The sequence below is a fragment of the Mastigocoleus testarum BC008 genome, from assembly GCF_001456025.1.
GTDB lineage: Bacteria > Cyanobacteriota > Cyanobacteriia > Cyanobacteriales > Nostocaceae > Mastigocoleus > Mastigocoleus testarum.
On the sequence record NZ_LMTZ01000133.1, the window covers coordinates 1 to 57,671 of the forward strand.

The 57,671-nt window shown below is 36.9% G+C and carries 43 protein-coding genes and 3 pseudogenes; 23 read left to right on the forward strand and 23 right to left on the reverse strand.

The features are described 5' to 3' along the window. The first annotated feature begins 119 nt into the window (after positions 1–119). The 5 genes from BC008_RS50855 to BC008_RS35160 all read left to right on the forward strand — a co-directional run bounded on the left by BC008_RS50855 (position 120) and on the right by BC008_RS35160 (position 3,628). A complete protein-coding gene (locus tag BC008_RS50855) occupies positions 120–641 on the forward strand; it encodes a helix-turn-helix domain-containing protein (RefSeq protein ID WP_058184334.1) in 522 nt (173 codons plus the stop codon). Continuing rightward, the gene (locus tag BC008_RS50860) at positions 626–1,192 is read left to right on the forward strand and encodes an IS630 family transposase (RefSeq protein ID WP_201026210.1); all 567 of its coding nucleotides are present in this window, start codon (positions 626–628) and stop codon (positions 1,190–1,192) included. The genes BC008_RS50855 and BC008_RS50860 overlap by 16 nt, the downstream gene beginning before the upstream one ends. 163 nt (positions 1,193–1,355) lie before the next feature. Beyond that, complete coding sequence (locus BC008_RS35155; RefSeq protein WP_027844878.1) at positions 1,356–2,309, forward strand: zinc-binding dehydrogenase; 954 nt, start codon at positions 1,356–1,358, stop codon at positions 2,307–2,309. Positions 2,310–2,393: 84 nt separating this feature from the next. Beyond that, complete coding sequence (locus BC008_RS49940) at positions 2,394–2,558, forward strand: hypothetical protein (RefSeq protein WP_161938085.1); 165 nt, start codon at positions 2,394–2,396, stop codon at positions 2,556–2,558. 236 nt (positions 2,559–2,794) lie between these two features. Then, on the forward strand, positions 2,795–3,628 hold the full coding sequence (locus BC008_RS35160) for a helix-turn-helix domain-containing protein (protein ID WP_058183360.1): 834 nt from the start codon (positions 2,795–2,797) through the stop codon (positions 3,626–3,628). Positions 3,629–3,951: 323 nt separating this feature from the next. On the opposite strand, the pseudogene BC008_RS35165 reads toward BC008_RS35160, so the two are convergent. After that, a pseudogene (locus tag BC008_RS35165) lies at positions 3,952–4,728 on the reverse strand (poly-gamma-glutamate hydrolase family protein). A 470-nt stretch (positions 4,729–5,198) separates the two neighbouring features. Between BC008_RS35165 and BC008_RS35170 the strand changes: the two are divergent. Both BC008_RS35170 and BC008_RS35175 read left to right on the forward strand, forming a co-directional pair. Next, the gene (locus BC008_RS35170) at positions 5,199–6,185 is read left to right on the forward strand and encodes a coiled-coil domain-containing protein (protein ID WP_027844880.1); all 987 of its coding nucleotides are present in this window, start codon (positions 5,199–5,201) and stop codon (positions 6,183–6,185) included. A gap of 97 nt (positions 6,186–6,282) precedes the next feature. Beyond that, positions 6,283–7,374, forward strand: coding sequence for a hypothetical protein (locus BC008_RS35175; RefSeq protein ID WP_027844881.1), 1,092 nt, complete (start codon positions 6,283–6,285; stop codon positions 7,372–7,374). A 151-nt stretch (positions 7,375–7,525) separates the two neighbouring features. Here the strand turns inward: BC008_RS35175 and BC008_RS35180 are convergent, their stop codons facing one another. The 4 genes from BC008_RS35180 to BC008_RS47035 form a co-directional block, all read right to left on the reverse strand. Further along, positions 7,526–8,692 carry a GNAT family N-acetyltransferase gene (locus tag BC008_RS35180; RefSeq protein ID WP_027844882.1) on the reverse strand — a complete coding sequence of 389 codons (1,167 nt, stop codon included), beginning with the start codon at positions 8,690–8,692 and terminating at the stop codon, positions 7,526–7,528. Between the two features lie 227 nt (positions 8,693–8,919). Further along, a complete protein-coding gene (locus tag BC008_RS35185; RefSeq protein WP_027844883.1) occupies positions 8,920–9,591 on the reverse strand; it encodes a response regulator transcription factor in 672 nt (223 codons plus the stop codon). Between the two features lie 362 nt (positions 9,592–9,953). Then, the gene (locus BC008_RS35190; RefSeq protein ID WP_058183359.1) at positions 9,954–11,372 is read right to left on the reverse strand and encodes a sensor histidine kinase; all 1,419 of its coding nucleotides are present in this window, start codon (positions 11,370–11,372) and stop codon (positions 9,954–9,956) included. Between the two features lie 1,469 nt (positions 11,373–12,841). Beyond that, entirely contained in the window at positions 12,842–13,003 is a 162-nt protein-coding gene (locus BC008_RS47035) for a ribbon-helix-helix protein, CopG family (RefSeq protein WP_072207696.1), read from the reverse strand. A 121-nt stretch (positions 13,004–13,124) separates the two neighbouring features. On the opposite strand from BC008_RS47035, the gene BC008_RS52835 reads away from it, so the two are divergent. Further along, on the forward strand, positions 13,125–13,319 hold the full coding sequence (locus tag BC008_RS52835) for a plasmid partition protein ParG (RefSeq protein WP_036266720.1): 195 nt from the start codon (positions 13,125–13,127) through the stop codon (positions 13,317–13,319). 1,147 nt (positions 13,320–14,466) lie between these two features. On the opposite strand, the gene BC008_RS35195 is transcribed toward BC008_RS52835, so the two are convergent. Together BC008_RS35195 and BC008_RS35200 are read right to left on the reverse strand one after the other, a co-directional pair. Further along, on the reverse strand, positions 14,467–14,811 hold the full coding sequence (locus BC008_RS35195) for a hypothetical protein (protein ID WP_058183358.1): 345 nt from the start codon (positions 14,809–14,811) through the stop codon (positions 14,467–14,469). Between the two features lie 405 nt (positions 14,812–15,216). Further along, positions 15,217–15,453, reverse strand: coding sequence for a hypothetical protein (locus BC008_RS35200; RefSeq protein WP_058183357.1), 237 nt, complete (start codon positions 15,451–15,453; stop codon positions 15,217–15,219). A 247-nt stretch (positions 15,454–15,700) separates the two neighbouring features. Here BC008_RS35200 and BC008_RS35205 point away from each other — a divergent pair, with 247 nt between their 5' ends. After that, the gene (locus BC008_RS35205; RefSeq protein WP_027845968.1) at positions 15,701–17,170 is read left to right on the forward strand and encodes a carotenoid oxygenase family protein; all 1,470 of its coding nucleotides are present in this window, start codon (positions 15,701–15,703) and stop codon (positions 17,168–17,170) included. A 254-nt stretch (positions 17,171–17,424) separates the two neighbouring features. Here BC008_RS35205 and BC008_RS35210 read toward each other — a convergent pair whose 3' ends face one another. After that, positions 17,425–18,522: a hypothetical protein gene (locus BC008_RS35210; protein WP_027845969.1), complete on the reverse strand. Its 1,098-nt coding sequence runs from the start codon at positions 18,520–18,522 to the stop codon at positions 17,425–17,427. Between the two features lie 794 nt (positions 18,523–19,316). Between BC008_RS35210 and BC008_RS50865 the strand changes: the two genes are divergently transcribed. The 3 genes from BC008_RS50865 (at position 19,317) to BC008_RS35225 (ending at position 22,017) form a co-directional block, all read left to right on the forward strand. Continuing rightward, positions 19,317–19,454: a hypothetical protein gene (locus BC008_RS50865; protein ID WP_058183356.1), complete on the forward strand. Its 138-nt coding sequence runs from the start codon at positions 19,317–19,319 to the stop codon at positions 19,452–19,454. Between the two features lie 369 nt (positions 19,455–19,823). Next, positions 19,824–20,270 carry a tellurite resistance TerB family protein gene (locus tag BC008_RS35220; protein ID WP_027845970.1) on the forward strand — a complete coding sequence of 149 codons (447 nt, stop codon included), beginning with the start codon at positions 19,824–19,826 and terminating at the stop codon, positions 20,268–20,270. 391 nt (positions 20,271–20,661) lie between these two features. After that, complete coding sequence (locus BC008_RS35225) at positions 20,662–22,017, forward strand: UDP-N-acetylmuramoyl-tripeptide--D-alanyl-D-alanine ligase (RefSeq protein WP_027845971.1); 1,356 nt, start codon at positions 20,662–20,664, stop codon at positions 22,015–22,017. Here BC008_RS35225 and BC008_RS52840 read toward each other — a convergent pair. Next, a complete protein-coding gene (locus BC008_RS52840) occupies positions 22,014–22,133 on the reverse strand; it encodes a hypothetical protein (protein ID WP_407657093.1) in 120 nt (39 codons plus the stop codon). The genes BC008_RS35225 and BC008_RS52840 overlap by 4 nt on opposite strands. Before the next feature lie 70 nt (positions 22,134–22,203). Further along, positions 22,204–22,527, reverse strand: a complete 324-nt coding sequence (locus tag BC008_RS35230; protein ID WP_058183355.1) for a hypothetical protein — start codon at positions 22,525–22,527, stop codon at positions 22,204–22,206. A gap of 168 nt (positions 22,528–22,695) precedes the next feature. Here BC008_RS35230 and BC008_RS35235 point away from each other — a divergent pair, with 168 nt between their 5' ends. Next, entirely contained in the window at positions 22,696–23,679 is a 984-nt protein-coding gene (locus BC008_RS35235; protein WP_027846053.1) for a putative 2-dehydropantoate 2-reductase, read from the forward strand. Positions 23,680–23,806: 127 nt separating this feature from the next. Here the strand turns inward: BC008_RS35235 and BC008_RS35240 are convergent, their stop codons facing one another. Continuing rightward, the gene (locus tag BC008_RS35240) at positions 23,807–25,180 is read right to left on the reverse strand and encodes a serine hydrolase (RefSeq protein ID WP_027846054.1); all 1,374 of its coding nucleotides are present in this window, start codon (positions 25,178–25,180) and stop codon (positions 23,807–23,809) included. A gap of 338 nt (positions 25,181–25,518) precedes the next feature. Here BC008_RS35240 and BC008_RS35245 point away from each other — a divergent pair, with 338 nt between their 5' ends. Together BC008_RS35245 and BC008_RS35250 are read left to right on the forward strand one after the other, a co-directional pair. Next, positions 25,519–26,571 (forward strand): CHAT domain-containing protein, encoded by a 1,053-nt coding sequence (locus tag BC008_RS35245; RefSeq protein ID WP_036267962.1) that lies wholly within the window; start codon positions 25,519–25,521, stop codon positions 26,569–26,571. A gap of 107 nt (positions 26,572–26,678) precedes the next feature. Further along, entirely contained in the window at positions 26,679–31,454 is a 4,776-nt protein-coding gene (locus BC008_RS35250) for a tetratricopeptide repeat protein (protein ID WP_058184336.1), read from the forward strand. Between the two features lie 186 nt (positions 31,455–31,640). On the opposite strand, the gene BC008_RS35255 is transcribed toward BC008_RS35250, so the two are convergent. After that, positions 31,641–32,819 (reverse strand): MFS transporter, encoded by a 1,179-nt coding sequence (locus BC008_RS35255; RefSeq protein WP_027843978.1) that lies wholly within the window; start codon positions 32,817–32,819, stop codon positions 31,641–31,643. A 925-nt stretch (positions 32,820–33,744) separates the two neighbouring features. On the opposite strand from BC008_RS35255, the gene BC008_RS35260 reads away from it, so the two are divergent. The 6 genes from BC008_RS35260 (at position 33,745) to BC008_RS35285 (ending at position 43,206) form a co-directional block, all read left to right on the forward strand. Next, positions 33,745–35,112, forward strand: coding sequence for a cytochrome P450 (locus BC008_RS35260; RefSeq protein WP_027843979.1), 1,368 nt, complete (start codon positions 33,745–33,747; stop codon positions 35,110–35,112). Positions 35,113–35,320: 208 nt separating this feature from the next. Beyond that, the gene (locus tag BC008_RS35265) at positions 35,321–36,211 is read left to right on the forward strand and encodes a class I SAM-dependent methyltransferase (protein ID WP_027843980.1); all 891 of its coding nucleotides are present in this window, start codon (positions 35,321–35,323) and stop codon (positions 36,209–36,211) included. A 119-nt stretch (positions 36,212–36,330) separates the two neighbouring features. Continuing rightward, positions 36,331–37,686, forward strand: a complete 1,356-nt coding sequence (locus BC008_RS35270; protein ID WP_082650707.1) for a glycosyltransferase — start codon at positions 36,331–36,333, stop codon at positions 37,684–37,686. 216 nt (positions 37,687–37,902) lie between these two features. Further along, positions 37,903–39,258, forward strand: a complete 1,356-nt coding sequence (locus BC008_RS35275; protein ID WP_027843981.1) for a condensation domain-containing protein — start codon at positions 37,903–37,905, stop codon at positions 39,256–39,258. A 658-nt stretch (positions 39,259–39,916) separates the two neighbouring features. Further along, the gene (locus tag BC008_RS35280) at positions 39,917–42,259 is read left to right on the forward strand and encodes a glycoside hydrolase family 31 protein (RefSeq protein WP_027843982.1); all 2,343 of its coding nucleotides are present in this window, start codon (positions 39,917–39,919) and stop codon (positions 42,257–42,259) included. A gap of 353 nt (positions 42,260–42,612) precedes the next feature. Beyond that, complete coding sequence (locus BC008_RS35285) at positions 42,613–43,206, forward strand: class I SAM-dependent methyltransferase (RefSeq protein WP_027843983.1); 594 nt, start codon at positions 42,613–42,615, stop codon at positions 43,204–43,206. 64 nt (positions 43,207–43,270) lie between these two features. On the opposite strand, the pseudogene BC008_RS47045 reads toward BC008_RS35285, so the two are convergent. The 10 genes and pseudogenes from BC008_RS47045 to BC008_RS35330 all read right to left on the reverse strand — a co-directional run. Beyond that, positions 43,271–43,522: pseudogene (locus tag BC008_RS47045) on the reverse strand (thiaminase II/PqqC family protein); the annotation flags it as partial. 76 nt (positions 43,523–43,598) lie between these two features. Next, positions 43,599–43,892: an MSMEG_0570 family nitrogen starvation response protein gene (locus BC008_RS35290; RefSeq protein WP_058184340.1), complete on the reverse strand. Its 294-nt coding sequence runs from the start codon at positions 43,890–43,892 to the stop codon at positions 43,599–43,601. A 29-nt stretch (positions 43,893–43,921) separates the two neighbouring features. Continuing rightward, on the reverse strand, positions 43,922–45,169 hold the full coding sequence (locus BC008_RS35295; RefSeq protein WP_027843984.1) for an MSMEG_0565 family glycosyltransferase: 1,248 nt from the start codon (positions 45,167–45,169) through the stop codon (positions 43,922–43,924). A 195-nt stretch (positions 45,170–45,364) separates the two neighbouring features. Further along, positions 45,365–46,333, reverse strand: a complete 969-nt coding sequence (locus tag BC008_RS35300) for a sll0787 family AIR synthase-like protein (RefSeq protein ID WP_027843985.1) — start codon at positions 46,331–46,333, stop codon at positions 45,365–45,367. Positions 46,334–46,448: 115 nt separating this feature from the next. Continuing rightward, on the reverse strand, positions 46,449–46,961 hold the full coding sequence (locus BC008_RS35305) for an MSMEG_0567/Sll0786 family nitrogen starvation N-acetyltransferase (protein WP_027843986.1): 513 nt from the start codon (positions 46,959–46,961) through the stop codon (positions 46,449–46,451). A gap of 43 nt (positions 46,962–47,004) precedes the next feature. Further along, a complete protein-coding gene (locus tag BC008_RS35310; RefSeq protein WP_036265882.1) occupies positions 47,005–48,141 on the reverse strand; it encodes an MSMEG_0568 family radical SAM protein in 1,137 nt (378 codons plus the stop codon). A 266-nt stretch (positions 48,142–48,407) separates the two neighbouring features. Continuing rightward, the gene (locus BC008_RS35315; RefSeq protein WP_082650709.1) at positions 48,408–49,451 is read right to left on the reverse strand and encodes a Nit6803 family nitrilase; all 1,044 of its coding nucleotides are present in this window, start codon (positions 49,449–49,451) and stop codon (positions 48,408–48,410) included. A 405-nt stretch (positions 49,452–49,856) separates the two neighbouring features. After that, positions 49,857–50,339, reverse strand: coding sequence for an MSMEG_0572/Sll0783 family nitrogen starvation response protein (locus tag BC008_RS35320; protein WP_027846672.1), 483 nt, complete (start codon positions 50,337–50,339; stop codon positions 49,857–49,859). Positions 50,340–50,418: 79 nt separating this feature from the next. Further along, the gene (locus tag BC008_RS35325) at positions 50,419–51,687 is read right to left on the reverse strand and encodes an MSMEG_0569 family flavin-dependent oxidoreductase (protein WP_201026211.1); all 1,269 of its coding nucleotides are present in this window, start codon (positions 51,685–51,687) and stop codon (positions 50,419–50,421) included. A 688-nt stretch (positions 51,688–52,375) separates the two neighbouring features. Continuing rightward, the gene (locus BC008_RS35330; protein WP_027846674.1) at positions 52,376–52,999 is read right to left on the reverse strand and encodes a thiaminase II/PqqC family protein; all 624 of its coding nucleotides are present in this window, start codon (positions 52,997–52,999) and stop codon (positions 52,376–52,378) included. 167 nt (positions 53,000–53,166) lie between these two features. On the opposite strand from BC008_RS35330, the gene BC008_RS35335 reads away from it, so the two are divergent. After that, positions 53,167–53,820, forward strand: coding sequence for a DUF2301 domain-containing membrane protein (locus BC008_RS35335; protein WP_027846675.1), 654 nt, complete (start codon positions 53,167–53,169; stop codon positions 53,818–53,820). A gap of 224 nt (positions 53,821–54,044) precedes the next feature. Further along, positions 54,045–55,163 (forward strand): DNA-processing protein DprA, encoded by a 1,119-nt coding sequence (gene dprA, locus BC008_RS35340; RefSeq protein ID WP_027843896.1) that lies wholly within the window; start codon positions 54,045–54,047, stop codon positions 55,161–55,163. Between the two features lie 68 nt (positions 55,164–55,231). On the opposite strand, the pseudogene BC008_RS35345 reads toward dprA, so the two are convergent. Beyond that, positions 55,232–57,427, reverse strand: a pseudogene (locus BC008_RS35345) (glycoside hydrolase family 65 protein); the annotation flags it as partial. Positions 57,428–57,671 lie beyond the last annotated feature (244 nt).

Sequence of the window (57,671 nt, forward strand, 5' to 3'; positions counted from 1 at the left end):
TTTTTTCAAAAGCATGAATGACTCAATTGAGTAATCTTCTGCTGTAATACCAACTCTATGTGAAGTTGCATATAACTGTAGAATAAAGAATGAAGAAATAAAAGAAGCAAAAGCGAACAATGGGGCGTCCCTTCAACTTGGAAGTAAGCGAGAGTGCTGAATATCTGTCCAAAAGTCTAAAGAAAGCTCGCACAGCTTTTGAAAAAGAGCGGTTGCAAATGCTGTGGTGGGTTAAAACAGGACAAGTGTCACAGCATAAGGAATTAAGTCAAAGGCTGGGGAGAGATGACTCAACTGTGACACGCTGGTTGCAAAGATATCGACAAGGAGGACTAGAAAATCTGCTTCTTAAAAAAACTTCTCCTGGGGCAGTTGCAAAAATTCAAGGAGAGGTGCTGCAAAGACTAATAGAGAGATTGCGATCGCCTCAAGGATTCAGTAGCTATGGAGAAATTGTAGAGTGGCTAAAGCAGGAATGCAATACAGAAGTCAAATATAAGACAGTCTATCGTGTAGTACGCTATCAACTTAAAGCGAAACTTAAAATTCCTCGACCTGTAAGTAAACAACAGGATGAGAAAGCCGTGAATTTGTTTAAAAAAACATTCCCCACGCCTTTGCCAGCTTGCAAAATCTCTTAGGTAAAGGAAAGCGATTGCGTTATCTCTGTCAAGATGAGACCAGACTAGGGTTAAAAACGGAAACTGGCCGAGTGATTACGGCTCGCGGCGTGAAACCCATAGTTTCCGTACAATGGCCAAGAGAGGCATTCTGGCTCTATGGAGTAGTAGAACCATTGACAGGATGGAATTTTTGTCAGGAACATCCTCATCTCAATAGTGAGAATTTTCAGAAATTCCTTGACGCTTTATCCCGGGAACTGGTTGATGACATGGCAATGATGCAAATGGATCAAGCCGGAGCACATCAAGCTTTGGCACTGTCTTGGCCTGAAAATATCATTCCTATCTTTCAACCTGCTCATAGCCCTCAACTCAATCCAATTGAGCGATTATGGCAGTTCATTAAACACCAGTTCAAGGGTGAAAGTTTTTCTGATTTACAACAACTACGTCAACGAGTTCAAAACGAGTTAACTCAAATGTCTTCTGAGTTAATCTCTTCTTTGACAAGCTATGATTTTATCCTTGAAGCTCTATTTTATGAAGCATTATTATATGCATCTTCATAGAGAATTGGTATTATAGTTTTCGATGAATATAACGTGCTCTCAGTTTGTCTAACTTGGTTTAACCCCAATAGGACTTAATTCCTTCACTTATTTTGCTTATAAACAGGGGCGATCTGAAAACATACAGTTCAGTAATCAAGTCTAACCTTCAACAAATATAATAATGCGTAAACTTATTGGCTCCCCAAATGCAACAGGTGGTCTAGAATTTACAGAAGCGCAAATACCCAAATCTCTACCAAATGAATGTCTTGTCCGCGTGACTACTTTTTCTATGAATCGTGGAGAAATTAGTTTTGCTCAAAGAAATGAATATGCTGGAAAGTCTATTGGTTGGGATGTAGCTGGTACTATTGAAGAAGCTGCAATTGACGGTAGTGGTCCACAAGTTGGAACTAAAGTTGTAGGTTTTTGTACTCGTATGGATGGTTGGGCTGAATATGTGGCGATTCCCAGTAATTTTTTGGCTCCCATCCCTGATGGTGTCTCTGATGATGTAGCTGCGACATTACCCGTTGCAGCTTTAACTGCACTTCATTGTCTGGAAAAGGGGACAAGACTACTGGGAAGTAAAGTGCTTTGTACTGGTGCAACCGGCGGTGTTGGTTTATTTGCGATTCAATTAGCAAAATTAATGGGAGCAGAGGTGATCGCTCAAGTCCGCAAACCAGAGCAAGTAGATTTTGTTAGCAGTTTCGGCGCAGATAATGTAATTATTACAAGCAATGGTGAAGCAGCAAAACAGTTTGCACCTTATCGTTTAATTGTGGATGGTGTTGGTGGTGAACTTCTCGGTAACTTAACCAAATTTGTTGCGAAAGGAGGAACCATTGTTACTTATGGTTCAACAGGTGGCGATGAAACTACATTGTCTACCTCATCAATGCATATGAACGGCGGACAGCATACTCTCTACGGTTTGGCACTCTATACAGAGGTAGAATTTGAAACTGCAAGTTCTGGTTTAACTCGTCTTTTAAAATTAGTAGAACAGGGAAAACTAAAAACTCATATTGGTAGAGAAGGTACTTGGGAAGAGGCTGGAAAAATTGCTGCAGAATTTCTCCAACGTAAGTTTACTGGTAAAGCTGTAATTCGGGTGTTAGATAGTAAGTAGGCTAATGAATATTGCGGAATTAAGGTATTATCCTTCTCGAAAGCTATTGTGCTATCTGCTAGATAGTGTCAAGTTTCAGAAGATATGTCATTTCACGATATAACCAACTTACCAAAAGGTTCTTGCGATCCAAGATCTGTATCTCCTGAAACCTTATCGATTAATGATCACCTACAAGTAATAGAACTACTCCATGGTGTTTATTTGTGTGAGGAAAGTCACGACAATGATGCACTAAAAAAATATTGACTCTCGATGATATCAACGAATATCTCTTGTTTAGATGTACAGAAGGTGCAAGTACTTTTATTGAGTGCTTGAAAAGCAATACTGCAGGTTTTGACGGTATCAGACATCAATGTTTATATTTTTGTGAGAAAAGCTTAAACAACAGACAATGTAATAATAAAAGCTTAGTGAGGGATGCTCAATATGGAATATAAAAATCCTATAGTTGCATCCCTCTTTAGATTTAGAAAGGATAGATGAGAACTCAGTCGAAAATTACTGTCAAAGCATGGCAAAGTCCAGGAATTCTTCTGGAGAAATACGATTATACTTCGGGAACTGTAGAACCCCTTCCGAAGCACTCCCATGACGAATATCAGTTAGGGTTAAGCTTTAATTGTCAAGGAGAATACTACTATAGAGGCAGTTATAATCCTATACCTATTGGTAGCCTCAGTATTATTCATTCTGGAGAAGTCCATTCCCCTAGTCAAAGAAATAGTTTACCAACACCTGTATCATTTTTAATGATGCATGTTGATTCTAATTTATTAAAAACTATTACATCAGAAATAGCTTGTAAACGAGTTAGTTTCCCTTTTTTCCCTCAAGTATCAATCCGCGATCGCCAAATCATCAGTATGTTTCAAGAATTGTATATTCCCGAAACCAAAAGATTAACTAAGCTCGAAAGAGATTCTCTAATTTTAGATTTATTTGCGTCCTTAATTATTCTTCACGCTCAAGAACGCCCTTCAATACAAATACCCAAAATTGTCAAACCTGCGATCGCTAGAGTTCGGGACTTTATTCAATGTCACTATGCTGACAACTTATCATTAAAGGAATTAGCCAATATTGCAGGCTTGAGTAGCTACTACCTTAGTCGTTCCTTTAGCAGGGGGATGGGAGTATCTTTAAGTGCTTACCAGATGCAGATTCGGATAGATCAGGCAAAAAAGTTACTTGCTCAAGGAAAACCAATTGTAATGATCGCTTCTGAAATAGGTTTTTATGATCAAAGTCATTTCGCCTTACATTTTAAGCGTTTGGTGGGAACTACTCCGGGGAATTATAAAAAAGAGCAGTAATGTTTAAGCTTGTAATCTGAAATCGTCATAAAACATACCTACAACTCAAGTCTTAAAAGCTTGATATAACAATTAGTGCAACTATGAACTGAGCCTACCCATCTAAAGTCACCATTAAAGAGATATCATATTAACTCTTTTTTTACCTGGGGGACTTCAATCTAATGCTCTGTTAGCAGCCCTATGATTCTCCCAGATGTCAAATAGCATTCCAGCAAGTAAAGCACAAAGCACTTTAGCGAATAAATACGCTGTGTCAACAAGGACTAAGCTAACTAAAAAGACTAGAACGTATACGAAACTAATCAACCATATACAAGAGCCTACTGACTCATCGCGTGGTTAATTGCACCATAAACAATATTACGTAATTCATTGTAGGTAGAACTGTTATTAGCTAAGTCCCTGCGCATGGTTTTGCTAAATTCCAGTTGGAGACCCATACCATTTGTATTCTTATTGACAATATTTTGAGATGATGTACCTTATAATCCTTCACAAACTTCTCCGGATTGAGCTTGTGTCGCATCAATTCCTTGTAATGTGTAATGGCTGAAAGTACTTTGGTTATTTGCAATATAGTCAATAAAAGCCGATCTCTGAGCCGTATTTTTCCCTCCAACACAAATAGTGCCATTGGAATAACCGCGATGATCACCATAGCCATGAATAGAGACAGACTTGGGATGAGACTGCACTAGTCCAAGAGCTTGAGGATCATCAAAATTACTTGAAGTAATGTGAAGACGCTTGAATTGGCTAAGTCCATCTAAACAACTAGAACTACCATGACCATTGAAATCATACCGATTCCAGTTGTAAAGATTAGCAAGATCGTTAGAGATATTACTAGTCTTCAATTCAATCTTGCCACCATGAATAGACAGAACAACAACATTCCGGTTGGGAATATTAACACTACTAATTGTGTAGTCTGTACCTTCAACACATTGCTGGGAGTCAGACAGTGCCGGTGGAGTACAATTCCCAACTTGGAAACAGTTGAATTCATCTGCATTTGCAGAGGCTGGTACTAATAAGTGGCTAATGTAAAGGAGAACAGGAGTGATAAATGTCGCAAACTTAATGTGTTTGTTCACAGCATTTTTTTGATTTCTATATGTTTACGGTATGTTAGTTGTTGTGCAAAAGAACTTATGCCATAAATAGGTGAATTTGCAATAATACTTAAACATTAATATTTGTATCTGAAAGCTAGGTTTAAAGAATATTTCACTCATAAATTCTGCAAGCTAACATGTATGCTATTATACGCAAACCCTATGTTTATCGATTTTGAAGCATTCTTTGCCAAAATTTATTCATTGGTTTGATTTGTAATATACTTAATCCCTGTTAATTCACCTCAGGAAAGCTTAATAGCTCGTATAGTTATTCTTGAACTTTTTCCTTGACAAGAGAAAGCAGATTCGATTAGACTATTTTTAGTACATAAGTACTATTTTACGTCAAGGGTTTTGATGTCAAAGCCAACTCGATTTCAGCATCGGGTAAGTTTTGAGGCGATTGCCTAAGAATGACTTAAATATTTATTAACAGGAGTTAGAATATGACAACAGCTGTGGAAACGAGAAACAAGCAACAGTTGATACAAGCGTTTGAGCAAATAATTAACGAAAGACAAAGTCTGGAATCAAAAATTGCAACAAAACAGGAAGAAGCTGCAAAGCAAAAAAATCAAGAAGTTTTAGAAGCCGCTTCTGCGTACACAGTTGATAGTATTATCACCAGTTTAGCTGACCTACAGTTAGAGTTTGGCAGTATTATCAGTTCCTTATCGGAAAAGTTAGTAACAGAAAATTCTAAATTAGATCAACTCGAAAAAGCAATTGAAATTGAAAATCAATATTTACAAGAACTGCAAAAAATCAGAGTTGTAGCTGATATTTTAGATTTACTGACTAAAGAACACCAAGAAAAGTTAGCGATCTTAGAAGCAGATATTCAATCTAAGCGAGAAATACTTGAAAAAGAAATTACTCAAACCCGCAAAGAATGGGAAAAAGAGCAGACAGAATTTGAAGAAGCTGTAATTACGTATAATGAGTCATTAAGAAAGCAAAGACAGCAGCAAGAAGAAGAATATCAATATAAATTACAAAATACTCACAAAATAGATTCAGATACCTACGAGAGTAAAAAACGTAATGTAGAAAGACAAATTCAATATACAACTCAAGAGAAAGAAAAAAAATGGCAAGAAAGAGAGAAATTTTTGCAAGATAATCAAAATTTATTACAAGAACACAAACAAAAAGCTTCAGGTTTCCCAGGCGAATTAGATGCAGCATTTAAAAAAGCTAAAGAAGAAGCAATAAAAGAAACTGCTCAAAAAGCAAAAGTACAAGCTGATTTATTTGAAAAAGAGTGGGAAGCAAGTAAACAAAGTTACGAATTAAAAATTCAGTCTTTAGAAGAAACCATTAACAAACAATCAGAGCAAATTGAAAGTATTTCCAATCAACTTCAATCAACTCTCCAACAAGCACAAGATTTAGCAATGAGAGCTTTTGGTAATTCCAACTCTGCAAAATAATAATTATTATTTGATTTTTCCTGGGAAGCGGTGGAAATATACCTTTTACTAATTATTCCACAAATAAATTATTCCACAAATTATGAGGAGTTTTATTATGGTAGCAAAAAAACCTAATCAAAAAAATACTAAAGCAGAAATTCTTCAGGCTTATAATGAATTAGCAAAAGAAAAAGCTTTATTAAAAGCTGAATACGAGCAGAAATTACAAGTTAGTAAAGCTAATAATATCAATACCCCAATCTCGAACGAAGTACCAGTGAAAAACTCAAAAACTAATCAATCAACCGAAGCTCAACAAAAAATGAATTCTACAATTGAAAGTTTAAGTAAGATTCAATTAGGATTCGGTAGTGCGATTAATGAGTTATCAGATAGGTTAACAAAAAAAGCATCTAATTTAGGAGAAATTCAGGAAGCTGTAGAAAATGAATTACAAGAATTAAAACAACTCTATAATTTGACAGTTACAGAAAATACCTTAGATAGTCTGATTCAGTCATATAATAATAATTCTAAATCTTATCAGGAAGAATTTTCCCAATTATCAGAAAGACTGTTAGAAGAAATAGAAGCTGAGAAAAATACTTGGAATAAAGAGCAAGACGAACATAATGTCACAGTTCAAGAGCGTAATAATAGTCTTAATAGGAACCGTCGCAGAGATGATTCTGAATACAAGTATAACTTAGATATTCAGCGCACGTTAGAAAAAGAAGAATACGAGCAACAGCAAGCGTATTCATATCAGGAATTAGAAGAATTACAACAGGAATCAGAAAAAACGTGGGAAGAGAGGGAAAATACAATTTCTGAGCAAGAAAAAGAATTTGAAGAATATAAAAGTAAAGTAGAAGCATTTCCCAGCGAGAAACAAGCTGCAATCAAAAAAGCAACTGAGTTAGGTAAAGGTATTGCTCAGTATCAGGCTAGGGTAAAATCAGATTTGTATGCTACAGAAGTCGAAGGACAAAAGAACTTTTACGAACAAAGATTACAATCTTTAGAAAATACTATTAGTAATCAGCAAGAACGAATTGTAAATCTTTCCGAACAATTAGAATCAGCACTTCAGCAAGTACAAGATTTGGCTGTTAAGGCGATAGAAGGTAATGCTAATCTTACTTCCTATCAAGCTATGAAAGAAATAGCTCTAGAACAAGCAAAAGTTCAAGGTAAAACGAAATAAAAAATATTTGACTGAAAAATATAATTTCGCCCTCTAATAAACTCTCTAGATTATACCAATTAGCGAGATTCAGGGGGCGATATCTTGTTATTAATCGAATTATTACTCTAATAGTCCAATGGTTGAATTAGAAATGAGTAAAAAACTCACCCTATGATTGGGAAAAACTAAATATTTTCCTACTCAGACTTAATAATTTATACTTACAAGAGCGTATAATCTGGTATGTAGATGTAGTCAAATATCCAAAAATAAATGGGATTGGTTTGTGAGAATATAATCTGAGATTATAGTATAGTCGTTTTTCCATTTTCCAATTGTCGTACCAGGAATGGTCTGTCATTAAATTAATTTCGTCAATATCTTCAGACTCACATGCTAATTTGACAGCTTCTTCTAAAAGCATACTCCCAGGTGAACATTTAGAATAAGCAGGATCGTAAGCTAATTTCCAAATTAGAATCAAACGTTTCAAACGAACTGCTAAGTTGATTGCAATTGTTTTACCTTCAGCTTCTAATATGTGCCATTCTAAGAAACCGGCATTTGACAATCTCTGGGTGAGACTTTGATAAAATGCAATGGCGGTTGGGCTGTCGATTATTGCTGTACCTGCATCTTTTTTCCAACTTTTAGCTTCCACCTCTATCAGCTGAGTTAAATATTCTGCTGTTGCTTTGTTCTCACTCAGAAAGCTAAACTTCACATCTGGTAACTTATGGAGTTTTTTGGAAGCTTTATTGAGGTTGCTTCTAAAATTACCGCTCAAGCTACCTCGATATTCGGCAAAGTTATCTCTAATTCTTAAAAAAGCTCCCACACTATCCAATTCTTCAGTTAGAGTAAATCCCGATAATTTTTCTAAAACACCAATAGTTGGGGAATTTTCTGGTAATCGGTCGAAGATTATTCCAACTTGGTAGGGAAAATATTCAATTGCAGCATCAATCAGAAATGGAATGACTATATTTTCCTCTCCCTGTTTTGTTAAAAGGTCAATTGAGCATGTTTGTGCAGATCTATGGGTACCTAATAAAGCAAATTTGAATCCAAGCAAACGACGCAATTTGATAACCAGTGGCATTACACCCACTAACTCATCTCCATCATAAGCAAATAAACATGCCCACGATTCATCATCTTCTAAATAATGTTCAAAATATGATGAAACCCAAGCAATTGATGACATTGGTAATTGTTGAGGTGCTTCAAAGGTTAGCTGATTCCACTTGTTTGCATGAAAATTGAGTTCCTCAAAGCTTTGTACTACTTTTATTTGTAATTGTTTTTTATTTAATTTTTTTTTGTAGGCGAGCATGATTATATATGCAGTTTTCTCACGTTCATACTTGCTATGAATGTAACATCTGCAATATTCGATATTAATATAATTTTCTAAACTTTTCTAAGCTTTTATGAATTATGTTGTGTGTTTCACAGGAGTTAGCAAAACTAACAAATATAACAGAGGCCCTACTCCAAAAATTGTTTTTCTGAGATTAGAGAGAGCCTCTAGTGTTTTACCTTTCACCAGGGATATAACTATTACTGAGCTTGAAAACGATAACCTATTCCCCTAACTGTCTCTATCATATTTTCTCCTAATTTTCGTCGTAAATAACCTACGTAAACATTAACAATGTTAGTCCCAGGGTCATAATCATAGCCCCAAATTCGAGCAAGAAGTTGTTCCCTGGTCATAACTTGTTTGGGGTGACGCATCAATACTTCCAATAGTAAGAATTCACGCGCAGAAAGTTCGATTGAGCGTTCCCCAACCCAAACTTGGCGGCTCAATAAATCTAACTTTGCACGTCCAACTGTCAAAATTGTGTCTTGTTTTGAGGATGGTACTTGTCGATTTCGGAGTTGTACGCGCATTCGCGCAAGTAATTCTTCAAAACGGAATGGCTTCGTCATATAATCATCAGCTCCTCCTTCCAGCCCGGCGATGGTATCATCCAAAGCATCTCGCGCCGTCAAAACAATTATTGGTAAACTTTCTCCTTGTCCTCGCAATTCAAATAGAACATCTAACCCATCTCGGTCGGGAAGTCCTAAATCTAAAATCAGTAAGTCAAAATTTTCATTTAAAGCCAACTCTGTGGCTTCTTGTCCTGTTCCAACAATTGCAGTTGTGAAACCGTGCTCTTTTAAGCCTGTTTCCAAAAAAGCGGTGATGCGGGGATTATCTTCAGCAATTAAAATCCGATTCATGAGATTTGGATTGTACAGTTTTAAGTTATTGGTAATGAGTAATAATTAGAGAAGAGTTAGTGTTTGAGATGTATGAGTAGGGGTGAGTTAAGCCACAATCGGGTTAGCAAAGTAAAGCGTAATATGCATGGTGACAGGCATTAAAGTTGGAAATTACTCATTAGTGTTGACATTATTCTTTCTGGTTTAAACTATTTAGCTCTCCTAATTACACTTGCGATCGGTATCCAGAGCATCTCACTATAGTTATGGGGTAATCTTGAATACCATAAAGAAGCGTGAATTTTAGCTATAAACCTATAGGACATTAACTCTATAGGTTACATATTTTCAAGATTAGTTATCAAAGCATTCAGTACTGGTTAACCATAACTTAGGACACTGGGGGCACTAAACGCTAAAGGAATTACAATCGTAAAACTCGAGCCATTACCAACATCACTTTCTAAATTTATAGAACCACCATGTGCTTGGACTATAGCTTGGACGATTGAAAGCCCTAAACCGGTTCCTTCAAACTGACAATCACGATTAGTCGCTCTCACAAAACGCTCGAATATACGTTTTCGGTCTTCTAATGCAATTCCTTCTCCATTATCCTTGACCCAAAAATACACACGAGAGTCACGTACGCAAGAACCAATAGTAATTTTGTCCCCATCTTTGGTATGCCTTACTGCATTTTCTACCAAATTCATTATTGCCTGAGTTAGGCGCTGACGGTCAACTACTATTGGACTTAATCCTTTAGATTCCAAACACCAATTCCGATTTGCTAAAGTTCTTGCTTTTAAATACACTTCCTCTGTAAACCAATCTAGCTCTTCTGGTTTGCACCTGAGAAAATCAAATCTTTCGGCTTTCGCTAATAGTAGTAAATCATTTACTAAACGACTCATGCGATCCAACTCATCCATCACCAAAGCAATGGTTTCATTTTGTTCTTGAGGTCGATAATTGAGGATCTCTAAGTGTCCTCCAATGACAGTAATTGGAGTTCTTAACTCGTGAGATACATCTTTAAGAAATCTTTGCTGACTATCAAAAGCAAACTGTAAACGATCCAACATTTCGTTAAATGTCACAGTTAATTCAGCAATCTCATCTACACCTTCTACCGCAATGCGCTGCGTCATATCTGACTCAGTAATACTTTGGGCAGTTTTCTTTAATAAGCGCAGCGGAGATAATAGACGCCCAGTACTGATCCAGGCTAGCAAGAAGAAAAATCCTAAAACAACTGTCATAACTTGCATTACCAAGAAAATAGCTCCCGTTCCTGCTTGGTAATCAGTGGTTGTGTCGTAGAGAGCAACAACTGTAGCATCTTGATTATCTATCCGAACTGGGTCTGCGGCGTAAATCACTCTCGATCTTCGGTTATATACCTTGTCACTTTTGATGTTTTCGAGATTTATCCATTTATCTTTTAAGCCGGGATGAGATGAAAATACATGCTCTGGTATTTCTGGCTTAGATTTATAAATCCGATCTTTAACTAGTGTGATGAAGTATTGATTGCGACTAGGAACATAACTGGACAAAAATTTGTCAAAAACTCCTTTAGTTTCTTGGTTCTGATATTTTTTTGCTAGTAGTTTAAATCTCTCTATCTCCTGCAACAGAGATGCTTCAGCTTTAACTTCAATACGATCCGAATATATTTGTCGCGTCAAATAGATAGAGCACAAAGTTGCTGAAACACTTAAAAGAAAATACCACAACAATATCCGGGATCGGATACCAGTTAAAAATCGCAGCCATGGGGGTATTGATCTCATTATCTTTTTATCTTGTGTCTAAGCGGGTATTTCTTGAATTTTGCAGTATCTGTAAAGCTTCACTACAACATTGTTGAGATTTCTGTCGGAACTTAAACTCAGTTTTCGGACTACATGTAAAATAACGAACATTAAACTGTTAATCCTAAATGATAAATCCCAAATGATGGAGTCGAAAAATTGGTGCTAAATCGAAAATTCAGACTTTCATCCAGTTCAAACAGTGTTGAAGTTTAAGGAAGTTGAATTTTTGGCAAAGATTATCTATACTTTATGAGGTTGACAAAATATGCACTTTTATATATTTCCCTTCCCAAAAACGGCTTTGCTTGATGGAAACACTCAGAAAGTATTGTTTGTAATTTCCTCCTTAGTTATTAGGGGCGGGTAAGTCCCTATTATCAATTGTTGTCAAATTACATAAATTTATAATAAAGATTAGATGAGAAAGTTCTTATAATTCCGGAAACGATAGAATTACTGCGAATCAGGGGATTTGGGAAAATAATTAATAAAAATCTTATGTAATTCGTTTCGGGAATATAGGAATCATATTTGATTTTTGAAAAACACGTAGGGTGCTGTTAGCGAAGCGTAACGCACCATCATGTCGGGCTTTGGTGCGTTACGACTTACGTCTAACACACCCTACAAATACTTAAATTTTTTCAATATTCAAACCGGATTCCTATATTAAGGTTCTTATTACTAAAGTAGCTTGCTTGTGAACTTTTTCTTGAGTTTATTTTATGATTGGGTTTATTTGCCGAAGCTAGTATTTTGATAAACTTATTTCAAAAAACACACCAAATAAAAGCTTTATAACCTACAATATATTTATAAGCAGAAGCTAAGATAAGCCTCCTTATTAAGCTAGAAAAGGTACTTTAAATTGCTGGGCTAAGTATTTAAAGTGGAGGTAAAAATTATGCAATATTGGATGGAAGATTTATTAATAACAGACAGCTTTACATATTTAATCATCAAAATAGGTGCACTACTTGTAGTTTTATTTCTTTGGATGATAGTAATGTCCCATCCTGCTTATTGAATATGTGTTATTTGAGCGGGTGATTCTGATGGAATCACCTGCGGAAGTTTTAGATATACCCCATAAATTTTACTTCTGTTGGTTTTTTGGTTCCTGCTGGTCTCAAAATATGCAAGAGAAAACACACCTTGAGATTATTCACAAATCTAAATAGGGAAACATTTCTCTTACTCTAGCAAACGAGGCTTTAGAAGTTTTACGCAACTGTAAAATTTGTAGTGCAGCTATGTTGGCGAATCGATTCGTAAGAAAGATAATTAATCAAAAGTTGCTGTTATCTGGATTGACTTTTTACAGCAGGAAGTGTAGCTCTATACCAACAGATAGACTTGATAGTTGAGCTTTATGAGGAAAATGGAGAACACCCTGTGGCTTTAACTTGGAAATCCTATGAATTTGTTTTTACACCGCACTGTCTCTAAAGTTTGTGAGGGACAACTATTGGCAAGGTGCGCACTAGTTCTCTAATAATATCGTTGGTCTGTCTCCCTGTTTTCTGACAGTATTTCTCTAATTTTTCTACTTCTTGCACGCTTAAGTTTATACTTAATTGCTTTACATCAGATTTTTTATTGAGCATACAGCAAACTACATTATTTTAACTACTCACTAATTTTATATCATTATGATCCTATATCATTATGACTATTAAAGTGTAAAATGGTATACATACATAAGTAATATGATATAAAGGGTTTTGGATGAAAATCCTTTACAGACCAATGTGTACAGCTAAAACACAGCCATTGAAAATTTACTTAGACAAAGAACAACATTTGCTATTAAAAATACTTTGTGCCCTTGAGCAGAGAAGTATGAATAGCGTGATAACTGAGTTAATTGCTGATTGGATCGAAGAAAAAAAGGAGGTTCATAAAAATATAATAAATATGTAAAAAGCTTCCATGATGCCGTGGGAGAGTTAATCTTAAATATCTTGGGTTTACTTGTTTGATTAAAAACAGATCTTGACTATCTTTAAATATTGCTTTTCGTTGGTTGTATATCAGTACTAATTTCTTACTAACGGCAGATTTATCAAGCAGTTTGTGGATACGAACTGCTTGAATTAGGAATTTAGGGACATTCCGTCACAGATGGCGTGGTGTCCATACAATATGATCTCGGATACCTCCGTTGACTGAATGAGTGCACAACGCACCAGTGGTCCAGTCTCTATGGCGGATGATCTACGGAACTCCTCCTTAAAAAAACTTTTATGACAGTTAGGGTGCGGAATGTGAATTCCTGTCTTTACTTTCTGAATCAGAAAGCCATAAGCATTTGTGTAGAACGAAATTTTCAATCAGTACTCAAGTTCCGCCTTGACCGGGAAATAAGTCAAGGTTCAGGATTCTAAAATTTTGGTCAACTCAAACTAATCTCACCCCAAAATAGAGATCGGTTCAAGGATCTACCTTATGAAGTTCAGAGCGGGTTTCTATAGAACCCATTTGAGATCTTTATTTCTAGTCAGCAGCTAGTTGTTGAGTATTAATCTAATAAAACAAAGCTTGAGCTTGGCATTATTGGCACGAGGGCGTTGCTAAATAGAATAGATTAGACATCTCCGAAAACAACCAAATTCTTACTATTACTAACTTTTAAATAGCGACCGCCGAAATAAAACAAGGGTATTACCCTGATGTAAAGCGAATTTGTTTGAAAATATACCCAAATGGTATGGGCTTTAGAGGGGAATGGCACCAAGGAAACCTGAAAGGCTTGCTAGAAGGGAGGTATGGGGATAGGAGTAGAGAGGGGAGAAGGGGAGTTTAATTAATGGGGATTGTTGCACTAAGCTAAATAACACGCTTTCCACACCTCCCACACTCCCCATCAGTTCAAGGCTTGAGTCTTAACTTCGTACAATTTGGCTTTAGAGAGATTGAACGTGTTACCCCGAATTCACTATACAGCAATTATGAATTGGAAGTCCCTTTAGGTTAAATTGCAAGTCATTGCTGCAGTCCGAAAATTTAGCACCACAGCTACGGAAGAACCGTTTTATCTGCTACAAATCTTTTTGTCGGATTTATTTGATTAAATAAAACCTACACCTTTACCACGTTTATCATCTTCCATTGTAAGTTTTCCGTCTTCTTCATTGTTATTTATATCAGCCAATTCTTTAGCTCTCTCAACAGCTTGTGCTTCTTCCTTGGCTCTAAGATCCCCACGTTCTTCGTAATACATTTCTGGTTCAACCGCATAATTATTTGCTAAACCTTCATTGTCTACTGTAAAGCCAGCTTCTTCTGCTTGTTGCTTATACCCTTCCCCTTCACGCTCTATCCGCGCAGCAGTTTCGCCAGGTATAAGATTGCGATCGTATCCGTCTCTTTCTGCTCTTTGTTTACTATCAACTGCTTTCTTATGATCAGCCATAAATATTTATCCTAAATCTGCTTAACATTTATTATTCAAGTAGTCTATTCACACTCCCCAGACTCAAATCACCGAAATTCTCGGTTTTGCTAAGGTTGTAGTGAAAAATACCTGTTGTATTATTTCAGCATCAACCACACTATTAATTTAAAAATGAAATGTGAGATAATTGTGAGCTTTTCGTTAATTTTTTTACTTTAAAAAATCTTCCGATTTTTTAGAAGTGTTGATTTACTAAAAAATTAGGCATTGCATATTTGCGGGACGATAACCAAATTTGTCTAAGCTGAAACTACTGATAAATAAGGGGAATTTTTTTGGATATATTTAAGTCATGCCATATTAATGCAACGCCAATAATTGTGTTTAAACTCTGCAGAGTTCTTGGCAAGATTCCATAATCACTCAAGGAGTATTATAACTAACTGGTATTGGTTCCCCTGCAGATATAATCACTGGAAAGTGATGAACATTAGGTCGATGCATTGCTTGTAAGCCCAAACGAGCTCGATTAGGCATATCTGCTTCTGCTGTTATAACCACACCAGCGCTGTCCAATATGCAGTGATTGAAGTTAAGTCCATTCAGCTTAAATGCCATCATACTTACAATAGCAGCATACCAGATACCCAAAGTTCTCATCTTGGAGCCAAAGTTTTGAATATCCTACATTTCTTGTTGTAAGAGAATAATGTGATAAAGTTGTGAGGCGATACTTTAAGACAACAGTTAAAATAATTAATTTGGTCTGACGTGTTGATAATAGCCGTTAGTTAGCCTTCATCAAACAAACAAATTGTAAAAGGCTTAGAAATCTTAATACCTTAGTTATTCCGTTTCATAGAGCACAAGTTTTAATATTTTTATAGCCCAACTCAATAAAATTAAGATGCAGGCCATTAACAAAAACTCATCAAAAGCAGCCTGGACCAAAGCAATTGCTCAACCGGGTGAAGAATTTCCCCTCACCCCGTTAAAAATTTTATCTGGTCACGGTCAAATCCCTGTAGGATTGTGTGGAACCCTGTATCGTAATGGCCCAGGTCGTTTAGAACGTGGTGGAATTCACGTAGGGCACTGGTTTGATGGCGACGGTGCCATTCTTGCTGTATATTTTAATCTTCCCGGTCAAAAGGGGGGTGCTAGCGCTATTTACCGTTATGTTGAAACTGCTGGTTATAAAGCAGAAACAAAAGCAGGTAAATTACTTTATAGCAACTATGGAATGAAAGCACCAGGGCCATTTTGGAATCAATGGCTCAGACCTGTGAAAAATTCTGCAAATACTTCAGTGCTTGCACTTCAAGATAAACTTTTGGCACTTTGGGAAGGTGCCGAACCCTATGCTTTAGATTTAAAAAATCTTGCAACTTTGGGTAAAGATAATTTGGGTGGATTAAGCGATGAAATGTCTTATTCTGCTCATCCTAAGATTGACGCTGCAACGGGCGAAATTTTTAATTTTGGTATTACACCCGGTAGAAAAACAATCTTAAATATCTACAGAAGCGATTCTAGTGGAAAAATTCTGCAAAAAGCAAAGCATCAACTTGAGGGTATACCTTTGGTGCATGATTTTGTGTTAGCAGGTGAATATCTGGTATTTTTTATACCTCCAGTTAGATTGCATTTCAAGTCTGTATTAATGGGTTCTAGCTGTTTCAGCAATGCACTGAAGTGGGAACCTGAATTGGGAACACAAATTTTAGTATTAGATCGTCATAGTTTACAAATTGTCAGTCGTAGTGAAACTGAATCTTGGTTTCAATGGCATTTTGCCAACGGTTTTGTAGATCCTGAGAATAATTTAATTGTAGATATGGCTTGCTATGAGGATTTTCAAACCAACCAATTTCTCAAGGAAGTTGCAACAGGTGAAACTCACACTGTTGCTGAAAGTAGACTGACACGAGTTACATTAAACCCTACCACAGGGAAAGTTATAAATACCGAACGGATATTAGATCGTCATTGTGAATTTCCGATTGTTCCCCCATCTCGTGTTGGCAAAGAATCTCGCTATACTTACTTTTCTATTGCTCGACAAGGCACAGATATCGGTCGAGAATTATTGAATGGAATTGCTCGGTTGAATCATGACACTAACACTATTACTGAAGCAGTATTTCCCGACAATCATTATCCATCGGAACCAATTTACGTTTCCGATCAAAGAAATCCACTTCAGGCTTGGATTTTAACTGTAGTTTACAATGCAGATGAAAAGCATGGACCTAACGGTCGTAGTGAGGTTTGGGTTTTTGATGCTGCTCGTTTGAACATAGAACCTGTTTGTAAATTAGAACTACCCAAGGTGATTCCCCCAGGATTTCACGGAACTTGGAAACAGGAAGATTAGCAACAATTTTCAATCGCAGAATTTAGGAGTAAGGAGATAGAAGAAAGGATTCAAACCAGTTGAAAAGTGTTTCAGTTGTACCTTACTTACTTGCAATCCCTTATAAAAATAGTACTTGGGATTGGGATGATAAAATTAGTTAGTTCTATGCCTCCATCTCATTAGCAAACTCAAGTAGGGGATTTGCGATCGCACAAATGAACTAATCGCCCACGATCAATCCAAATCCCCTGTAGTTTGATCCCGAAGAAATCTTAAACAACAAATGCGTCTACTTGAGCGGTACCAATATTAAATCCACTACTAAATGCATCTACACTAAATACGTCATTAAGAGCTGTTGCAGCTTGCTCTGAAAGATTCACGTTGACGTCAGTTAAATCTAAATTAGTAAATATTCCTTTTGTTTTGGTGCCCACATTCTCCAGTTCTAAATCAAATAATGGAATGCGAGTTACCAAACTATCATTTGCAATTACTGTTCCTGTCAAAACAGGTTCACTATCGACATTATTAATAACGAAGTCTGTTAAATTAACTTCTGTATCTCCAGTGGTAAAAGTCAAACCACCCTTGTGGAAAATTTCTACTTCTGTGTTATCCAGATCGGTTGCTCCACCAGTAATTAAGAAATCAGCAACTCCATTACAAATATGAGTCCCGCCAAACCCTGTCGCCTGAACGTTCAAATCTCCCAATGCATTTACTAGAGAGTCACTTAACTCAACATAAGTTCTACCTGCAGGAAGTACGTCTTGGGTTTGAGATGCTTCTGAAAATAGTAAGCTATCGTCAATAAAATCTATAATAGGTAATCTACCATCGCTAATATTACCGTTACTGGGGTCGAAAAGTGCATCCACTTTAGCAGTACCGATATTGAAGTCAGGAACAAAAGCCGTAACTCCAAAAGCCTCATTGAGAACATTAGCTGCAACATCTGTAAGAGTAACATTGACATTGTCAATATCTAGGTTGCTACCACCCCGATCTTCAGAGGTTCCAATACTACCAATTTCTAAATTAAATAATGGAGCGCGAGTAATAATATCCCCGTTAACTGAGACTAATCCAGTTAATACTGTCCCATCTTCCAAATTGCTAATCACAAAGTCCGTGAGGTTGACTTCTGTGTCTCCCGCTCTAAAACTCAATCCTCCACTGTGAGAAACTTCAACTCTAGTACTATCTAGATCCGTAGCACCTCCAATAATAGGGAAAATTGCCACACCGTCCGTAATTTGAGTGTTACCAAATCCACCAGCGTGCACATTCAAGGAACTCAAAGCATTCACCAACTCAGTACTTAATACTACTGAAGTTTGACCGTTGGGATTTGCTGAATAAGTCATTTGTAGAACCCCAAAATATTTATAGATATTGTTGATAGACTGATTTTTTGCTATAACTACCTAAATTAAGTTAGGTGAAATATTTTGTCAAGTTGTAACAGTAATTGATTTTCCGTCACGTCGCTGAGACTCCAAAATATAGAGTATTTTTGAAAACTTGACTATCTGTCAATTGTTTTCGCTTGTTGTTGTGAGATATACTCTGTCCTTGAAGCGTTTAAAGACCGCACCATCACTTGCAATCATTAAGAAATATTAATAGCATGAACTTAGATGTATTTTTCTTTCTTATTTACTTAATCAGAAAAACTAGCAAAAGAATATTTCTATTTTTATGATTATTGCTTAAATATAAAATTTATTTGAAATAATACTTGTTTTAAAAAAATATACTCTAAGTAAACCAATTGTAAGTAGTAATAACTAAATAAAGTTATAATATTTTATTCTAAACAAATTTGAAACTCTTTAATGAAAGAGGTTATGCCGATTAAATATAATCAAATAATTAAAATATGTTTTTTGGTGATTTTTGTGCTAAAAATACTGTTTATTGCCTCTTGTATTACGTGAAGCAATACTAAAATAATATCTTTTAATGATATTTTTTCATTTATTGGTTAACAAAATCTTTGAAAAAAAGCTTAATCTTTAACAAGAAAAAATAATTAAGGCTGCGTAAAACAGCTAAAGTTTTGTTAAGATGCAAATGTAGGTGATGCGTCACCAGTTTAGCGGAATCAGTTCTGATGATTTAGAAGAAGTAAGTGTAAACAGCGAAGGAGTAAATAATTATGGATAACTATATTTTCTTTGAAGAAGGCTTGTGGATGCTAGTTTATGCTTTCTTGTTATCCTCAGTTGGACTCATTGCAGTTTCTGGAATTGGTTTAGCAGTAATCGAAAGTATTGAAAGAACAAATAATCGATAATATTAATTAGAATAATAATACTGGTACAGGTCAGCAGAAATAAAGCAACTATTTATAAAGTCTAGAAGCTAGATAATATAATACTTTTGACTTATATCCTACGGACACGCCATCCTATGGACACGCGCTTTGGCTCCGCCGACGCCGCAGACTTTAGTTGCGCTACCTACGGTTCGGATCCGCTAATGACTTCCGCACAGTGGTACTAGATAGTTTTCTTCTTGCTACTAATGGTTGGTGTTCGCTCCTGAAAAAAGCTGGGAATAATAGATATTGAGACTCAAGGGAGTAAGCAAACTCCATATCTAGAAAAAATTGAGTTTCGAAAACACCAATACTGCAAAACTCTAGAGCAAGGAGAAAACCGACATGAGTTTATCTGAAAATTTATTGAGCACGCAGGCTAGGAGACAAGAAGTCTTCACTACAACGGAAGCTTTCACTGCCATTATTTTAGCAGCTACGGCTTCAGACGGTTATATTTCTCAACAACGAGCCGATGATATTTCCTCTGCCTTATTGCGAATAAAGCTTTTTAGTGGTTATTCCGGTGAAACTGTAGCTCAGATGTTGGATAAACTATTAGGTCTTTTGAGACGAGATGGATTCAACGTTTTGTTCAACACTGCTAAGGAGTCATTACCGCAAAACCTAAGAGAGACATCCTTTGCTGTAGCTACAGATTTGGTCTTGTCTGACAGCGTTGTAAGCGAAGAAGAGAGAAGTTTTTTAAACGATCTGCATCAAGCTTTAAATATAGACACTACTACAGCAACAAAAATTGTCGAGATCATGACAATTAAGAATCAAGGATAGAACAAGATTTTTATATAATAAGGACTTTACAAAATCGCAATAGTGGGTTCTCGTAAATTGGACCGTACGCTTAGTAACCGTGGGAAGACAAAAAATTAGAGGATAGTACTTTCTACTTATTCTTCTTATCCTCAAGCAAAATTTAATAAATTTAATCTATTGTTTGTATAAACTAAACTTGCCAAAGGAGTTATGCTTCTTTGGCATTATTTTGTACAAACTTTTTAACTTACTTTAAACAATGCCCTATAGCATTGTTAAATGCTTTGCTTTATATTTTCCTTTATAAAATTATAGGATTTAAACACTTTTTGTTTTCTCTTTAAGCCAGAGTGGTTTTTTCACCACAATTTTGGCGCGTCATTACCATTAAATCCAAAAAGTATTCATTATGCTTTGTTCTACCACACTATCTCAATTAGCTGAAGTATTAAAAGCTAAGCAAATTAACTTACCGGGGAATATTCTATCTCAAAAAATTACTGGTATTCAAACAGATAGCCGCATACTTAAGCCAGGGGAAGTATTTGTTGCTTTTCGAGGAGAAAAATTTGATGGACATGAATTTATTCCAGGAGTTTTTGCTAAAGGTGCTTTAGCTGCAATAGTCGACGAGAAATATCAAAATCAAGAGTTTCCCGAACTGCAAGTTAAAAATACCCTTGTTGCTTACCAAAAAATTGCTCGATGGTGGCGCGATCGCTTTGATGTTCCAGTTATTGGCGTAACAGGTTCTGTGGGAAAGACCACAACTAAGGAGCTGATAGCAGCAGTTTTATCAACCCAAGGCAGTGTTCTTAAGACCTACGCTAACTACAATAACGAAATAGGCGTACCAAAAACCCTGCTGGGACTAACACCGCAGCATCAGTACGCTGTAATTGAAATGGCAATGCGAGGTCAGGGACAAATTGCTGAACTGACCCAAATTGCTCGCCCAAATATTGGTGTAATTACCAATGTGGGTACAGCACATATCGAACTATTAGGTTCGGAAGCTGCTATTGCTAATGCGAAATGCGAACTGCTTGCACAAATGCCTACTGACGGTGTTGCAATCCTCAACCATGATAACCCCCTATTACTAGAAACTGCAGCTAAGGTCTGGCAAGGTAAATGTATCACCTTTGGCTTATTTGGCGGTGACATCCAAGGACAGATGATTGACAATTATACTGTGGAGGTTGATGGGATGAGATTACCTTTACCTTTACCGGGACGTCACAACGCCAGCAATTTTATGGCTGCTCTTGCTGTTGCTCAGGTTTTAGGGATTGATTGGTCAATTTTAAAATCTGGGGTAACAGTAGATATGCCGGGTGGGCGATCGCAGCGATTTGAATTACCCAATGATGTAGTCATCCTAGACGAAACTTACAATGCCGCACCAGAAGCAATGACAGCAGCATTAAACTTACTAGCAGAAACTCCAGGTAAGCGTAAAATTGCTGTTTTAGGAGCAATGAAGGAACTGGGAGAACGTTCCTTATCTCTACATCAGAGAGTCGGAGAAACAGTCAGAAATTTAAAATTAGATGCTCTAATGGTTTTGATTGACTGTAACGATGCAGAAGCCATTGCAATGAACGCTGAAGGTATTCTAACGGAATGCTTTTCGAGCCATGAAGATTTAATTAGTCGCTTAAAGAAATTTGTTGAACCAGGTGACAGGTTACTATTTAAAGCTGCCCATTCTGTAGGTTTAGATCGGGTTGCTGACGGGCTTCGTAAAGAGATGGCTGGTTAGTTACTTGTTGTTGGTAATTGGTAATTGGTAATTGGTAATTGGTAATTGGTAATTGGTAATTGGTAATTGGTAATTGGTAATTGGTAATTGGTAATCGGTAACTGGTAATCGGTGATTTCTTACTCATCACTCATTACTTATTACTTATTACTCGTTACTTATTACTTATTACTCGTTACTCAGTAACTAGGAATCCGGCAAAGGAGAATGACTTTTGGAAAACAAAATTGCTCCTAAATTGCAGATCCAACAAGTAACAGCTAGCCACATCAAAATAAAAGTTGGAAGCATTACTACACCAACCATAAACCAGGTATAGACATGAAATACCATCACTAGAGCCCAGAAGCTAGCAAAAGCTGCAGATTGCCACACTTGAGCAGAGGAACGACGGAGTGCTGAGAGACCTATTGTCAGTGAAGTAGACAGCAAGTTAGCTGGCACTAAAAATGAACAAATTCCAATGCAGTTGTTACGAGAAAATTCAGCTATCGTGTTTAAATCAAACATCAATCCTGTTGATTTATTTATCTAATTATAAATTATTGTATCTCTCTCTTAAAAGAATTTAAATTCTCCAAATTCTTATCTATTTTACCTCCTAAGCACAATTCAATACTTAATGGCCTATACCCGGTTAAAATATCTTTGAGTTCTGCTGCTTTAAATTTTTTTAATGTGACCAAAAATCTTACATATGCCATTCTGGGAACTGGCGCTTTAGGAGGATTCTATGGTGCTAAGTTGCAACAAGCAGGGTTGGAAGTTCATTTTCTAGTTCGTAGCGATTACGAAAGTGTCCGGCGTAATGGTTTATTTGTGGAGTCTGTTGATGGAGATTTTCGATTAAATCGGGTAAATGCTTACTGTGATGTAAGAAATATGCCTGCTTGTGATGTTGCGATCGTGGCATTAAAAACAACACAAAATCATCTTCTTCCGGACATCTTACTGCCCATACTCAAGGAAAATAGTACGGTCTTGGTGTTGCAAAATGGACTTGGGATTGAAGAAGAAGTTGCAGCAATCATTGATCGTTATAAAGTTAGCGGACATAAAATCGGTGAAACTAAAATAATAGGTGGATTATGTTTTTTATGTTCCAATAAGGTCGGAGATGGACATATTCGCCACTTAGCTTACGGAAAAATTAATTTAGGAGAGCATAAAAATAATTCCCAACATGGCGGTATCGCAGATGAAATGCAAATAATTGCAAATGACTTTGAAAGTGCTGGAATTCCGATTGAATTATCATCCGATTTACTTCTTGCTCGTTGGAAGAAGTTGGTTTGGAATATCCCCTACAACGGATTGTCAGTTGTTTTAGATGCAACTACAGAGGAATTGATGACGAATCCTAATAGCTTGGAATTAGTGAAAGAGTTAATGCATGAAGTGTTAAGAGGAGCAAAAAGCGTAGAATGTGATATTCCCTTGGAGTTTATTGAGACGATGTTGGAGCATACCCGAAATATGCATCCTTACCGTACCAGCATGAAGATAGACTATGACGAAAAGCGCCCTTTAGAATTAACAGCAATTTTTTCGAATGCTTTACAAGCAGCATTTTCTCGTGGAGTTAATTTACCAAAAATTAGATGCTTGTATCAGCAACTACAGTTTTTGGATCTGAGAAATAGAACCAATGCAGTCAAATAAAATATCCAAATTTATGCGGTTGTTTGAGTTCGAATATCTCTATTGTGAATATGAATAATTCAAAAGATATAGAATTCCAAAGATATAGAGTTTTCACTCATTCTGAAGTATGAAAGTTTCTAGGATGCTAACCAATTTTATTTAGTATCATATCTCTTCCATTTTGATGAAAGATTAATTGGGAAGCTTTACCCTGATTATCAGTCACGAAAGTAAGTTGAGCATCTACGATCTTACGAAAAAATTTAGTTGGAGATTCAGGAAAAATTTCAATAACTGGTCCTCCAACCCATTGAATAAAGATGCGTTGAGATTCAGTAGTAACCGTTAAGGTAATATCATTAACTTCAGACTGCGATCCGGAAGGCTCAAATTTATATTGTCCTACATAATTTTCGTAAATAGCAGGATCAAGGTTGATCGCTTCTCGTTTTTTTGGTAATTCATAGGATTCACCCAATATAATCGCAGTTAAATCTCGTCCAATCTTTTCCACTGGGGATGTGACAAGATTACTTAAAACCACAATTGTGATTTGTTCGTTGGGAAACCGAGAAAAATGACTGCTGAAGCCATCAATACCTCCATTGTGTGAAATACGATGGCGATCGTATATGGTGTCGAGCAACCATCCATAACCGTAATGCACTTGTTCATTGTCATCCTCAATAACCTTGATTTGAGGGGAAAACATTGCGTCTCTAGATAATTTGTTCAGTACTATATCGGTATTGAGCGAACAGTCCCATTTATAGAGGTCTTCAACTGTGGAATACAGCGCACCCGCACCAGATGGTAATGACATATCTATAAGTTGGGCGTTTTTATATTCTTCTCCCATAGAAACATAACCAGAAGCACGATTCTGCAATATGGTTTCGTAGCGATCATAACCGGAATCGATCATTCCTAATGGAGTGAAAATATATTCTTGCAAGTAATCTGCATAGGATTTATTGGAGACAGTTTCAATGATTTTTGTTAAAACAACATAGCCAGAATTACTATATTTAAACACTTCACCTGGCTGGAAATCTAAAGGATGATGGCTAAAATAAGCAATTAACTCATCCAACTCCATTTTGATTGTTTTCTTGGACTCAAAATCGTCAAAATTAGTGTAGTTAGGAATACCTGAGGTATGAGTTAGGAGTTGATGAATGGTAATTTTTCCCCCATTGGGATAGTCAGGTATGTAAGTTGCGACCGAATTATTTACATCAAGTAAGTTTTGTTCTTGAAGCTTGAGAATTGCTGCTGCAGTAAACTGCTTAGTAACAGAACCGATACGAAATTTTGTTAGAGGTGCATTGGGGATACTATGTTCCAAATTCGCCATTCCATATCCCTTACTCAATAATATTTCCCCTCCATAAGCAACAAGCACAGAACCGATAAAGTAGCCAGTTTCTAGATGTGCTTGTAAATAAACTTCCATCTCTTTTGTGAGATAGTTCATGTTTAGTGTGTCAGATTCGCTGAGATTTTTGGGCTTAACCATGGGACTACCTTTTCTTTTGGCTATTTGTTTAGTATATAAGTGCAATCCAAAGGAAATCTTTAGACTAGTTGAAAATGTCGTAAGTTACTGGGTAAAATGCATATGTTGACTTGATTTAGCTCTATTAAAAATAGGACTTACAAAAATAGGACCGACGTAAATAAACCTGGTTTCTACAAGAATTCTTCTGTTTGAACAGTAAAAATCTATCAAAAGATCTGCTTTTTGGCTTCGTGTACGTAAGTTCTGAAAAAAACATAGAAAAGTTGAAAGCTAACCGGAATCTTCAGTGCAGCTACTGTTTCTATATTTAAACCTCATATAAAAGCAGCTAATATATGAAAAAAATCCTAATCTTTTCAGCAAATCCAAAGAACACAGAAAAACTACGTTTGGATGAAGAAGTACGAGAAATTCAGAAAGCACTGAAACAATCTCAAAATCGAGAACAGTTTCAAATTTTTACTTTCCTAGCAGTGCGAGTTGAAGACCTGCGTCGTTCTTTATTGGAACATCAACCAACTATCGTTCATTTTTCGGGACATGGTTCTGGTGCTGAAGGTTTAGCTTTGGAAAATAATTCCGGGGAAATGCAACTATTAAGTACAGAATCTTTAGGAAGGTTATTTGGGTTGTTTCAGAGCCAAATAGAGTGTGTTTTACTGAATGCTTGTTATTCACAAGAGCAAGCAGAGGTAATTCACCAACATATTGATTATGTAGTGGGGATGAATCAGGCTATTGGGGATGTCGCAGCGATTGAGTTTGCTATTGGATTTTATGATGCGCTGTTTGCTGGGAGATCCTATGAAGAATGTTTTGTAGTTGGTCGTGCTTCTATTGACTTACAGGGTATTCCAGAATATTCAACCCCACAGCTTAAAGCAAGAAAGCGATATTCTTCCAATCTTGAAGACAATATAAAAGAAGATAAAAAATCAGAACTTGAAAAGAAATCGCCTCAGACTATGACACAAGAAAAACCTTCACAATCGATTGTTTTTAATTGTGGTAGTTATTCAGGACAAATAGGACAAGCTGGAGGTGACTTAAATCAAAATCAGTACAATAATCAAGCTGGTGTGGAGAAACAATTATCTGTCACAGAGGTTGTTGAATTAATAGAACAAATTGAATTTTTATTTAGTAATTCAGATTTACCTGAACAGCAAAAGAAAAAAGCCCTGAAACATATAGATTATGCAAAAGATGCAGTTCAAGAAGAACAAGCAGACAAAAATACTGCTACAAAAAGCTTACAAAAAGCCACTAAAGTTCTCGAAGAAGTCAATGAAACTTTGGGTGTAGGTCAAGGTGTTTGGGAAAAATTAGAACTAATTACTAAACCATTAGCTTCTTGGTTAGGAGTCGCAGTAAAAAGTTTTATTTAACTTTTGCGTAAAACAATTGTGTAAATTGTGTAATACAAATTAATAATCATCAATAATTTTCTGCTTAAAATAAATAAAAGCTAAGTAATAGTTTATTTAACGAACATATGAACCAACAACCAAATTCTCATCAAAATTTCGATAGTAATGATTCCTCATTCAAAGAAGCACAACTTGGTCAAGCTGGAGGTAATCTTAACCAAGTTCAAAACATTAACACATATAGTGTTCTCAACTTAGCTGGGTTATTACGTCCTAGGCAAGTATATATTTCAAGTCAGCAAGATTATAATTCGCGGAAAATCTTACTTAGTAAAGTAAAAAAATATTGGATAAAAGATGTATTAGAAAATTCATTACACAGTAAAGCTCTAATTGAGATTGGTTTAGAAGAGCGTTTAGATGCTGTGAAGCGCCCATCCGAAACTGCTCAAGAAAACCTTAGCGATTTAAGGCAATCATTACCTCAAGATCAAAATAATATTGATGTATTTAGGGAAATGGATCGAGGGCGAACCTTACTAATTTTAGGGGAGCCTGGAGCAGGTAAAACTACATTTTTGTTAAGGATCGCAAAAAGTTTAATTGCTGATACTGAAGAAAATTTAAGTTTACCAATTCCAGTTATTTTTAACTTATCTTCTTGGGCTAATAAACGACAAAATATTGCTCAATGGCTAGTTCAAGAACTAAATAATAATTATAAAGTATCTAAGTCTCTTGCTAAACACTGGCTTCAAAATCAACAGCTATTGCTGATGCTGGATGGTTTAGATGAAGTCAAAGCAGAACATCGAGTTGCTTGTGTTAAAGCATTAAATGAATTCATGCAGAACTATGGAGAAACTGAGATAGTTGTTTGTAGTCGCGTAAAAGATTATGAATCTCTTTCCAACCGTTTAGCAATACAAAGAGGAGTTTGCATTCAATCGCTTACAACTGAGCAGATTAACGATTATTTAGATAAAGCAGGAACTCAACTGCAAGCGATAAAAAGCTTATTAGAAACAGATACAGCACTACAAGAACTAGTTAAGTCACCACTAATCCTTAGTATTATAACTTTTGCTTATAGAAATGTTACAATTGAAGATTTACCAAAAGTTGATTCAATAGAAGAACATCGTCAACACCTGTTCAATAATTATATTCGACGAATGCTTCAGCGACGCTCTATTAGTGGGATTAAGAAAATTTATCCTGATAATAAGGCTAAGCATTGGCTGAGTTGGCTGGCTTATCAAATGTCCCAAGACTCTCAAACAATATTTTCTATTGAAAATATGCAGCCTAAATGGTTGAAAAATAATTGGCAAAAATTAATATACCGCTTTGGAATTATAGTATTTTCTTCTTTAATTATAGGTGGAATTCTGAGTTCTTTGATTTTTGCTATCTATATATTAGACTCCAAAAATTCTAGTATACAAAAAGTAGTAAATAATTCATTGATAGGATTATTTGTGGGGCTATGTGTCGGTTTATTTAGTGTAATAAATGGATGGTTTGTCAACAATGACAAGATAATTTTGCCTACCGAGAATAGGAGATTATCTAGAATCAAAATAGTTAAAGGACTTATTAATGGAATAAAAACAGGATTTTTTTGGGGTTTTGTTATTGGGACAAGTATTACGATTTATTTTGTACTTTTTGAATTTAATTTTAGTTGGTCATTAAAAGAAAATAGTATTTTTGACAATAAGTTTGTTGGATTATTTATATCTTTAGCATCTGGCATTATACTTACATTTATTTTTAAAACAGCCAAACAAATTTTTAATGATTCTAATATTAAATCTATAATTAGTTCGTATGATAAATTAAAGCTTTATTTTAAACAAGTCTTGTCGTGGGGAATATATACAGGCTTTTCCATATGGCTCATCAGTTTGATTATTCCTAGCAAATTAATAGTTCTTATAATTAAAATTATAGATATTAGTTTTTACCCAATCTCTATTTGTTCGTTATTTTTTTCTTTATCTTTTGGTGTAGTCTGGGCATTTTTAGGTAGTAGAGATTCAGTTGAGATTCAAAAAAATATAGTATCTGTTAATCCTCTAAAGCAAGTTTTTATTAATACTATCTTCAGTTGTGGGATAGGTTTTATATTAGGAGTATCTATAGGAGGAGCATGTATCATATTTAATCGCTATTTCGGTTTTTTCGGTTTTCTTTCAGAATATTTTAAAAGTTCTGGTAACAATATTGAATTTATTTTTATATGTGGATGTCTATTAAGTCTTTGTGGATTAACTAAATCTTTCACCTGTATTCAACATTTGAGTTTGCGCTTTATTCTTTATAGATACAACTATATTACCTGGAACTATACTCACTTTCTAGAGTATGCAACTGAGCGGATTTTTTTACAGAAAGTAGGTGGTAGTTATATTTTTGTACATCGCTTGATACTAGAACATTTTGCTGCACTTTATCAAGCACCTCAATCATCTTTAAGCACTAGCTCAAATTTATCTGTAACTAGAAAACGTAAAGTTTTTTCATTATTCTTCATTGGTATAACTATTTTAACAACTTTATTGGGCTATGTATTCAGAAAAGACTTAGAAAAATATACCAGAACTTTAGAAGACCCTAGCAGAAGCATAAATCATTATAGTAAGGAAATTCAGAATAATCCTAAGAATGCTGAAAATTACAACAATCGTGGTAATGCTTACTACAAGAAAAAAGAATATGACAAAGCAATTGCTGATTATAGCCAAGCGATTAAATTAAACCCTAAAGGTGCAGTTTATTACCATAATCGCGGCAATGCTTACAACAATAAAAAAGAATATGACAAAGCAATTGCTGATTTTAACAAAGGGATTGAACTAGACCCGAAAAATCCACTTTATTACAAAAATCGTGGTGACACTTACAACAATAAAAAAGAATATGACAAAGCAATTGCTGATTTTAACAAAGGGATTGAACTAGACCCGAAAAATCCACTTCATTACAACAATCGTGGTAGTGCTTACCACAATAAAAAAGAATATGACAAAGCAATTGCTGATTTTAACCAAGCGATTAAATTAAACCCTAAAGATGCAGTTTATTACCATAATCGTGGTAGTGCTTACAACAATAAAAAAGAATATGACAAAGCAATTGCTGATTTTAACCAAGCGATTGAATTAGACCCGAAAAATCCACTTTATTACAAAAATCGTGGTGATGCTTACCACAATAAAAAAGAATATGACAAAACAATTGTTGATTACAGCCAAGTGATTAAATTAAACCCCAAATTTAATTTTAATTACAATAAAGGAGAACATGACAAAGCAATTGCTTATTACAGCCAAGGGATTAAATTAGACCCGAAAAATACACTTTATTACAACAATCGTGGTAATGCTTACTACAAGAAAAAAGAATATGACAAAGCAATTGCTGATTATAGCCAAGTGATTAAATTAGATTCTAAAAATGTAGTTGCTTACAACTCCCGTGGCTATATTTATAACACAAAAGGAGAATATGACAAAGCAATTGCTGATTACAACAAAGCGATTGAATTAGACCCGAAAAATCCACTTTATTACAAAAATCGTGGTGATGCTTACCACAATAAAAAAGAATATGACAAAACAATTGTTGATTACAGCCAAGTGATTAAATTAAACCCCAAATTTAATTTTAATTACAATAAAGGAGAACATGACAAAGCAATTGCTTATTACAGCCAAGGGATTAAATTAGACCCGAAAAATACACTTTATTACAACAATCGTGGTAATGCTTACTACAAGAAAAAAGAATATGACAAAGCAATTGCTGATTATAGCCAAGTGATTAAATTAGATTCTAAAAATGTAGTTGCTTACAACTCCCGTGGCTATATTTATAACACAAAAGGAGAATATGACAAAGCAATTGCTGATTACAGCCAAGGGATTGAATTAGACCCGAAAAATCCACTTTATTACAAAAATCGTGGTGATGCTTACCACAATAAAAAAGAATATGACAAAACAATTGTTGATTACAGCCAAGTGATTAAATTAAACCCCAAATTTAATTTTAATTACAATAAAGGAGAACATGACAAAGCAATTGCTTATTACAGCCAAGGGATTAAATTAGACCCGAAAAATACACTTTATTACAAAAATCGTGGTAATGCTTACTACAAGAAAAAAGAATATGACAAAGCAATTGCTGATTATAGCCAAGCGATTAAATTAAACCCTAAAGATGCAGTTTATTACCATAATCGCGGCAATACTTACAACAATAAAAAAGAATATGACAAAGCAATTGCTGATTATAACAAAGCGATTCAATTAGACCCTAAATATACAAATTCTTACAAAAATCGTGGAATTGCTTACAATAATAAAGGAGAATATGACAAAGCAATTGCTGATTACAGTCAAGCGATAAAATTAAACACCAAAAATGCTTTATATTACGAACGTCGCGGACTTAATTACCGTAATAAAGGAGAATATGACAAAGCAATTGCTGATTACAATAAAGCAATTAATTTAGACTCCAAATATCCTTTTTCTTACAGCGGTCGTGGACTTGTATATTACAAAAAAGGAGAATATGATAAAGCAATTGCTGATTACACCCAAGTTATTAAATTAGATTCTAAATTTATTTTTGCTTACAATAGTCGCGGTAATGCCTACCACAAAAAAGGAGAATATGATAAAGCAATTACTGATTATAGTGAAGCTATAAAATTAGACCCTAAATATATTTACGTTTACTACAATCGTGGACTTGCTTACTACAATAACAATGAATATGACAAAGCAATTTCTGATTTTAACCAAGCAATTAAATTAGACCCTAAATACATTCTATGCTTACGACCTTTGTCGAGAGCTTGCGCGGAGGTTCCGCTTTTTAAATAAAAATATTTTTTGAAGCCAAAAATCTTACTCTACGGTTTGTCTAAAAAAGCCAATCTGCCAAAATTGTATTCTCCAAGCTTGCATGGTATTTACCACGGGGAATTGATTTTAAACGATTTTAGTTTGGATCTCATCTAGGATTGCTATAATCTGTAATTAACAAAATAAAAAAACATAAATACTAACTTAAATCACTCGTAAAGCAACTAATCTCTGCAAACAAAATAGACCTACAACCATAAAACCTACTCCAGAAACTATCAGAGCTGTATCTAAAGAATAGAAGTCTGTTAACCATCCGACCATTGGTCCTACTAATGCAAAGCCTAGACGAAATACAAAGCTATTGACTGAAAGCACGGTTGCTCGAATAGAAGAAGAAACATGCTGATTGATATGATTTAAAAGCAAGGGCATACGCAAACCCCGGACGAAGTAAATCACTGCAATAAATATGATTCCCCAAGCCTGCTCGATTAATCCGAGAAAAATATAAGAACCACCCATTAAAAGTATTAAACCGAGAAAGACTGATTTAATTCCCAAGAAATCTTCGAGAGAGCTAGCTTTAATCGAAGCTAAACTCAAGATTATATGGAAAAAAGCCCAAGCAAAACCAAATGCTTCTGTGGGAAGTCCTCGTTGACTCATATCAGCTTGAGCTAACCAAACAATCAGGAAGGTGGCAGTACCAAAATTAGCGGATAATAAGATTAACCATTTGAGATTCTTATTTTCAAATAAAGCTAGACGGACAATCCGCCAAAGCTCTTTAATGTTCCCCTGTGGAGCAATCTGGGTGACAGATATATGAGGCGTAGGTTCTACTAAAGTCAGTACTAAAATACAATAACCAACGATAAAGACTGTTTGCAGATAAAAAGGGTAAACCAAATTGACTGATGCTACTGCAGCACCGACAATACCACAAATGGCTTCTGTTACTCCCGCAATCGCCACAAGTCCACCTTGGAACTTTCGATAATCTTGTTCGCGCCCAATTTGCACTAAACTATCAAAAGCGATAGCTATATCTGCACCCGAAATTAAACTAGCTGCTAACCCAGCAAAAACTTCTGCGATCGCAAATATGATAAAACTTTTCCCCAAACAGTAAAGTATTAGGGAAAAAGTCCAAATTAAACCTCCTGCAATTAAGGATTTTTTTCGTCCCAAGACATCAGCAATATATCCAGAGGGGATTTCAAAAATAAATACCGATAATGAAAGAATACTTTTTAGTAAAACTGCTTGTTCGAGATCGAGTCCGTAACTTTGATAAAAAAGAATTATTGTTGGAATTGGAAACCAAGCAAATTCCAATCCTTTGAGCACTTGTAATTTCCATAAATTTGATTTAACCATGGTATTTTTGTGCTCGTCAAAATTTTATTGATATTTTTTGTAGGGTAGGCAACTATATATAATTTTTGATAATAATTTCAAACTATCATAATTTGCCCATCATTTGTCTACTCTATCCTTATAACTGGGGTTTAGACTAAGACACATTAAAACAAATAACAATAAGCATTTGATGTGTTTCTTAAGTTGAGTTTCACACATTTTGTTCCTAATACAAATATTATTTTTAGAAAATTTTGAGAATAATAATCGCTATTGAGGTGAGAGAGTCGAGCAGTTATCGCATGCATCTCTCCCTTACTTTTTTATGATTATTATTCTCACTCATTCTTATTTATACACTTGGATATATTGACAAAATGTACTCAGTTTTAATTTTTAAAAAATGCACTCAGACAAACTAAAACACCAATTTCTAATTGAATTCTTATCTTCCCTTTTTTTTCTCGATTGTTTTTTAAATTGAACTTTAGAAATATTTTGTGGGAGGAAATTAATAGCAAACACCCCTACTTCCAATTCCAAGTAAATAATGTGGACCAGGGCAAACGCATCTAAATTTAGTGCATAAGCTATTGACGAAGGAACTTATTTATGAATGAAAGGAGAAAATAAGATTTATCATCGAGGATATCTTGTCTACTTATAAAAGTTGAGTCAAAAGGCTAACTAAGTGAAAACTTAATAAGCATTGCTTAGTGTAGTTACTTGAGACTTTATTGAGAACAGAGAGTTCTTAATGACAAGATACCTTCGTCCTTCAATCTGGACAGTGCCTTTGTGATCGACTTTGTTGTGGAACAAGGAGAAGAATGTAATTCCGACTCGCCTAAATTTGAAAAATCCCACTATCAATAATTTGAATTAGTAATTAAAAATACTATTTCTACAATTGAAAGACTAAGCACATTTTGATTAAAATCATATGCCATTACCCAATACAATTCAAGCTCCATCTTTGATTCAAACATTCCAATTTTTTAGTAATCCTACAGGATTTCTGGAAAAAGTAGCTCAACGACATCCTGATATTTTTTCTGGTACATTTTTTGCTGGACAACCCTGCGTCTTCATACAACATCCTCAGGCTATTGAAGAATTTTTTCGCAACGAAAAACAAAAGTTTGGTCTGTGTGAAAATAAATCTGTGCAAGCTCTAATTGGAAAATATGCAATCACATCGCTGGTTGGAGAAAATCATAAACGTCATCGGCAACTTCTAATGCCTTCTTTTCACGGAGAGCGGATGCGTTGCTACGGTCAGATGATCTGTGATTTGACTGAAGAAATTTTGAGTCAGCAACCACTGGGTCAGATTTTCTCTGCTCATACAATGATGAAAGAAATTTCCCTGGAAGTCATGTTAAAGGTAGTATTTGGCTTGTACTCGGGAGAACGCTATGAAAAACTCAAGCATCTAATACCCTCGATGTTGAATCTTTTAGCTTCACCTCTATTATCTACCCTAGTATTTTTCCCTTTCCTACAAAAGGATTTGGGAGCTTGGAGTCCTTGGGGAAAATTTTTGCGCATTTGCAAACAAGTTGATAGCTTATTATACGCTGAGATTGCTTACCGTAGAGCAAAACCAGATCCAGAACGTACTGATATTCTCTCATTATTGATGGAAGCAAAAGATCAAGAAGGTCAATCAATGACAGATCAAGAACTGCGCGATCAGTTGATAACTCTTTTAATGGGAGGACATGAAACCACAGTATCAGGAATGACTTGGGCATTGTATTGGGCTCATAGAAAGCCAGAAGTTGGTGAAAAATTGCGCCAAGAACTAAACACCCTGGGTAATAACCCCGAACCAATGACTATTTTCAAGTCACCTTATCTGACTGCTGTCTGTAATGAAAGTTTGCGGTATTACCATCCTGGATTAGTAATTTTTCCTCGGGTAGTCAAACAACCTGTGGAACTATTGGGATATACCTTGGAACCTGGAACAAGGGTAATTGCTTGTACATATTTGATTCATCACCGTGAGGATACATATCCACAGCATAAGGAGTTTAGACCAGAACGTTTTCTGGAAAAGAAATATTCTCCCTATGAATTCCTACCGTTTGGTGGTGGTATGCGTCGCTGTATTGGGGAAGCTTTGGCGATTTTTGAAATGAAGTTAGTTTTAGCTAGCATCATATCAAAATATAAACTCAGCCTAGAAGAACTCCAACCAGTACAAGCAAAATTTCAAGGTTTTACTCTTGGACCTGCTAATGGAGTCAAGATGATGCTTAAGGAACAATGTGAACCAAGAAAATCTCTGCAGACTGTAGCTTAGCTTTTAATCAATAAATTTTCATTGGACTTACGAAAATCACTAAATCCCAAGGTTTAAAGAAGAAAGAGGGTAGGAATAAAAAAATTGAAAGCTCTACTAAGCAATTAAATCAAATTCCTCAATCCAATTTCCATACAAACCTGAATACATAAGTCCTGTTACTAAACAAAAACCTGAAAATACTACACATATACCAAAAATAGTCGATATGTATACATGTCAAGTTTGCAATAACTCCGAACATAATAAACCCTTCGTTGTTCGGGAAATGATGTTTGGCTTAAAAGAAGAGTTTGATTACTTTGAATGTTCTAATTGTGGCTGTTTGCAAATTGTAGAAGTCCCATCAGATCTAGGCAAATATTATCCTGAAGAATACTACATTGGTACTGAAAAATTACCTCAACTACCTCCACCAATCAAACTGGGAGAACCTGTTCAACATTGGCTTGAGTTAGCTGGATTGGATTTTAATTCTGCAATCTTGGATGTTGGTAGTGGACGGGGACATATGCTCAAGGAGTTGAATAAAGTAGGATACTCCAATCTCACAGGGGTCGATCCATTCATTGAAGAAGATTTACATCCTCAACCTGGAGTTACAGTTTTAAATCGTACTTTGGAACAAGTAGAAGGTGCTTACGATTTCATCATGCTGCATCATTCCTTTGAGCATATGACCGATCCCATCGGCATACTTAATCAACTGTATAGACTCCTTAAACCTAATCATTTGCTATTGTTACGGATACCCCTGGCTCAGTCCTATGCTTGGAAAAATTATGGAGTAAACTGGGTACAATTAGACCCACCTCGTCACTTATTTTTACATACACAAAAGAGTATCAAGATACTAGCAGAGAAAACAGGTTTTTCAATTCATAACGTTATTTATGATTCCATTGGTTTTCAATTTTATGGGAGTGAATTATACAGGCGAGATATGACTCTAGTAGGATCTTGTCAAACTTTATTCGAAAATCCTGCCGATTTTATATTTTCCAAAGAAGAATTACAGGAATTTGAAGACCGAGCAGAGATTCTCAATCAGAAGGGAGAGGGCGATCAGGCCTGTTTTTACCTGAAGAAAGGAATTTAAGCGTGTGAAGCTTGCCTGTTTGCCCTTACTTCCCGCAAGAATTTATTTCATCGCAACAGTTTGGGTTGACAGGCTAATAGACATATATCAGAGAGATAAAAACAGGAGAATATAAATAAGTGGCTAATATCTTAATCGCAACAACTCCAGCATCAGGGCATGTTAACCCAATGGTTACATTTGCACGCGAGTTAGTCAATCGTGGACATGAAGTATGGTGGTATACAGGCAAAGTCTTCCAACCTAAGATTGAAAAGCTTGGAGCAAATTATCAACCGATGCAGAAAGCCTATGATTTCGGCGGTATGAGTCGAGAAAAAGCCTTTCCACAGACCAAAGGTCTAAAGGGGATTTCAGCCTTTATCAAAAGCATGAAATCAATTTTTATCGAGCAAGCACCCAAACAGATGGAAGACATACTCAAAATCTTGGAAGATTTTCCCGCAGATCTGCTTGTTGGCGATGATATGTGCTATGGATTAGGGTTTGTACATGAGAAAACTGGTATCCCATTGGTAAACATCAGTAATTCAATTTATATATACAATAGTAAAGACACTGCACCTATAGGTTTAGGATTACCACCAGATAATTCACTACTTGGGCAAATACGAAATATTTTTTTGAACTTCTTTAACGATCATATTGGCCAACGAGAGCTAAAAACTTACACAAATCTAACCCGTGCTAGCATTGGACTACCTCAAATTAACAAAAGTGTATTAGAAAGCATCAGCCAACCACCTAACTTGTATTTACTCGGTACTGTACCTGAGTTTGAGTATCCCCGCAGTGATCTATACGAACATGCCCATTTCGTCGGTCCTTTTATCAGTCCACCTACAGAAGATTTTAAGCCACCAGTCTGGTGGAACGAACTCAACAGTAATCGTCCGATAGTTCTGGTAACTCAAGGTACCATTTCAAATCACGATCTTAACGATTTGATTCTTGTAACAATAAAGGCTTTAGCTGATGAAGATGTTTTAGTCATCGCAACTACGGGAGGAACCCCAGTCGAAAATATTAAGCTTGATTCCCTGCCTGATAATGTGCGTGTAGAGCAGTTTGTCCCTTACCATTTCCTCATGCCATATGTAGATGTAATGGTCACAAATGGCGGGTATGGCGGTGTACAGTTAGCTTTATCTAACGGAGTACCTGTAATCGTGGCAGGTACAAGTGAGGAAAAGGCAGAAATTGCGACTCGAGTTGCATGGGCTGGTGTGGGTATTAACCTAAATACGGGAACCCCCTCGGAAAAAGAAATCCGTAGCGCAATAAAGACGATTTTACATGAGCCAGATTATAAAAACAAAACACGACAGTTACAAGCACATTACCAGCATTATGATGCACCGCAACGTGCTGCCGATTTGAGTGAAAAACTTTTAGAGACTCAAGCTCCAAGCTCTATTGAGGTTTCTCAAGTCATAAAGCTAAATGTAGACAAGGCTGAGAAGACAAAAGTATAAATTCCTAGTTCGTGAACAGCTAATATCGAATTTGTTAGCACCGGAATTAAATATTCTGAATACATATAGGTGCGTATCGAACTTTTTTCTAAAAAGCCAAAACACAAAGATATTGAAAAACAAGTAGAAGCTCCTCAATTTCACATCATTAATCAGCATTTCAGGCTTAACTGAACCGTATTGAGTCATACAAATAAAAAATTACGCATTGAAAGAATGGAGAATAAAATAATTCAAGTTACCGACTCCTCTCGGAAAACTTCTATCTGTCGACCACTCGGAGCATGGGAAAAACTATTTTGGTTGTCTAGCCAAGCTCATCCGGCACATGTTGGACTAACTGCCAAGATTAGGGGAGAATTCAGCATCGAACAACTTAAGAAGACCCTTACTCAAGTGCAGCAGCGTCATCCATTGCTGCGTGTACGCATTGCTTTTGATCAAACTCAACAACCCTGGTTTGTAGAAGACCCTGCCGAGATTCCATTGCGAATTGTAGCGCGACAAGGAGAGCAACATTGGCAACAAGAAATAAAAAAAGAGTTGTCTGAACCCTTTGTCTGTACACAAGCTCCCCTGCTGCGTATTGTGTTACTTCATTCGCCAAATATTTCAGAATTGCTCCTCATTTGCGATCATTGTATTTGCGATGGCATATCTACTATATTGCTAACTCGGGATATTTTACAACTACTCGCCACTCCTGATACTTTTCTCGAACCTCTTTCAATAATTCCTGCAACGGATAATTTAATTCCAAGTAAAGTTGATGACAATATTCTTTCAGGAAACTCAGAATTTACTAACACTAGTTGGATCGAGCAAAGTTCTCTAAATGTACAATTGCTTCCTCAATCACCCATCTCTCCGATGTCTGCGAAGGATAATCATTTATCCTCTGAGACTCTTTCTCGTCTCAAATTTGGCTCACTTTCACCAAAAACAACTAAATTATTAATTTGCCGTTGTAAGGAAGAGTCAACAACCATCTATGGTGCCATTTGTGCAGCTTTTTCTCTAGCAATTGCTCGCCAAAATCCTTCAGAAGAAAAACATACACTTCAGTGTTTTTCAGCTATTAATATCCGGCAGTATTTAAAGCCCATGGTTGGGGAAAATTTTGGTTACTATGCTCATGGAATATCTATTTTCCAAAGTTTCAGCACTAATGAAGATCTATGGGAGATTGCTCGCTCTTTCAAAAATAAACTTAAGGAGGAAATGATACCAAAGAAAATTTTTGAAGATATTCTCCAAATGCAGGAATGGATGTCCAAAAATCCTACCCTCACTCAGGTACAGCAAGGAATAACAGAACATCTTGACGGTGCTTTATCGGTAAGCAATCTTGGGCGTCTACAATTTCCCACACAGTTCGGTAATCTCCAGCTTGAGGCAATGTATGGACCTATAGGAATACTACCTGGGGGCAATCAATGGCTTGTGGGAAGTGTCACCGTAGGAGAACAATTATTCTTGACGTTGACTTTACCAAATTCAAGTATATCCTTAGCTGGAGTAGAAAATATTTTAGAAGATGCAATAAACCTGCTAAATATGGCAGTCAAATAGCAGTGCTTTTGCTCTACCATAGCAGTGAGCATGTAGGTTGGGACATTATATTTGGCTAAGAAGGGAATAGGGAAAGGGGAACAGCGTTTGGACGTCTCTTGCTGTATGACTACGTCACGCAATACCTATAGCTATAGCTGCGCTACCTACGGAACTGCTACCTACGGATCCGGTACGCTACGCTAGCAACGCTAACATCCGTAGGATGCGTACTAACACCTCTGGTGCGTGCAAGCAAGACAAGGAACAGGAAATGTCCTAACCTAAAACCATAAGGGATTCCCAATAACCCGCGTTTCTCGTTTGACTGCAATAAGAGTGAATTAACACGCGCATGTAGTATTAAGTACATGCGTGTTTGCCTTTTTGAGCTATAAGTTGGTACGGGCGAAGACGTCGCATCCTTTAGTCTAATCCCAATTCTGACACCTCTCATGGCGCTATACTTGTGATTATTTCATAGTTATTTCTTGTCGCTATCATTACTAGCACTATTGTGATAAGCGCAAGCTTGCACATAGCATCGCTATATTGCTTTACTGGAAATTAACAACGCGTCAATAGTATTGATATTCAGGATTTGCAAAAATTTAGGGCAAATAAGCAGACAATAAGCTTAAGAAGTTGGTTTAACTGAAGATTATTAATACTTTTCCATATGCCAGAATTTATCGAACAACTCCCCTGTCACGAACCTCAATGGAATCCGATTTCATCTGTAGAAAGAGTTCAAAGATATCAGCAAGGAATCGTTCTTATATGTGATGGTAATCTCAATCTAACTCTGAGTGTTCTTGCACCTAATCTAATTCGAGTTCGTTTTTCACCTGCGGTCGATTTTATTCCCAGACGTTCTTGGTCAGTTGCGATCGCAGATGAAGAATGGGATATTGTACCCTTTGAGGTTGAGGAAACAGAAGAATTTATCAATATTAAGACCGCAGAAATCATGGTTTGTGTTCAGCGCGATCCCTGTCGGATAAAATTTCTTGAACAACAAACAGGTAATACTTTTGCTAGTGATACTGATTTGGGAATTGCTTGGCGCGATAATGAGGTTACTTGTTGGAAGCAAATTGGGGTTGAGGAAAAGTTTTATGGTTTTGGGGAACGCACTGGATTATTGAATCACAGAGGAAAGCGTTTTACCCATTGGACTACAGATTGTTTGGATTTTGGTGTACTCACCGACGAAATGTACCAAGCAATTCCGTTTTTTATATCTTTGTCTTCCCAAGTTAATTATGGTTTATTTTTTAATACCACTTACAAGAGTCAATTTGATGTTGGTGCAAGCCAAAGCGATACTTTGCAACTGCAAACCCAAGGTAATGAATTAGATTATTATCTGATTTATGGTCAAGAGCCTGCAACCATACTTAACACTTATACCAAGCTGACAGGGCGAATGTCATTACCCCCTCGTTGGGCTTTAGGTTATCATCAATGTCGCTGGAGTTATAACTCAGAAACTGAAGTACGAACATTGGTGCGGGAATTTCGTCAGCGTCGTATTCCCTGCGATGTTATTCACCTTGATATTGATTATATGCAAGGATTTCGGGTCTTTACTTGGCACAAACAGCGTTTTCCCGACCCAAAAAAACTAATTGACGAACTTACAGCACAAGGTTTTAAAATCGTTACCATTGTCGATCCCGGCGTTAAATACGATCCAGAAGCTGATTACGAAGTTTGCGATCGCGGATTAGAAAACAATTATTTTATCCGTAATAAACAGGGTAAAATATTTCACGGTTATGTATGGCCTGATCGCTCTGTATTTCCCGATTTCATTCGTAGCGACGTGCGGGAGTGGTGGAGTAGTTTACACAAGAATCTTATCGATAAGGGCGTAGCTGGAATCTGGAATGATATGAACGAACCAGCTTTGGATGACCGTCCTTTTGGTGACTCTGGAAACAAAACTTGCTTTCCTTTGGATGCACCCCAGGGCGATCCCAAAGAACAAACTAACCATGCCGAAACACATAATGTATATGGGTTAATGATGGCGCGTGCGTCGCGGGAAGCTTTAGATAGACTTCGTCCCAAAGAACGTTCGTTTGTTCTTACTCGTTCTGGTTATGCGGGCGTTCAGAAATATTCTGCAGTGTGGACGGGCGATAATCATTCCTTGTGGGAACATCTGGAAATGTCCTTACCCATGCTCTGTAATTTAGGATTATCTGGGGTACCGTTTGTTGGTGCAGATATCGGGGGATTTGCAAGTAACGCCACACCAGAATTATTTGCTCGGTGGATGCAAGTAGGAATGTTGTATCCTTTCATGCGCGGTCATTCCGTTATAGGTAGCAAGCGTCATGAACCGTGGGAATTTGGCACTGAAGTAGAAGATATTTGTCGTCAGTATATTGAACTTAGATATCAATTATTGCCCTATATCTACACCTTATTTTGGGAAGCAGCAAATACAGGTGCGCCAATTCTCCGTCCACTGCTTTATCATTACCACGACGATCGCAACACTCAGGAATTTTACGATCAATTGCTACTAGGTGAATCTTTAATGGCTGCACCTGTATACAGACCTGGAGTAGAAAATCGAGCTGTTTATCTTCCCGAAGGAACTTGGTATGACTGGTGGACGGGTGAATGCTATCAAGGTTCTAAGTATATTCTTGCCCATGCACCATTAGCAAAAATGCCCATGTATATCCGTGGGGGATCGATTATTCCTCTGGCACCGGTAATGCAATATACTTCTGAGTCACCGGTAAATCAATTACGATTGCGAGTTACCCCCGGTACGGGAGAATATACATTATATGAAGACGATGGGACTAGTTTTGCATATCGTGATGGTCTTTGGTGTACAACAAATTATCGAGTAAGTATGGAAGGAGAACAGATAATTGTAGACATCCAAGCCAGACAAGGTGATTGGATTCCCGTACCACGTCAAATAATTGTAGAAGTTTTGGGTAAAGGCGTACAAGAATTTGAAGATGATGGTACTGCGAGAAGATTGCAGTTCTAATTTGTTCTTAGTTGCGCTTCAGCGCTTCTGATGCATTCAGGACATAGCGTAACTAATATTTTTTTCGCATATAATTCACGTGAACTTGTATACTTTTTTAAGTCTCGGTAGAAGTTTTGAAGGTTACAGTACGCCAATTACCAGTGGCGAAATGTAATCAAAATGCTTAAAATAACACTGTATAATTTCTGGTTTGGAGATTTTTTGTTTTTTGAGATAATGTCCAATATTTTTACGAATAGTTACTTACTTATAAGAGTGGTGGAAGCAGGTGCCACTATATCAAGCTAAATGTGATTTTATTGGGTTTATCACCACGTTCAGCCGGACAAAATTGTAAAAAGTTAAACATTATGTGGAATGAAAGATACAGAGAAACTGGATTTGCATATGGTACAGAGCCAAATGATTTTCTTTTTGAGAATTTTAACAAACTAAAAAGGGGAAAAGTTTTGTGCCTCGGTGAAGGAGAGGGACGAAATGCTGTTTTTCTCGCAAGCAAAGGATTTGATGTGACGGCAGTTGATTTATCAGAAGTCGGTCTTGAAAAGACTTTGGGTTTAGCCGAACAAAATAAAGTTACAGTTAAAACTGTTTGTGCTGATTTATCAGACTTTAGAATTGATGAGAATTATTGGGATTCAATCGTTTCGATTTGGGTTCACCTTGGGTCTGTTGTTCGTCGCGTTGTTCATCAAAAGGTTTTTAGTGGGTTGAAGACAGGTGGAACATTTTTACTTGAAGCATACACGCCACAACAATTAGAGTTCGGAACAGGGGGAGGAAAACAAGTCGATAAAATGGTATCACTAAACTCGTTACAGGAAGAATTGAAGGGATTAGATTTTGAGATTGGTAGGGAAATTATACGGGAAATTCATGAAGGGAAATATCACAACGGTCAAAGCGCAGTAGTTCAGGTTTTGGTACGTAAATACAATGTTTGACCGCGATAGTGCTTTTAAATACCTATTGATATCGAATCCGGAACCATACTAAAAGAATTCGAACTTAGATACCTTTCATCGCCATCGACCAAAAGTCTTTTTCTAGAACTGCAATCTCTAGGAAATCTGATTCTGCTTGAGTTTGTATCTTTTTACTTTCCGTTAACAAAACTTCATCAGCAATTTGTTCTAAAAGTTTCACATATTCTGTAAAACTTTGATTTCCCCAGCGCTCGGTGAATTCTGCATAGGGTGGTGAAATCTTACCAGGTAATTGCCAAACTTGATTATAAGCTAATTCAATTCCCCATAAGGTGGCGTCACAATGTTTGTAAAGTTAAGTACTTGTTGGTTTAAGTCATTTAAGTTTGCCGCACTGATAATTTCTCGCATCAAATTGGTTCTATAAAATCTATAAACAGAACTTTAGGTTCAGATAATTTTTGATATTCAGATGCTTTTGATTCTATTTGTTGTAGTTGTCCTAATGCTCGACTACATGAAAAACCGTAGGCTTCCTTAACACGATCGCTGGCTATAGTTAAAGCAGTGCGAGATTTTTCCACAAACTCAGTTAATTGGTAGGTTTCTCCTGGGTTAAAGTATTTTTTGACTACTAAAGAAGGGGAATAACAGCTTTGCTGTGTACCGTCTGGCCATTGAATTTTAAAGTTAATTTCAGGCATAATTTTATAAGCTTATAAATTTATAATTTTCAAATGGATAGTTGTTTATTTTGTAATAATTTAGAGTTTTGTAATAGTTTAGAGTAAATCTTCAAATGCATTTGCGCCGATTTTTGCCAGGAATACTGTAAAGGAATATTTGAGTTATTACAAATCAGTTTTTGAGCTACATTTTTATTTAATATACTGAGCATAGCACTGACAATCGCTTTGCTGGAGTTAGGGTCTACGAGTAAAGCTGATTTATCGGTCAAAAATTCGGTAAATGGAGGAATATTAGAGGTAATTATTGGCAATTTTGATGCGATCGCTTCAAGCAATACTAGTCCCCATCCTTCTTTAACAGAGGGGAAAACAAAGACATCGGCGCAGCGATATAAAACTGATATATCTTCATCTCTCATCACTCCAGGTAAAATCAATGATTCTCCAATATTGATTTTATTTTGTTTAGCAAGATCGAAGAATTTTAAACGATAAGGTTCGTAATCAAATAAAGTTTCTCCACCAGCAATAATTAGCTGTGCTTGGGGATGGGTTTTTAAGACCTCAATAAAAGCCTGTAGCAGTTTTAAAGAATTTTTCCGAGGTTCAATTCCACCTATAGTTAGATAAATAGGATTACCATTAATTCCTAGCTGCTGTTTTAATTTTGCTTCTTTACCGTTAACCTTACTAGAAAATTTTTTAGCATCAACTCCATTAATAATTACTGGTGCATCTACTTGATACTGTTGATATAATTGTTCTTGCCAATATTTAGAAACACACAAGCATAAATCTGGTTCTAATATCGAGCGATCGTGACACTCTTGTAAATACGGACTATTAAACTCATCGATATGGTGAACTGTACGAATAAAACAAGGAATCATTCCTCTGTCTCGTAAAATTTTTAAAGCATTGCTACTAACACAGTCTTGAGAGTGATAAATATCGTATTTCTCTGATTCTTGGGTCAGATAATCAATAAACTCTTGTATCCTCTGTTTGATTATTTCATCTACTGGGTCTAAACCATTATTTTTTGCCTCTCCATTAAAATAGTCTTGTTTTCTTTGCAAGAATAACTTTCGATCTGTGGTGGGTTTAGTAGGAATTAATTTACTAGAACAATTTAAAGGACGATGAAAACCAATGCCATCTTTATCCAAAGCATATATGCAAACTTTATGTCCATTTGCTTGCAGTGCTTCTCCTAATTCTAAAGTATGAATTACTCCACCTCTAGGTTTTGTCGAGTAAGTAAATAAGGCAATTTTTAGTATTTTATTCATCCAATTTACCTAAATATATGCCATAAATTAAAGAAATTTTATTATTGTTTAAGTACGTTAGTAAGAAAAATCATAACTTGTTTGTAATARCGCTTTAGCGCTAAAGCGCTACTACTAGCCAAATGCAGATATTTTATATTTATTTACATAGTTTACTTTTTTCTCGCCTACTTACTTAAATCGTAGAAAATAAAATTATTTAGATAAAATTAAATTATCTATTTTCAAATCCCAAAATAAATAAGATTGCTTGTCTGATTGAATTATCAGTTGAGAACCTTCTGTAATTTTTCCAATTGAAGCACAGAAGATATTTTTTTCACTAAATTGCTTTTTGATAATATCTAAATTTTTGGGCATAATTGATAGTAAAAATCCATAACTAGGAAAGCAGAGTAACCAAGTTTCTAAATTTACGCCGGGAGGATAAATAATACTATTTAAATCTAAAATTGCACCACATTTAGAAGCTTCAATTAACATTATTAGAGTTCCAACAATCCCTCCCATGCTAATATCTTTGCCAGCATGACATAAATTATTCTCTGCTAAATAAGGAAAAATATTTAAGTTTTCTTGTAATCGAATTGGCTCGGTTTGGGTAGCAGCATTCCAGAAAGGAAATTTCGGGTGCATCTCTCCTTCCAGATCTACTGCAACAACTAGTAAATCTCCAGGTTGAGCGGCAAAACTACTAATCAAATTTTTTGCTCGCCCTAAAATAGAGACGCCCAAAGCATTATAGCCACTATGAAAATTGGTATGTCCTCCGACAATCGGTACGTTAAAAGTTTGAGCAGCAGCTTTTAATCCTTCTAGTAATGGTAGGGCTTTAGTAGTATCTTCTGTCCAAATAGTATCGACAATGGCGATCGCTTTTCCTCCCATTGCTGCAATATCGCTGATGTTAACCATAACTGCACACCAACCTGCAAACCAAGGATCTGTCTCAACTAATATGTGCCATATTCCTTCAGCAGCTAGAAGTAAATAACCGTCTCCATCGGGGATTGCGGCGCAATCATCACCAAATTGTATCCGATCGTCTGTCTGTAAATTTAATATTTGGCTGACAATCTGAATATCTTGCTTTTGAATTATGCCTAATGATTGTTTGAGCTTTGTAGCTAACTTTTCGAGATTTAAAGAAGAGGGATCGTTCATGTAGAAGCGTTACACAATACCTATACAGGGATCGCTTAGATAGAGATTTTACGGGGTTCCATAATATATTCGATGTTAATTATTTCTATTTTTTTGTCAAGATAAAAATCAAGAATTAATTAACTAGCTGATAATTTTGTAGTTGCATTGATAAATTAGGGCGAGCTTGATTTGTCGCTGGATAAAAATCTAGTTCTGCTTCCATCAAATGATGAACTCGACCACAAATACTAATTTCGTCAATCGAGTTCCAGTGCAAACGTTGAAAAAACCGCACATTAGCTAATTGAACTGTGGCTAAAAACCGATCGCATCCCCAAGTGTTAGCAGTAGTAACCGCTTTATCAATCAATCCTTTACCGATTCGCCACCCTCGCCGATAATCTTGATGTACCCCCAGCCTACCTCCGTACCATAATCTTGGTTGAGTTTCATAGATCCTAACAACCCCGACAACTTGACTATCATGACTAATTGCAACAATAGGATAAGCCATTGAGTCATATTCATCGCGATCGCTCATCTCAAAAATCCCTTGTTCTTGGCAAAAGATTTGTTGTCTTAGTAGAAAGTAAGCTTCTATTTCTGTTTCAGATAAAGCTAGTTTAAATTGATAGTCTTTTTTCATTAGTAAATAATAATACAGATGAACTTTCCCGGACGAATCGCCCTCACGAATTAATATTCTTGAAAGTAGATTTCTCAAAGGTAGATAATGCAGAACAAGCACCACATTTGGCACAACCAGCCTTAATATCCTGGGAATACATACCTGCATGGTTTAACATTGCAGCGACACCTTCGTAGATGGCGTACATAAACTCGCTGCTGGGAGGATGATGATCCGCCAAAGGTGTACCTGTAATGGGAACAAATGGAACAACAAAAGGATAGACTCCCAATTTAATCAGGCGATCGCAAGTATCAGTAATAGTTTCCAAACTATCCCCTAAACCCGCCAAAATATAGGTGCTTACTTGCCCCCAACCAAAGACTTGTACTGCTGCCTCAAAGGCCTGAAAATAATAATCTAGAGATACTTTTGCTTTCCCTGGCATAATGCGAGCGCGTACTTGTGGTTCAATGACTTCTAGGTGCATTCCCAAGCTATCTACACCAGCATCTTTCATCCGTTGAAACCAAACAAAATCATTAGGAGGTTCGCATTGAGCTTGAATAGGTAAATCAACCCTAGCTTTGACTGCTCTGGCGCATTCAGTTAAATAAGCTGCTCCTCGATCCGTGGTATTTGGCGTACCCGTAGTCATCACTAACTGTTCCACATTATCTAGCCTTACTGCTGCTTCTGCAACTTCGGCTAAATGCTCCGGGGTTTTTTGGGCGATGGTTCGACCTGCAGCTAAAGATTGTTCGATGGCGCAAAATTGACAAGATGTATTGCGATTACTGTAGCGAATGCAGGTTTGTAAAACCGTTGTGGCTAAGACGTTGTGACTATGTAATAAAGCGATATGATTGTAAGGAATGCCCTCAGACGTTTTGAGGCTATAAAATTTGGGCTGTTGGACAAATTGGATAGATGCAATATCCTTTCGTGCTTGTTCTAAAACATGAGATTTTTTATCATTGATAGACCGTTGGTGGAATTCTTTTAACGTATACTCAGATTTAGCAGCAATATTAGTGTAAACAGGTATCATTACCGTTGTACCATCTATCGTTACTGCTTTGTGATCTGATGGTCCAGCACCACCTTTTCTCCCAGATGTTTCTGTGTCACCTTCTACCAGTTTTAAACCTTGAGACTGTAATTGGGTAATTAATTTTTGCTTGTCGTTATTATTCATTAGATCGCTGCTAATTGATGGGTTAGGACTCACGCAAAAGTGAGGTAATTACTCCAAGACGTAGCGCTAACCTTACACTGCGTTCCAGTCGTAATGACAAATTTATGTGCTGCGGACACGGTAGAGACTAACGTCGACGCCGTAGGGTCTAGCTAGCTGTCTTACTTTACAGATCTACTATCGTTACCTAAGTCCTGTGGGTATTAAAATGTTGGTAGTATTGTTAGTAGCTATTATCTATAACTTTAAATAATTTTAAATAATTTTTACGGCGATTCCTTCTTTAGTTGTACTTCTTGATTTACTAGAGGTTCTAAAGATTGTGATTTACTGTTAGTTAAGTTGCAATCATTTTGTATTGCAAAGGGATCTATTGGTGTTTGATGCCATACACTAAATCTATCGGTATTTACTTGGAGTTGTAATAGATCGGGACGGGAATAATGCCCTACCGAATCCATCATCCGCTTGCGTTTAGTGATTAGAGAAAAATCTAGATCGGCGATCACCATTCCTTCTCCTTCTGTTATGGGTTCGCACAGGGAAACACCTTCGGGAGAAATGATTGTAGTGTAACACCCGCCAGTTAAGACTCTCTGCAATTTTTCATCTGGGCAGATTTGGGTAACTTGTTCGGGACTTAGCCAGCCGGTAGAATTGACCACAAAACAACCAGCTTCTAAGGCATGATGTTTAATAGTTACTTCAGTCTGATCGGCAAAAATTTTTCCTACCATTGAACCTGGAAACTGAGCACAGTGTATTTGTTCTTGCTGTGCCATTAGGCTGTATCTAGCTAAGGGGTTATAGTGCTCCCAACAAGCTAAAGCACCCAATTTACCCACAGCCGTATCTGATACTTGCAAACCCGATCCGTCTCCCTGTCCCCAAATCATCCGTTCGTGATAGGTCGGAGTAATCTTACGTCGCTTAAGTAATAAACTACCATCCCCATCAAAAATTAATTGGGTATTATATAAAGAACCCCCATCTCGTTCGTTAACTCCTAAGACCACTACCATCGAGTTCGCTTTAGCTGCTTTACTTACCGCATCGGTAACAAGACTAGGAACTTCCACAGCTTCCTCATATAGCCTCATATGTTCCTTTCCCATCAACACTGGCGGCTGAATAAAAGAAAAATAAGGGTAGTAAGGAATGAAGGTTTCAGGGAAAACAATCAACTGTACCTCCTCTTTAGCTGCGTCTGCGATCGCCTTTAATACTTTCTCAGTAGTTCCTTCTCGGCTATACAACACAGGAGATATCTGTACTGCTGCTGCTTTAACGGTACGTGAACGATCTATCATGTCTTTAGTTTATGGCTATTAAGAGACGAATCAGTTTTTCAGATTTGAAAGTTGATTAACTCTTTCAATAAACACATTTTAAAACCCTTATTATATAAGGCTTTTAGCCAAAGAAAAAAGATGTATTTCTTTCATGTTTGGCTAGCTGCAAAACCGTACTTTGGTATATTCCGAACTTGCATATTTTGTAGCCCTCATCCACCAAAGCTTTTAGCTAAAACCAGAAAATGTGCAAGTTGAAAGTTAAAGTCAGCAAAGCCGCTCAAAATTCATATCGATGGATTTCCGGTAAAATACTTGCGATAAGGTTCGTAGTAGCGCTTGAGCGCCAATATCTTTACTGTGGCGCTAAAGCGCTACTACAAACAAACATATTTTTTCATAAGTAATTAAGCGGATATGATATTACATCGTCCAGGTGTCTATAATAAATGCGCCTTCTTTGCGGTGGAGTAAAACAATATCCAATACATCTAAAGGATTGATGGGAATAATTCCAGGAATAAGAGAAGGTTCGCCATGTCCATACAATGCTTGTAATGCGAAGCGACAAGCATAGACCTTTCCTCCTTCTTCCATTATTTTGATTAGCTGGTTATTCATCGCCTGATGTCCAGGAAAAGATTCATCGCCAATCTTGGGAAAGCCTCGCTGTATCCCCAATGTTACTCCAGGACCATATAGTAAGACAGAAGTCTCGAAACCTTTACGAATCAAACGGGTAGCCTGTAGTAGGTTTACCAAACCAATTGAACCTTCAAAAGCTACAGTATGAAAAGTAACTAATGCTTTCTCCCCTGGTTCAGCTTTGACATCAGGAAATACTTTCTCTTCATAATCTACAAAGAAATCACCAGTTTGATGGGCGGGGGTAGTAACTTCAGGCATAATTTGTATTCCTCTAATAATTTTGATTATCTTTATCCTGCTTATCGGGACTTATTTACTGTCAAAATCCGAGGGCGACTTAATTGACAGCCAACAATGTACCTGGGTAGATATATTTCATTTTGTTTGCTATGCGATCAGACAGATATTGTGCATCTCTAGCTATCCCTGAAAATCTTCCCGAACCCCAGGTATATAGCCAAGGAAGTCCTAAAAAATACAAGCCATTAACACTAGTGACACCACGCTCGTGATTGGGATAGCCTTTACTGTCAAATACAGGAGCTTTAACCCAGCTAAAGTCGGCTTGATAGCCAGTACACCAAATTACGGAAGTAATGTTAGCTTTTTTGTAGTCAAGCTGTGAAACTTCTGTTTCTGGTTCCCAAGCTGGTCGATATTCTGGTTCAGTAGGCGCAGCTATTTGATTTTTAGCAATGTATTCATCGATTTTTCTTTTAATACTTTCGGCTACATCATCAGCACGATCGAGATTATGCTTTAGGTTGGGTTTAAATTCTAATTTGTCTCCCTGAATATCTTTTAATGAGCCATATAGCTGCATTCCTTCAATCGCAAAGATTCTTAAGTCAATTTCATGACCACCGCCACGACCACTAACATAATGATTAGTTTTAGTTCTGACGTTCTCTTTATCAGGATGATTAGCAATGGTTAAATTGTAATATCCTAGTCGATCTAGCCAATATACTACATCTTTACCTCGGTATTCGCGAGGCGATCGCGGTGCGCTGCCAACGCATAGATGAACCTTTCTCCCTACTAAGTGTATGTCTTCAGCGATTTGACAACCTGATTGCCCACTACCGACTACCAGTACTTCACCGTTTGGCAATGATTCAGGGTTTTTGTAATCAGAAGAATGCAGTTGCAATATGCTCTCAGGGAATCTTTCGGCAATTGTTGGTACTTTCGCCTGATGATAGTTACCTGTAGCAACTACAACTTTATCTGCTGTATAGTATCCCATGGAAGTAGCTAGTTCAAATAATCCCTCAGAAGTATTTTTCTTAACTGAAAATACTTCTAATCCTTCTTTAATTGGTGGATTAAAAGATTTGGCATAGTCTCTGATGTATTCAACAATCGCATCTCTTTCCATGAATCCGTCAGGATCATCACCTGGATAATGATAGCCAGGGAGAGTACATTGCCAATTAGGTGTTACTAAGCAAAAGGTATCCCAACGTTTTTCTTGCCAAGAATAACCAATGTGATTCTTTTCAAATATGATGTGATCGATCCCTTTACTCTTCAAACAGTAGCTAATCGCTAGACCAGCTTGTCCACCCCCTACAACTATTACAGAGTAATGTTTTTTCATCATGTATACCGTGCAGCTTAGTTACATAACGGGACTCAAACAAAAAACAACGATAAAAAAGCCTCAAACCCAAGCAGGGCAATGATGAATGTACTTGAAGCACTTTAAAATTACTGTCAGCGTAGCTCGGCGTTAGTCATAACCCAGATTATAGAGGTCCTCAAATAGATAAGGTACAGATGCAGAAGCCATAAGCCCAAAAGATATTACAACGCGATCGCCATACTTAGTGGTGCTTTAGGTGTAATGAACGTAAGTAAAAACCGATATATCAAGAAAACAAATAAATTGAAGTTAAAACATTAATTTGTATAAGTTTGACGTTTTTTTTTAATCTCTAAGTGCCATTAATACAATAAAAGTTTAGTTACACCTTAAATTGTATATCTTGATACAGAATTGTCAAATCTAGCAATATAGACAGTAATTGAAGATAATTAACCTTAAAAACTCTTTATACCTGTCATTTTTGACAGGTTCTAAATTTAATTCTGCCAATATTTCTTATTAAAATATTGCTCAGTTCCTGAAAAAAAATTATAAAATCCTTACATAGCAAGGGTTTTATGATTTACTTCAAAATATTCGCTAGTCTTAACTGTTGGTCATAAGCATTAAGATTTCAAGGTAAGGAACAGGGAACAGCAGATATAAATAGATAGTAAATGTATAAATAATTTTCCTTGCTTACTTACTCAACTGTCATCGCCATTGACCAAAAGTCTTTTTCTCTAGTTGCAATCTCTAAAAAAGCCGATTCGGCTTGACCCTGTACCGTTTCATCTACCGTTAATAAAACTTCATCAGCAATTTGTTCTAAAAGTTTCACATATTCAGTAAAACCTTGATTTCCCCAACGATCAGCGAACTCTGCATAGGGTGGTGGCATCTTACCAGGTAATTGCCAACCCTGATTATAAGCTAATTCAATCGCCCATAAGGTATTTGCTTGCACTGCATAGGGCATAGTTGTGACTAATTTCATATATTCACAATATTGCTTACAAGTTTCTTGGGGTTCAGTTTCTAAATTAAGCTGTCGCTCTTGTGCTTTCGCTTGAAACCAAGTCAGTTCATCTTTAAGTGCACCCAAACCACTTAGAAGAATATCAAAATGATGCCTTGGAGAATTAGCTAAAACTCGCGCAACAAATCGAGTAAATTCAACGACAAATAGATAATCCTGTACCAACCAAGTAGAAAATTGTTGTGGTTGTATAGTTCCTAACTGACATTGGGTGAGAAATGGATGCACTGTGGCTTGTTTCCAAGCTTGAGAATGTTTTTCTAAAAGTTGGGAACAGGTAATAGTCATGGGGAGTAGTACCAAAAAGCTGTTGAATTAAGCTGTTGAAGTAATATTTAGATATAGCAGACTTATGGGCTGTTGCACCCCGTTACACTAACAGGAGTCAAGAGTCAGAATAGATCCTTTTTGTGAATAGTACAAAATTGTTTTACACCTGACTTGAGAAAAACATTATGACAACAGAAATTACAACCCCACCGGAAGTATATAAAGGACAGTTTGGCGAATTTACAATTAATGATAGCGATCGCACTGGCGTAGTTATTTACCGCTCTGGTTTAATGGTCGCTGCACTCTGTTTTGCAATTGGTAGTGGCTTAGTATTATTTAACTTCCAATCAACACTACCATTTCTGACAGCGTTATATGCTGTGTTCAGTATTGCTTTGGGTATAAGTTTGGTAACCATTCATATTTATATGGTGGAACTGCACCGCTTACTACAAATATTTTGGGTGGTTGGTAGTGGAGCGGCGATCGCGATCGCTGCTTCGACTAGCGAACCTTTAGCAATGACGATTTATAACCAACCCCTGACCATTTTGGGAGTAGGTTTTACCTTTGCAGCTTTGACCGGAATTTATTTTAAAGAAGCTTTTTGTTTCAACCGTTTAGAAACCAAGTTGTTAACCCCAATAGTTCCATTATTGCTGTTGGGACATTTGACAGGAATTTTACCTCTAGATGTAGAAAAGGTTTTACTCGGAACCTGGGCTGTTTCCTTTTTGGTCTTTGCTTTACGTAAAGTTATCCAAGCAATTCCACCAGACATCGGAGATAAATCTGTATTTGATTACTTGGAAGCTCAACGTTCTGCGAAAGCGTAAAATTCTAGGTAAGGAGTAAGGAGTAATAAGTAAGAAGTAATGTTAGCGGAGCGCGTTCACAAAGTTAGACACTTTAGTGTCTACAGCACACAGTAAGGAGTAATGAATTTTTAATCCCAAATCCCCAATCCCTAGTCGCTAATCCCTAATCCCTAATCCCTAATCCCTAATCCCTAATCCTCAACTGGGAATACTAAACCGGTAGGGTGAGGGAGGATAAAAACTTGGTAGAGGAACGCGCATATTGGTTAGCTTGGACACAAGTTTCGGGAATTGGTCCAATATTACTGCAACGCTTACATCAGCATTTTGGCAGCTTGGCGATCGCTTGGGAAGCAAAAGCTCAAGATTTGGGTACCGTAGAAGGTTTTGGCTTACAAACTATCAAAAAAGTTATCCAACAGCGTTCTCGCATCAACCCAGAACAATTACTACAAAAGCACCAACAAGAAAATCCTGATTTTTGGACACCCGCAGATCCAAACTATCCCCGCTTGCTCCAGGAAATTCCTAGTCCCCCGCCAATTTTGTATTACCGTGGCGAAGTAGAGTTAACAGAAAATCTCGGACAAAAACCTTCGGTGGGAATTGTGGGGACGCGCAGACCTACAGAATATGGTATTCGTTGGACGCGTCGAATTACTACAGCTTTGGTAGAAAATGGTTTTACCATCGTTTCCGGAATGGCTGATGGAATTGACACCGTAACCCATGCAGCTTGTCTCAAAGCAGGGGGACGTACAATTGCTGTTTTAGGTACAGGTGTTGATGTGATTTATCCTTCTAAAAATCGCGAACTTTACAAACATATTTTGAATCGCGGCTTAGTTGTTAGTGAGTATCCCGCCAAAACTCCACCCGATCGCAAACATTTTCCCCGTCGCAATCGCATCATTGCAGGTTTAAGTCGTGCAGTTTTGGTTATGGAAGCTCCAGCAAAATCTGGTGCTTTAATTACTGCTGACTATGCAAATGAATTCGGTAGGGATGTTTATGCTTTACCGGGAAGATTAGATGATTTACCATCCCAAGGTTGCTTAAAATTACTCACACAAGGGGCTGCACCGATCCAAAAAGAGTTAGAAGAACTGCTTAAAAGTTTGGGAGCCATACCAAAGTTAGATTTTGCGAATCATCAAGCAGAAGTATCAAATGTACCATTACCAGATTTATCACCAGAACTGCAACGGGTAATGGATGTCATTTCTTCAGAGTCACTACCACTCGATTTTATTATTCGACAAACGGGTATGTCAGCGAGTGAAGTTTCTAGTAATTTGTTGCAGTTGGAATTAATGGGATTGGTGTCGCAGTTACCGGGAATGCGTTATCAGAGGTGTTAGGGATTGGTAATTGGTAATGGGTAATTGGTAATGGGTAATTTTGACTTTTGACTGATAAATTACTTTGACTTGAGGTCAAATTCATACCAATCACCGCGCCAATAGAGTTTAAATTTCATGCGTTTCCAAGCGTTAGGCAAATTGGGTTTTGTTACGGGACCATCTTGCGTAAACTTGACTCCAGCAACACCGAAAATTACGGCTTGCCAGATACTACCACAGGATGCTGCATGAATTCCTTCAGCTGCATTGCCTCGAGTATTCTCCAGATCTACTAAGGCTGCTAGCCTAAAATATTTATAAGCTTCTACTGTTTTTCCCAAAGAAGCTGCTACAAGACCTTGAACGGCTGGACCAAGAGAAGAACCATAGGTAATATCGGTTCGTGGTGCGTAGTAATCCCAATTTTTCCTGAGAACTTCTTCACCATAATCAGTGTCTGGAGTTCTTCCCATGAGATAGAGGAGCATTAAAACATCTGGCTGTTTGAGGATTTGTCGCTTACTAGTTTCCTTGATTCCCAAAATAGCTTGCATTGAACGGGTACGCGGTTGGTAATCAGCAAGCTTAGTATCTTCTAGTTTAAAAAAGCCTTCAAACTGTTCAAACAAACCTGTTTCGGGGTCATAGGGTATCCAAATATTTTCGACGATATCTCGCCAGCGCCAGCGTCGTTTTGAGGTTAATTGTAACTTTTCTTCCAGTTCTAAAGTTTGTTCGGGATAGGTCTTACTTAACCAATCGTAAATGTTAAGGGCTTTTTCCAAATGCCATTGAACTACCCGGTTGGTAAAAGCGTTATTATCAACATTTTCGTGATATTCATCTGGACCAATCACCTGGCGAATTTCATAGCGTTCGCGTTTGATATTGAGTTCGACGCGGCTACTCCAAAACAAAGCAGTATCAAGAATAATTTCAGCCCCATAATCGCGCATCCACTCATCATCACCGGTGACTTGCCAATACCACCAAGTGGCGATGCTAATATCGGAACTGATGTGAACTTCGCGATCGCGACACCAAATTCGGATATCTTCGCCATAGATTTCATCCGGTGGAGCCCAACGGGGAGTTACTTCATCGCCAGTATTTGCACTTTCCCACGCATACATTGCACCCCGATAGCCATAACTAATTGCTTTGCGGCGAGCGCCCTCTAGGGTGTGGTAGCGGTAGGTGAGCAAGTTGCGAGCAATATTTGGTTGGGTAAAGATGAAAAAGGGTAGAATAAAGAATTCGGTGTCCCAAAAAATATGTCCGCGATAACCGAAGCCAGATAGAGTTTTAGCTGGAATGCTAACCCGGTCGTCATCTTGGGGAGCGCTAATCAGGAGTTGAAATAAATTGTAACGAAGGACAAGCTGAGCTTCACTGCTTCCTTCTATTGCAATATCACTGTTTTCCCATAAGCTTTCCCAAGCTTTTTCGTGATGGCTTAGTAGTTCTGTATAGCTGGGTAGTTGCTGTAATTTATTGCAAGCAGCTTTGATCGGGGCTTCCACTTCCCGAGAGGTAAAAACAGTAATTATTTTCTCTAAAGTAATAGTTTTTCCGGCAACAGCATCGAACTTTGTTTCTATGGTAGGAAAGCCTGGTACACTTGTATTTTTTGATTCAGCTTTAGTTCCCGATATAGTTAAATTTACTGCCATTCCCAGTTCAATGCGCGAGCTTCTAGTACGAACTAGTAAGGAAGTATTACCATCATCATAACTTTGGTCAAGAATTAACCAATGATTGAAACCCTCTTTATTTTCTGGATTCCCATCAAGACTAGCTCGAATCAGAACAGTACCATCGAAATCAACTGCTGTTAACTGACAGCGTAACGCGAGTACGTGTCGATCTGCTTGGCTGGCGAAGCGCTCGAAGTATAGATCGATTGTTTTTCCATTGGGACTGCGCCAGCAAATTTTACGGCTGAGGAGACCCCGTTTCAAGTCTAGCTGACGTTGATAACTTAAAATTTCTCCCCGACTAAGACTAAATTCTTCGTTATCTATAATAATTAACAATGGCAGCCAATCAGGACAATTGGCGAGTTCGGTATAAAAGAGAGGAACATCATCATAGACACCATTAATTAAAGTGGCTGCTAAAGCACCAGGATAACCCTCTTCAAAACTTCCTCGCGTCCCCAGGTAACCATTACCAATTGTGAAAACAGTTTCTTTGTAGTTAAGTTGTTCCGGATCGAACTGAGTTTCTGTGAGAATCCAATCCTCATAGAGTAGATGGGGGTCGGAAATAGGTTTATTCATAACTATCTCTCCTGTATCACCTTCTTCTCTCGCTCTGTGAGGATCGACATCAAGGACTCAAAAGATTAAAATTCTACAAAGTAGGTATAGCAATAGATGTATAGCGGGAAATTACCTTACATTTGGCGAGAGATACACTGTTATGGCGCTACGCACAAGTAAAAAGTAAAAAGTAAAAATTCAAAAGTCAAGATAGCTTTGCTAACGAAATTTTACACATCATAGCTTTTAACGCGTCTACGAC

What these genes read in the sequence shown, in the direction of transcription:
- BC008_RS50865 (WP_058183356.1), top strand. Translation starts at nt 19,317, where the DNA reads ATGGATAACTATATTTTCTTTGAAGAAGGCTTGTGGATGCTAGTTTAT.
- BC008_RS35275 (WP_027843981.1), top strand. Translation starts at nt 37,903, where the DNA reads ATGGAGAATAAAATAATTCAAGTTACCGACTCCTCTCGGAAAACTTCT.
- BC008_RS35205 (WP_027845968.1), top strand. Translation starts at nt 15,701, where the DNA reads ATGCAGGCCATTAACAAAAACTCATCAAAAGCAGCCTGGACCAAAGCA.
- BC008_RS35210 (WP_027845969.1), bottom strand. Translation starts at nt 18,522, where the DNA reads ATGACTTATTCAGCAAATCCCAACGGTCAAACTTCAGTAGTATTAAGT.
- BC008_RS35255 (WP_027843978.1), bottom strand. Translation starts at nt 32,819, where the DNA reads ATGGTTAAATCAAATTTATGGAAATTACAAGTGCTCAAAGGATTGGAA.
- BC008_RS35250 (WP_058184336.1), top strand. Translation starts at nt 26,679, where the DNA reads ATGAACCAACAACCAAATTCTCATCAAAATTTCGATAGTAATGATTCC.
- BC008_RS35240 (WP_027846054.1), bottom strand. Translation starts at nt 25,180, where the DNA reads ATGGTTAAGCCCAAAAATCTCAGCGAATCTGACACACTAAACATGAAC.
- BC008_RS35325 (WP_201026211.1), bottom strand. Translation starts at nt 51,687, where the DNA reads ATGATGAAAAAACATTACTCTGTAATAGTTGTAGGGGGTGGACAAGCT.
- BC008_RS35315 (WP_082650709.1), bottom strand. Translation starts at nt 49,451, where the DNA reads ATGATAGATCGTTCACGTACCGTTAAAGCAGCAGCAGTACAGATATCT.
- BC008_RS35225 (WP_027845971.1), top strand. Translation starts at nt 20,662, where the DNA reads ATGCTTTGTTCTACCACACTATCTCAATTAGCTGAAGTATTAAAAGCT.
- BC008_RS35310 (WP_036265882.1), bottom strand. Translation starts at nt 48,141, where the DNA reads ATGAATAATAACGACAAGCAAAAATTAATTACCCAATTACAGTCTCAA.
- BC008_RS35265 (WP_027843980.1), top strand. Translation starts at nt 35,321, where the DNA reads ATGTATACATGTCAAGTTTGCAATAACTCCGAACATAATAAACCCTTC.
- BC008_RS35295 (WP_027843984.1), bottom strand. Translation starts at nt 45,169, where the DNA reads ATGAATAAAATACTAAAAATTGCCTTATTTACTTACTCGACAAAACCT.
- BC008_RS52835 (WP_036266720.1), top strand. Translation starts at nt 13,125, where the DNA reads ATGAAAATCCTTTACAGACCAATGTGTACAGCTAAAACACAGCCATTG.
- BC008_RS49940 (WP_161938085.1), top strand. Translation starts at nt 2,394, where the DNA reads ATGTCATTTCACGATATAACCAACTTACCAAAAGGTTCTTGCGATCCA.
- BC008_RS35190 (WP_058183359.1), bottom strand. Translation starts at nt 11,372, where the DNA reads ATGAGATCAATACCCCCATGGCTGCGATTTTTAACTGGTATCCGATCC.
- BC008_RS35305 (WP_027843986.1), bottom strand. Translation starts at nt 46,961, where the DNA reads ATGAAAAAAGACTATCAATTTAAACTAGCTTTATCTGAAACAGAAATA.
- BC008_RS35200 (WP_058183357.1), bottom strand. Translation starts at nt 15,453, where the DNA reads ATGAGAACTTTGGGTATCTGGTATGCTGCTATTGTAAGTATGATGGCA.
- BC008_RS35280 (WP_027843982.1), top strand. Translation starts at nt 39,917, where the DNA reads ATGCCAGAATTTATCGAACAACTCCCCTGTCACGAACCTCAATGGAAT.
- BC008_RS35320 (WP_027846672.1), bottom strand. Translation starts at nt 50,339, where the DNA reads ATGCCTGAAGTTACTACCCCCGCCCATCAAACTGGTGATTTCTTTGTA.
- BC008_RS35245 (WP_036267962.1), top strand. Translation starts at nt 25,519, where the DNA reads ATGAAAAAAATCCTAATCTTTTCAGCAAATCCAAAGAACACAGAAAAA.
- BC008_RS47035 (WP_072207696.1), bottom strand. Translation starts at nt 13,003, where the DNA reads ATGCTCAATAAAAAATCTGATGTAAAGCAATTAAGTATAAACTTAAGC.
- BC008_RS35185 (WP_027844883.1), bottom strand. Translation starts at nt 9,591, where the DNA reads ATGAATCGGATTTTAATTGCTGAAGATAATCCCCGCATCACCGCTTTT.
- BC008_RS35160 (WP_058183360.1), top strand. Translation starts at nt 2,795, where the DNA reads ATGAGAACTCAGTCGAAAATTACTGTCAAAGCATGGCAAAGTCCAGGA.
- BC008_RS35230 (WP_058183355.1), bottom strand. Translation starts at nt 22,527, where the DNA reads ATGTTTGATTTAAACACGATAGCTGAATTTTCTCGTAACAACTGCATT.
- BC008_RS35195 (WP_058183358.1), bottom strand. Translation starts at nt 14,811, where the DNA reads ATGGCTGATCATAAGAAAGCAGTTGATAGTAAACAAAGAGCAGAAAGA.
- BC008_RS35290 (WP_058184340.1), bottom strand. Translation starts at nt 43,892, where the DNA reads ATGCCTGAAATTAACTTTAAAATTCAATGGCCAGACGGTACACAGCAA.
- BC008_RS35220 (WP_027845970.1), top strand. Translation starts at nt 19,824, where the DNA reads ATGAGTTTATCTGAAAATTTATTGAGCACGCAGGCTAGGAGACAAGAA.
- BC008_RS35300 (WP_027843985.1), bottom strand. Translation starts at nt 46,333, where the DNA reads ATGAACGATCCCTCTTCTTTAAATCTCGAAAAGTTAGCTACAAAGCTC.
- BC008_RS35285 (WP_027843983.1), top strand. Translation starts at nt 42,613, where the DNA reads ATGTGGAATGAAAGATACAGAGAAACTGGATTTGCATATGGTACAGAG.
- BC008_RS35260 (WP_027843979.1), top strand. Translation starts at nt 33,745, where the DNA reads ATGCCATTACCCAATACAATTCAAGCTCCATCTTTGATTCAAACATTC.
- BC008_RS35335 (WP_027846675.1), top strand. Translation starts at nt 53,167, where the DNA reads ATGACAACAGAAATTACAACCCCACCGGAAGTATATAAAGGACAGTTT.
- BC008_RS50855 (WP_058184334.1), top strand. Translation starts at nt 120, where the DNA reads ATGGGGCGTCCCTTCAACTTGGAAGTAAGCGAGAGTGCTGAATATCTG.
- BC008_RS35175 (WP_027844881.1), top strand. Translation starts at nt 6,283, where the DNA reads ATGGTAGCAAAAAAACCTAATCAAAAAAATACTAAAGCAGAAATTCTT.
- BC008_RS35170 (WP_027844880.1), top strand. Translation starts at nt 5,199, where the DNA reads ATGACAACAGCTGTGGAAACGAGAAACAAGCAACAGTTGATACAAGCG.
- BC008_RS35330 (WP_027846674.1), bottom strand. Translation starts at nt 52,999, where the DNA reads ATGACTATTACCTGTTCCCAACTTTTAGAAAAACATTCTCAAGCTTGG.
- BC008_RS35180 (WP_027844882.1), bottom strand. Translation starts at nt 8,692, where the DNA reads ATGCTCGCCTACAAAAAAAAATTAAATAAAAAACAATTACAAATAAAA.
- BC008_RS35155 (WP_027844878.1), top strand. Translation starts at nt 1,356, where the DNA reads ATGCGTAAACTTATTGGCTCCCCAAATGCAACAGGTGGTCTAGAATTT.